Origin of the sequence: Zhihengliuella flava (assembly GCF_015751895.1) — a bacterium.
GTDB classification, from domain to species: Bacteria; Actinomycetota; Actinomycetes; order Actinomycetales; family Micrococcaceae; genus Zhihengliuella; species Zhihengliuella flava.
Map to the genome: position 1 here is coordinate 517,576 of NZ_JADOTZ010000001.1, position 57,671 is coordinate 575,246.

A 57,671-nucleotide genomic window follows, 5' to 3' on the forward strand; every position below is an offset into this window, starting at 1 on the left:
CAGGATCAATCCGAACGCCCAGCTCGGTCACGACCTCGCCGTTGACCTCAACCCGTCCCTCGGCAATTAACTCCTCGCTGACGCGACGGGAAGCGACGCCCGCGTTAGCCATCACCTTCTGCAGGCGAATCCCGTCCTCGGTGCTCGGAACGGGCTTGGGCCCGGGCCGGCGCGCCGGCTTGTTCGGCTTCTTGACCGCGCCGAGCTGCCGTCCGAACCGCTCCTTGGCGAAGGCCTTCGTCTTCTGTTGGCCGCGCGCGGCCGGCTTAGCCGACTTGCTGGCCGATGAGGACTTGCCCTGGCCCCCGGCCTTCGGCTTCCCGGAGCCCTGCTGGCGGGGTTTTCCGGCGTTCGGGGCCGAGGACGACTTTTTCTTGCCGCGGCCGGAGCCGCCTTGCGGTGACTGCATGTTGGTGTTCCTCACGTTGATTCTCGGCCTCGGCCCACGCATCTAGAGGTCTGCGTCGAGGGCGTCGAGTTCGTCAATCCCCGGCAGGTGCGGCGAGAGCTGCGGCAGCTCGGAGATACTGTCTAATCCCAATCTTTCCAGAAAGTACGACGTCGTCTGGTACAGCACGGCTTGGGACTCGGGATCCGTACCGGCTTCCTCCACCAAGGACCGGGCAGCCAAGGTACGCATGACTGAGTCTACGTTGACCCCGCGGATAGCCGCGATCTTGCCGCGAGAGACGGGCTGTCGGTAGGCCACAACAGCGAGCGTTTCGAGGGCGGCCTGGGTCAGGCGCGCCGTCTGACCGTCCATGACGAACTGGGAGACATAGTCACCAAGATCACGCCGCGAATAGAAGCGCCATCCCCCGCCCACCTCGCGCAACTCGTATCCGCGCCCGGTCAGAGAGGCGGCTATTTCAGCCAGCGCATCCGCTACCTCCGGCGCGCTCACACCAAAGACTCGGGCGAAGCGGTCCACCGTCACCGGTTCATCGGTCACCATCAACACGGCTTCGATCCCCGCTCGCAGTCCCCCGGGCATGGCATCGATGTCAGCACCTGCGGTGAGCCGTGCCTCGCTCATGTCGCCTCCTCTTCGAACGCGCCGGGCCCGCCGCGGGGGGTCGCCGCGGGCACGGCCGGGACGTCGTCGTACTCCTCCCGGAGATGTCCTGCGTCCCAGTCCCGGTCACCGATCCACTCGACCACAAGATCCCCCAGCGGATCGGCCTGATCAAACGTCACCGCACGGTCGCGAAACATCTCCAACAGCGCAAGAAACCGGGCGACCACTTCGAGCCGATGGGCAGCGTCCTGAGTCAGCTGAGCAAAACTCAGCCGGGGCTGCCCTTGGAGGCGCTCGGCGATGATGGCCGCCTGCTCCCGGACACTGACAGCGGGCGCATGCAGGTGTTCGAGTCCGACTTCTGTCGCCGGTACCGGCTTGGGAGCTAGGGCGCGCTCGGCGAGCGCGGCAAAGTCGGCCGGCGTCGTCTTCCACAACAACTCCGGCAGCAGCTGCGCAAACTGCGGTTCGAGGCTCACCTGGCGAGCGAATCGACCGGACTCGGCCTCGAAGCGTTGGTTCAATTCTCGGGCGACCGCTTTAAAGGCCTTGTACTGCAGCAGCCGGGCGAAGAGGAGATCGCGGGCTTCCAACAGCGCAATGTCCTCTTCACTTTCCACCTCGCCTGACGGCACGAGCCGCGCTGCCTTGAGGTCCAATAGCGTGGCTGCGACTACGAGGAATTGCGTCGTCTCGTCGAGTGCCCGGTGACTGACGCGGGTGCGCAGTTCCTTGAGGTACGCGATGAACTCATCGGTGACCGCCGCGAGGGCGATTTCCGTGATGTCCAGTTGACGCTTGCCGATGAGATTCAGCAGGACCTCGAAGGGGCCGCTGAAGTGCTCGAGCGTGACGGCGAAGCCGGGCGCGTTCGGCTCCGGCGCCGGCTCGTCGTGGCCAGCCGCCTCCGTCGCGACAACGGTCTCAGTGGTCACGGATCTTACGGAGCGCCACCGCGGGCGATGAGCTCCTTGGCCAGCGTCCGGTAGGCCTCCGCACCGGCGTGATTGGCCGCGTAGGACGTAATAGGTTCCGCCGCGACATTCGCATCGGCAAATTTGATGGTCCGCTTAATGACCGTCTCAAAGACCTTGTCGCCGAACGCCTCAAGCAAGCGTCCCACCACCTCGCGGCTATGCAGCGTCCGCGCGTCATACATCGTCGCCAAGACGCCGTCGATGGTCAGGTTCGGGTTGAGCCGGTCCTGAACCTTCTCGATCGTCTCCACGAGCAGAGCGACGGCGCGCAAGGCAAAGAATTCGGCTGTCAGCGGGATGATGACGCCGTGCGCAGCGGTCAGCGCGTTGACCGTCAGCAGGCCCAGCGACGGCTGGCAATCGATCAGGATGACGTCATAGTCGTCGGCCACCTTGCGGAGCGCCATCGCCAACACCTGCTCGCGTGCCACCTCATTGACCAGCTGCACCTCAGCAGCCGAGAGATCGATGTTTGCCGGTAGCAGGTCGATTCCCTCAATGCCGGTGTCCAACAGGGCGTCCGAAACGTCCGTATGGCGATCCATCAACACGTTGTAGACGGTCACGTCCAAGTCGTGCGGCTGGATCCCAAAGCCCGCGGACAGTGCTCCTTGCGGGTCAAAGTCAACCAACAGCACCCGACGCCCGAACTCGGCCAGCGAGGCAGCGAGGTTGATCGTGGACGTCGTCTTCCCGACTCCGCCCTTCTGATTGACCATGGCGATGATCCGTGCCGGCCCATGTTCCGCCAGTGGTTGCGGCTCCGGGAACTCGGTGAGGGGTCGCCCCGTCGGCCCCAGCGCAGGCGGCTCCTTCAGCAGGCCGGCGGTGCGGGTACGGGTGCCCTTGACCTCACTCACGGTTCTAACCACTCATTTCGTCGATGGGTATGCGGTCGTGCTTCAAGGCTAACCCCGGCACGACGGCGATTGTTGCCACGCGCCGCCCGGCGAGCCTTGACCTTAAAGTACAAGTGGAGGGTTGCAGCGATCGCCAGAACGACCCCTGCAACCCTCGCCTCAGAAGTGCGCCGCGTTAGTGCGCCGCCGCTTCTACCTGCGCCTCGTCGAACGGACGCTCTCCAGCGAGCACGGCCCGGTTTTGTTCGAGGTCTAGTTCTCCCGTCCACTTGCCGATCAGCAGCGTCGCGACCGCGTTGCCGGTGAAGTTGGTCAGCGCTCTAGCTTCAGACATGAACTTATCGATCCCCACGATTACTCCCATGCCATCCAAAAGTTCCGGACGGTGCGCTTGGAGGCCAGCGGCCAGGGTGGCGAGACCTGCGCCCGTGACTCCCGCCGCACCCTTAGAAGCAATGATCATGAAGACCAACAGGCCGATCTGTTCGCCGAGGCTCATCGGCATCCCCATCGCCGTCGAGACGAACAGCGCCGCCATCGTGAGGTAAATCGCCGTGCCATCGAGATTGAAGGAGTAGCCCGTCGGCACCGTAATACCAACCACCGGCTTGGAGACGCCAGCGTGTTCCATCTTGGCAATCAGTCGCGGCAAGGCGGATTCCGAGGAGGAGGTGGAGAAGATCAGCAGGTACTCACGGGCCAGATACTTCAGCAACGCAAAAATGTTGACTCCGGTCACGGCCTTCAGCAGCGATCCGAGAACCACCACAATGAAGACGGCGCAGGTGATGTAGAAGCTCGCCATCAGGATGAACATGGATCCGATCGCGGCCCACCCCGTGGCTCCCACGACGGCGGCGATCGCTCCGAAAGCGCCAATGGGGGCGACCCACATGATCATCATCATGAGGCGGAAAACCACGGCCTGAACGTTCTTGACGGCGTTCAGCACGGGTTCGCCGGCCGACCCCATCGACTGCAAAGCGAAGCCCACCAAGAGAGCCAAGACCAACGTGGGCAGGACCGGAATGGCACCGGGAATCATGCCCAGCAAAAAGTCGACGGTGTGCGAGTTTTCCCCAGCGGTGGCCGAATCATAAGGCTCCAGCTGCAGCCCCTCACCGGGATGAATGAGGTTGCCCACGAGCAGACCCAATCCGAGGGCAAAAGTGGACATGATCAAGAAGTACGCCAACGCGAGCCCGCCGACGCGCCCGACCGTGGCCGCCCGAGCAATTGACCCGACGCCGAGAACGATGGTGCAGAAAATCACCGGGGCAATGATCATCTTGATCAGGGCGATGAAGGCCGTCGCCAACGGCTTGAGCGCCTGTCCGACCTCTGGGGCGACAAGGCCAACAATCGCGCCCAGGACGACGGCGGCGATCACCATAATGTACAGCCAGTGCGTGCGGTCCTTCTTCGCAGGTGGTCCGCTCGGCGGCGTCGTTGAGCCGGCGAGATCCGTTGCGGTCGCCATGGGTGAACTCCTTAGAATGCAGTGTTTGCGTGCAACGTGTGATGCACGTTGCGTCATCACCCATCGTGAACCCGCGTGTGACCTACCCCACGATTGAGTTCATACTGTTCACATCCCACCATCAGGAGGTCGACCGCGCGTGAGTCTGGCGTCCCGGCTGTTCGTGTGGCAGCTCATCTTGATCACGGCCCTGACGGCCGCCCTCGGCGTGGTGAATTTTCGCCACACGGGCCAGCAAATCCGCGACGATGCGGGCGCCCGTGTGCTGAGCGTCGCCGCCACGTTAGCGCACGACCCCTTCGTCGCAGCGGGCCTCGAGACCGCAAACCCCACCACCGCATTTCAGCCCTTCGCCGAGGAAGTCATGACCGAGGCGAACGTCGACTTCGTGACGATCATGCGCCCCGATGGCACGCGCCTCACTCATCCGGACGAGCAAGAAATCGGTGACACGTATTTGGGCTCCCGCGAGCAAGCCCTCGCCGGCGAGGTGCACGTTGAGCAGTACACGGGCACGCTCGGCCCCTCAGTACGCGCGATCGCTCCCGTCTTTGACGGCGAGGGCACCGTGATTGGGATGGTCGCTGTGGGGGTCACGCTCCAGACAATTCAGGTGGCCCTAGCCTCGGATATCCCCGCCATCCTGGTCGTCGCAGCGGTCGCCCTCACGCTCGGCGCGATCGGCTCCTACGCGGTCAGTCGCTATCTCCGCCGCGCCACCTTGGGGCTCGGCCCCGAAGGCCTTCGTCGTCGTTTTGTCTATGCCAACTCGGCCCTGCACTCGCTGCGCGAGGGCCTCCTCCTCACAGATGCGCGCGGTCAGCTTGTGCTCTACAACGATCGGGCGGCGGAACTGCTCGACCTTCCGCCGCTCGACCTCACCTCCGGTCCGCGGCAGACTGCGCCAGAACACGCCACCGCTGACGCGCTGCCCAGCACCATTCGTGACCTCCTCGACAGCGGACGACGGGCCCACGACGAGGTGCACGTTGACGGCGAGCGCATCCTCATTCTGACGCAGCAACCGGCCGAGGGCGGCGGCGCCGTCGCCACCGTCCAAGACCACACCGAATGGCAATCGCTGGCCGGCGAACTGGAGACCATGCGAACACTCACGACGGCCCTGCGCGCTCAGACGCACGAACACGCCAATCGTCTCCATGCCGTCGGTGCTCTGATCGAACTCGGCCGCTACGACGAGGCGCTGAGTTTCGCCGTCGAGGATCGCCACACAGCACAGGCCCTAACGGACGACGTCGTTCAGCGCCTCGACGAGCCGTACTTGTCCTCCCTCCTGGTCGGCAAGGCAGCCGAAGCCCACGAGCGCGGCCTGACGCTGACGCTCTCCGCTTCGGGGACACTGCCGCACGGCGCCATCGAAGCACGTGACTTGGTGACCATCACCGGCAATTTGCTCGACAACGCCTTCGATGCGGCCGCCGCCGGCGACCGGGACGTGTGGGCCGACTTCGCCGCCACGCCGACGGACCTGACCATCTCCGTCGCTGACTCTGGCGAGGGGATCGACCCCGACTTGATCGACGCGTTCCTGCGCTTCGGCGTCTCCTCCAAGCCGGGCGAGCCCCGCGGACTGGGATTAGCCTTGGTCCGTCAAACGGTGCGCCGTCTGGGCGGTACGCTCGAGATTGAGAACGACGGCGGAGCCATCTTTACCGTGAGCTTGCCCTTGGCGTCTCACGCCGAAGAGCACGCGCAGCCTGCGCCGTGTTCATCGGACGAGTCTGGGGAGGTGACATCGTGACGGCACTGCCTCGATCATCAGCGCAAGGGACGGTCCGCGACGAGCACTGGAACGTGCTCATCGTCGACGATGAACCCATCACCGCCGCGGCGCACGCCGACTTCGCCGAACGAATTTCTGGCTTTCGAGCACTCGCTCGCGTCGGCACGGGCCAAGAAGCCCTTCGTTACCTCGAGCGATGCCATGCTGCGGGCACCACCGTCGACCTCGTGTTGCTCGATATGAATCTACCTGACCTGCATGGGCTTGACGTCGCCCGCAGAATGCGCGGTCGTGGCTACACGATGGACATCATTGCCATCACTGCGGTTCGGGACCTCGCGCTCGTACGAGCGGCCGTCTCTGCCGGCATCACGCAATACCTCATTAAGCCGTTTACCTTCGCGGCGTTCCGCACCAAACTGGAGAGCTTTCGGGAATTCCAGAGCACGCTGGGCGAGGGCACGGCCGCCAACCAAGATTCGATCGACGACGCCTTCGCCGCGCTCCGGCCTGCCACTTCGGCTCCCCTGCCCAAGGGCTTGATTCCGGAAACGCTGCGGCATGTCAGCGCACACCTCGAAAACTCGGTGCGCGCCCAATCCGCAACCGAGGTGGCCGCCGCGTTGTCCATGTCTCGAGTGACCGCGCGGCGCTACCTCGAGCACCTTGCGGTAGCAGACCGCGCAGCGCGGCAACCCCGCCACGGCAGTCGTGGCCGTCCCGAATACGAGTACCGGTGGCTCGAATAATGTATACACACTCCGCATCTAGAGCAGCAATTCTGGACTTCTAGACCGCGCAGGCGCCTCCATGTATACACTGACGTCATGAGAGCCAGTGACCGCGCGTACACCGCGCTCCGCGATGACATCCTGTCGTGGCGCTTACCGCCGGGCTCTCCTCTGGCGGAAGTAGAACAGTCCCGCCGCCTCGGCGTCTCGCGGACACCGCTCCGGGAAGCGCTGGCGCGGCTGGCGGCCGATGGTCTGGCGCGTCAGCTCGGCGGGCGCGGAACGGTGGTTTCCGACGTGACGTTGGAGCATCTGGACGACTTGTTCGAGCTGCGCCTCGCGTTGGAGACGGCGGCCGCCGCTGCCGCCGCACGCGCCGCCGCGCGCGCACCCGACCTCTCCGTGCGCTTCGATCACTTGGCCCAACGGCTCGTCCGGGCCAGCGCAACAACCCGCGGACCGTCAGCGCAGAGCACTTACGACGTGGCGGAAGAACTAGAAACCGCCATCGACGACGCGGCGGCCAACCCCTATCTCGCCCGGGCCCTCGCGCAATTGCGCGGACACTTGGTGCGGCTGCGTCGGTTAGCGGCCGACGACCCCGCCCGGCTGCGGTCGGCCGCGAGTGAGCACGCCGCCGTCGCACGGTCCATCGCCGCAGGCGATCCGGACCTGGCCGCCGCCGCCACCCGCCTGCACCTAGCCCAAGCACAGCGCAGTATTACCGACCACGCGGCCGAGCGGCTGCAATCCATCGAAAGGACCCCGGTTTGATCACGCACGACGTTCACGTCCATCCTTCAACCGATCAGCTAGCCCGCGAGGATCAGCTAGCCCACAAGATCGCACGCGTCGCCGTCGACCCCGTGCCGCTCGACGCTGACGTGGTGGACATGATCATCAACCGCATCATCGACAACGCCGCCGTCGCGGTCGCATCCTTGAATCGCGCTCCGATCGTGGCTGCGCGCGCCCAAGCGTTGGCCCACGCACCGTCCTCGGGCGGAACGGGCGCCGGCGTCTTCGGCGTCGCCGACCGCGTCTCCCCCGAGTGGGCCGCCTGGGCCAACGGCGTCGCCGTGCGTGAGCTGGACTACCACGACACGTTCCTCGCCGCGGAGTACTCCCATCCGGGGGACAACATTCCGCCGCTGCTCGCCGTCGCTCAACACACTGGCGCCTCGGGAGCAGACCTGCTGCGCGGAATCGCCACCGGGTATGAAATTCACGTCGACCTCGTCAAGGCCATCTGCCTGCATCGCCACAAGATCGACCACGTCGCCCACCTCGGCCCCTCCGCGGCCGCCGGGCTGGGAACCTTGCTGGGGCTCGACGTAGAGACGATCTTCCAAGCCGTCGGCCAAGCGCTGCATACGACGACGGCGACGCGCCAGTCCCGCAAGGGTGAGATCTCCACGTGGAAAGCTCACGCGCCCGCCTTCGCCGGCAAAATGGCCGTCGAGGCCGTCGACCGGGCCCTGCGCGGGCAGACGTCGCCGGTTCCGATTTACGAAGGCGAAGATGGGGTCATCGCCTGGATGCTGGATGGGCCCGAAGCCCACTATCACGTGCCCCTCCCTGAGGCCGGGGAAGCCAAGCGCGCCATCTTGGACACGTATACCAAAGAACACTCCGCCGAGTATCAGGCCCAAGCCTGGATCGATTTGGCCCGCAAGATCCACCGCGAACATCCCCAGGCCACCGACGCCGCGAACGTGGACAGCGTCCGGATCAAAACCAGCCATCACACGCACTACGTGATTGGCTCCGGTGCCAACGATCCGCAGAAGTACAGCCCCACGGCCAGCCGCGAAACACTCGACCACTCCATCCCCTACATCTTCACGGTTGCCCTGCAAGACGGCCTGTGGCACCACGAAGACTCCTATGCGCCCGAGCGTGCTGCCCGGCCGGACACGGTGAAGCTCTGGCACCGAGTCACCACCGAGGAGGACCCGGAGTGGACGCGGCGCTACCACTCGCTGGATATCGCGGAAAAGGCCTTCGGCGGGTCCGTGGACATCACGCTGACCGATGGCACCGTCATTCACGACGAGATCGCCGTCGCCGACGCCCACCCGCTGGGCGCCCGCCCCTTCGCGCGCGAGCAGTACATCGCCAAATTCCGCACCCTTGCAGAACCCGTGCTGGATCCCGCCGAGATGGACCGATTCCTGACGGCGGTCCAACGGGTCGATGAACTCGGCGCGGGCGAACTGGACCAACTCAACATCACGGCACCGGCAGGTGCCATCGACCTGAACGCGGCCCCGAAGGGACTGTTCTAATGCTGTACTCGACCGTCTCCCCCGAGGACAAGCGACTCCAGCTCCGCGCGGCCCTGACCCCGGGCGCAGCCCGTCAATTCCCGGGCGCCTTCAACCCGCTCTCAGCACGGCTCATCGAAGAGAAGGGGTACGACGGCGTCTACATCTCCGGCGCCGTCCTCGCCAATGATCTCGGCCTACCCGACATCGGCCTGACGACGCTCAGCGAGGTGGCCACGCGGGCCGGTCAGATCGCTCGGATGAGCAACCTGCCCGCCCTGGTCGATGCCGACACAGGATTCGGCGAACCGATGAACGTGGCTCGCACGGTCCAAGAACTCGAGCACGCCGGATTGGCTGGGTGCCACATCGAAGATCAGGTCAATCCGAAGCGCTGCGGACACCTCGACGGCAAGCTCGTCGTGGACCTCGCCACGATGCAACGGCGCATCGCGGCCGCGGCCACGGCGCGGCGGGATCCTCACTTCCTGCTTATGGCGCGTACAGACATCCGGGGCGTCGAGGGGCTGTCCTCCGCCGTGGACCGCGCCCGTGCCCTCGTTGATGCCGGAGCAGATGCCATCTTCCCCGAGGCGATGGCAACGTTGCGGGAATTTGAAGCCATATGTTCTGCCGTGGACGTGCCCGTACTCGCCAACATGACCGAATTCGGCAAATCAGAGCTCTTCACGCGCCAACAGTTGGCGGAGGTGGGCATCGCCGTCGTGATTTACCCCGTCACGTTGCTCCGCACCGCCATGGGTGCTGCCGAGCGGGTTTTGGAGGAGATTCGCTCCGAAGGAACCCAAGCGGGCGCGGTTAATTCCATGATGACCCGTGCGCGACTCTACGAACTCGTGGATTATGAGACGTACAACACGTTCGACGAGAGCGTCTTCAATTTCACCGTCCCAGGAGGTTCAGCATGAGCACGACCGACGACATCAAGAAGGGCCTCGCCGGGGTCATCGCCGACTCGACGGCGATCTCCAAAGTCAATCCGGAGACCAACTCCTTGCTCTACCGCGGATATCCAGTCCAAGATCTGGCGGCGAACCTCTCTTTCGAGGCCGTGGCCATGTTGCTGTGGACGGGTGAATTGCCAACAGATGATGAACTGGGCGCTTTTACCGAGTACGAACGCTCGCACCGGCAGCTAGATCCAGCCGTCAAAAACGCCATCGATCTCCTGCCGGAGACGTGCCACCCCATGGACACGGCCCGGACCGCCGTCTCCGTCATGGGCGCCCGGCACCCGCAGGCTGGAGATTCTGATCCGGACACAGAGCTCGCCAAAGCTCAGGAACTCTTTGCCCGTTTCCCAGCCATTGTTGCCTATGACCAGCGCCGTCGTCGTGGGCTGGAACCGGTGGAACCACGCGGTGATTTGACCTACGCCGAGAACTTTCTGTGGATGGTGTTCGGGGACGAGGAGCATCTCGCCCCGCCTGTAGTTGAGGCCTTCGAAGTCTCCATGGTGCTCTACGCCGAACACTCGTTCAACGCGTCGACCTTCACTGCGCGAGTCATTACCTCGACGTTGGCTGACCTCCACTCGGCGGTCACGGGCGCCATTGGCGCGCTCAAGGGCCCCCTCCACGGTGGTGCAAACGAGGCAGTGATGTACACGTTTGATGAGATTGGGGTAGACCGCAATGAATCGCGCGAGCAAGCGGCAGCTCGTGCCAAGGCCTGGATGGAAGACGCGCTCGCGGCAAAGAAGAAGGTCATGGGCTTCGGTCACCGGGTGTACAAGAACGGCGATTCACGGGTTCCCACTATGAAGGGCGCACTCGATGCGATGGTTGAGCACTATGAGCGCCCTGAATTGTTGGGCCTCTACGACGGGCTCGAGGCAGCTATGGATGAGGCGAAGTCCATCAAACCAAACCTGGACTACCCCGCTGGGCCGACGTACCACCTCATGGGATTCGATACGCAGATGTTCACGCCACTGTTCATCGCCTCGCGAATCACGGGCTGGACGGCCCACATCATGGAACAGCGCGCGAATAACTCGTTGATTCGCCCGCTCGCAGCGTACAACGGTGCGGATCAACGGGCACTGTAATTGCCGCACGCTTCCGTCGGGATGGCCAGCCACCGTGCTGGCCATCCCGCGTTAGTGGGCCCGCGGGTGCGCGGCGGCGTAGATTTCCCGCAGCGTGTCTGCTGTGACCATCGTATAGACCTGGGTTGTCGTGACGGAGGAGTGTCCCAAGAGTTCCTGAACGACTCGCACATCAGCGCCTCCCTCAATGAGATGAGTCGCAAACGAGTGTCGCAGGGTATGGGGTGAGACTTCCGCGCGGATCTCTGCCCGCTCTGCCGCACGCTTCAAGATGGACCATGCCGACTGCCGAGAGAGCCGGCCGCCGCGCTGGTTCAAGAAGAGCGCTGCTGTGCCCTTGCCCTTGCTCACCAGCACTGGCCGGCCTCGGACCAGGTACGCCTGCAGCGCGGCCGTTGCATAGGACCCGACGGGAACCACGCGCTCTTTCTGCCCTTTGCCGAGCAGCCGCACAACGGCGGGCCCGCCATCGCTCTCCGCGGCGTCCTGGTTGACCGCCTGATGGAGGTCATCCACGTCGAGGCCGACAGCCTCGCTGATGCGCGCGCCGGTTGAGTACAGGAATTCGAGCAGAGCCCGGTCCCGCAGACCGGCCTCAGTATCGACGGGTACGGCCTCGAGAATCGATTGAACGTCGGCGATCGCGAGGGCCTTGGGCAACCGGGTACCGGTCGCTGGCGGCCGCACGTCGGATGCCGTGTTGTCCACGGTGAAGCGCTCGAGTGCCCAGAACTTGTGCAACCCCCGCACGGCCACCACGCACCGGGCCGCCGAACGCGCCGTCAAGGCAGCTCCCCCGTCCGCGCCGTCGCGTAGCCCTTGCGCGAATTCCGAGACCTGTTGAGGCGTGACGTGGGCCGCGTCGCTGACCCCGTTGAGCTCGAGAAAGCGCGTATAGCGCTCGATGTCCCGACGGTAGGCAGACAAGGTGTTGGCAGCCACGCCGCGTTCAATGGTCAGGTGTTGAAAGTAGGCGGTGACCTGCTGAGTCAGCGGTGTGCGGGCCTCGCTCATGGACGTCGACGCGGATGTTCGGGCCACGCCGCGTCGGCTGGACGGAGCGTGGCAAACCCATTCTGCCGCGCGGCATGAGCGGCTAGCACCCCGGCGACAGCGGAGGGGTTGTGCAGCTGACCGGAGAGTACCAACGCCACCGCTTCGTCCAGTGGAACCCAAGCGGTTTCCATGTCGGCTTCCTCGTGCACGCGCTGATGCCGTTCGTGCTCAGGAATGACCGTCAGGCCGCGGGCCAAGAAGAGACGCTGCGCCTCGGAAGAATACCCAGGCGTGTTGAAAAAGTCAGCTAAGACGTGCCACGACTGCGCGCGCAAATCTGCTTCCTCAGCCAGTTCGCGTTGGGCCGCGTCGAGGGGGTCCTCCCCTTCGACGTCGAGCAATCCCGCCGGGATCTCCCACAGCCGCATGCCCACGGGGTGGCGATACTGGCGCTGCAGCAAAACACGGTGTTGCTCGTCGAGGACCACCACGCTCACCGCACCCATGTGGTCGATGAAGTCCCGGGTGAGGGGCTCCTCGTTGTGCGGGAACTCGAAGGACTCCGTCACGACGTCCCAGATCCGGCCGGAATATACCCGCTCGGATGACAATGGCGCGCACGGATCAATGACGTCCCACACCTGAGGTTCCTCAGCTGGGAGACCAGAGTCACCGTGCGCGCCGTGGGTCACGGCTACTGCGCCGCCTGCTGCAGCTTGATGGCCGCCTTCACCAGATTCGCAAAGAGCGGGTGGGGGCGGGTCGGGCGTGAACTCAGCTCCGGGTGGGCCTGCGTGGATACGTAGTACGGATGAACGTCCCGCGGCAGCTCCACGAACTCGACGAGTTTGCCATCCGGGCTCGTGCCGGAGAAGACGAGGCCTTCGGACTCCAGCTGCTCTCGGTAGGCGTTGTTGACCTCGTAACGGTGGCGGTGGCGTTCGGCAACCTGCGTCGTGCCGTAGGCCTCAGCGACGACGGATCCTTCGGCCAGCGCCGCGTCGTAGAGGCCGAGGCGCATGGTCCCACCCAAATCGCCCTTGCCATCGACGATCTCCAGCTGTTCGGCCATCGTCGCAATCACGGGGTACTCGGTCTCCGGCTCGAACTCCGTCGACGATGCCCCTTCGAGGCCGGCGACATTGCGGGCGAATTCGATGACCATCGACTGCAGGCCCAGGCACAGTCCCAAGGTGGGCAAGCCGTTCTCGCGTGCGAAACGCAGCGCGCCGAGCTTACCCTCGAGCCCGCGAATGCCGAAGCCACCGGGGACGCAGATCGCGTCGACTCCGGCGAGAGCCGCGCGAGCGCCCTCCTCGGTCTGGCAGTCGTCGGAGGGCACCCACCGGACTTTGACCTTCGCGCCGTTGGCGAATCCGCCGGCACGCAGGGCTTCCGTGACGGAAAGGTAGGCGTCCGGCAGGTCGATGTACTTGCCCACCAGAGCGATCTCGACGTGGTGCCGAGGATTGTGGACGGCGTCCAGCAGCTGATTCCACTGGGACCAATCGACGTCCTTAAATTTCAGCCCCAGAGATTGCACGATGTACGCGTCGAGGCCCTGCTCATGGATGATGACCGGGATGTCATAGATGCTCGGCGCATCGGCACAGTTGATGACCGCCTCGGGATCCACGTCGCAGGTACGCGCCAGCTTTTCCCGCATTTCTGCTGGGATCTCGCGATCCGAGCGGATGACCAGACCCTCCGGCTGAATGCCGATGGAGCGCAGCGCGGCCACGGAATGTTGGGTCGGCTTGGTCTTGAGCTCGTGGGACGGGCCGATGTAGGGAACCAGAGAAACGTGCACGAAGAAGGCATTGGAACGACCAATATCCTGGCGAACCTGACGGGCAGCCTCCAGGAACGGCTGGGACTCGATATCACCCACGGTGCCACCGATCTCGGTGATGATGACGTCCGGGGCGTTCTCGCCTTCCGACGGCAGCCGCATGCGGCGTTTGATCTCATCGGTGATGTGAGGAATCACCTGGACGGTATCCCCGAGGTAGTCGCCGCGGCGTTCCTTCTCGATGACCGTCGAGTAGACCTGTCCGGTGGTGACGTTCGCCATCCCGGAGAGATTCTCGTCGAGGAACCGCTCGTAATGTCCGATGTCCAAATCGGTCTCGGCGCCATCGTCGGTGACGAAAACCTCACCGTGCTGGAACGGATTCATTGTGCCCGGATCCACGTTCAGATACGGATCGAGCTTCTGCATGGTGACCGATAGGCCACGGGCTCGGAGGAGATGACCGAGGCTGGACGCCGTCAGGCCCTTCCCCAGCGAGGACGCCACACCGCCGGTGACGAAGATCTGCTTGGTAGTTTCGGACCGGGACTCACGGGAAAAAATTCGCTGCACCACGGGATTCGAGCCTATCACCTAATCGTTGATTCGGATATCGACCAGGCGGGTGCACAGGCCGTTGTCACGCCGTTCACGCCCATGCGGAGACCGCCTGCTGCGCGTTGTGCAAGAGTTCCTCGGCATGAGCTTGCGCCGTGTCTGATTCCTCTTGACCGGCCAGCATCCTCGCCAGTTCGCGCACGCGTTCGGCGTCCTCGAGGGCGACGACGTCGCTTGCGGTCACCCCGCCGGTGGCTTCCGCGGCTGCCCCAGCGTTCTTAATCACACGAATGTGCCGGTCGGCGAACGCCGCGACCTGAGGCAAGTGTGTGACCACGATGACTTGAACGTGGCGCGCCAGCATCGCGAGGCGTTTGCCAATTTCGACGGCGGCCTTGCCGCCGACGCCCGCATCCACTTCGTCAAAGACGAAGGTCGGGACCGGATCGACTTCGGCCAGGACTACTTCGATGGCCAGCATGACTCGAGAGAGTTCACCGCCGGAAGCTCCCTTACCCAAGGGCCGTGGCGCGCTGCCGGTGTGCGGTTGGAGCAACATTCGGATCTCGTTGCTCCCGTGCGGCCCGAAGTCCTCGAGGTCCGTCACTTCGGTCACGAAACGAGCGTCCGGCATCGCCAGGGCCGCCAGTTCCCCGGTGACTCGACGGTCAAGTTCAGCGGCGGCATCCTGGCGGCATTCACTCAGGCGCTCGGCCAGGCCATGGAGCCGATCCCGGAGCTCTTGCTCCTCAGCTTCCAGTGCCTCGAGTCGGCCGGAGTCATCCTGCAACTCGTCGAGTCGTTTCCGGGCCTCATCAGCCCAGACCAGCACGTCATCAATGGTGGGCGCGTACTTGCGGATCAGCCTGCCAAGATCTGCACGACGCGCCTCAAGAGCCGCGAGTTCCTCCGGCCCCTCAGAATCCAAGGACGTTTCATAGCTGGAAATCTCGGTGGCGACGTCGTTGATGATGTAACCCAATTCTTCGAGCCGGCGGCTCAGGGTCACGAGTTCGGCATCGTCGTCTTGGACCGACTGAAGCTGCTGTTTGGCTTCCTCAATGAGGGCACTCGCGCCTCGCTCTTCGGCATAATCACTGCCTGTGAGGGCTGCATGAGCGGTGGCCGCCGCGGTGCGCAACGCTTCCACGTTGGCCAGCTTCGCGGCGCTCGCCTTCAACGTTTCATCCTCACCAGACTGTGGATCGACGGCATCGATCTCCTCGAGGGCCAGCTGGAGGCTTTCCGCCTCACGGAGCCGCTCCCGAGAGGCCGCCAGCAGCTCGGCGCGTTCAGACTGAACTTGTCGATACCGCCCGTAGGTTTCGGCATACTCATCGCGGGCGAGCCGGGCGGGCTCTCCCGCAAAATTATCCAGGGCTCCCCGCTGTGCAGATGCAGAGGTCAAGCGGAGCTGGTCACTTTGCCCATGAACGGCGACGAGGTCGTGGCCGAGTTCGGCCAGCAGGCCCACCGGAGCTGAACGCCCACCCACAGCGGCTCGGCTGCGCCCAGCGGCGGAGAGAAAACGAGCGATGATCAGCTCCGCCACGTCGTCGTCTTCCTCCACTAACGCGCCCGCCTCCTCAGCACGTTGGATGACGACGCTCTGCGCGGGCAATCGCAGGCTCGCTTCGGCGACCGCCTGCTTCGCCCCGTGCCGCACGGCGCCGGCATCCGCGCGATTGCCCAAGAGCATTCCGAGGGCTGTCACCACCATCGTCTTGCCAGCGCCCGTCTCGCCCGTCACCACCGTGAATCCGGGCCCCAACGGGAGCGTCGCCTCGGAGATGACTCCAAGGTCATTGATGCGAATTTCCTCAATCAAGGATGCCCCTCCGTTTCTGGTCGCGGAGCCAAGTTGCGGGGCTCGACGACCTCAATACCACTGGCAACGATGGGAAGCGCGCTGGTGGTCGGGCCCTGTTCCGGATGTTCAACGGGACCACGCCAGCCGTTGGTCGGCAACTCAAACTTCTTCACGAGCCGCTCGCTAAACGGTGTCTGATTCACGCGTGCCAATTTCACCGGCACCGTTGACCGTGTGACCTCTACGCGCGATCCGGGCAGGAGCGTGATCGTCCGCCGGCCATCACACCACAGCACACCATGGGCGTCAGTCCGGGAGAGCACCTCGACGGCGAGGGTCGAACTCGGTGCCGCCACCAGTGGACGCACGAAGAGCGCATGCGCGCTGATGGGGGCCATGATCAGCGCCTCGACCTCCGGCCACACCACCGGGCCTCCGGCCGAGAACGCGTACGCGGTGGACCCCGTTGGGGTGGCCATGACGATGCCATCGCACCCGAACGTGCTGATCGGTCGAGCGTCGACTTCTGCGACGACCTCGAGCATGCGCTCTCGATCTGCCTTTTCAACGGCGGCCTCATTGAGGGCCCACGTCGTCGCCACGTGGCGATTCCCGTGCCACACGACGACGTCGAGTGCCATGCGCTCTTCGACCGTGTACTTCCGATCAACGACGCACTGAACGGTCTCGCGCAAATCACTGCGCTCGCTCTCGGCCAAGAAGCCGACATGACCCAAGTTCACGCCGAGCAGTGGCACGTTGGAACCGCGCACCAGTTCTGCCGAGCGGAGGACGGTGCCGTCCCCACCCAACACCATGGCAACATCAAGGTCAGCTAGCTCCGCGTCAGTGCCCAAGATCTGCACTTCGGGCACCAACGCCGGCATGGCCTCCTGAAGGTTGGCGAACTCTTCCTCCCGCATCACGGGGACAAGCCCAGCGTCGCGCAGGCTCACACAGGTGTCGAAGGCAGCACGCAACGCATCGGATCGCCCGGTATGGGCGAGGACTAAGATCCTTCGCATGCCTACCTTCCCTTGCACTGGCGAGCGCCGTCGGAGGGAGCCGACGAGCTCACTCAAGAATAGTCAACAGAGTCCAACAGCGAGGCGCTAGCCTCTGCTTGTGGATATCCGTCCCCAGGACGCGTCAACCACAGGAAAAACTCTACGTTGCCATCTTGGCCGGGCAGGGGGCTTCGCGCCAATCCGCGACACTCGAGACCGGACGCGCGCGCCGCGTCGAGCACGCCCTCGACGGCGTCGCGGCGCTGAGTAGACGACGTCACCACACCAGTGCGGCCAATCGCCTCTCGTCCCACCTCAAATTGAGGTTTCACCATGAGCACTAGGTGACCGTCCGGCCGGGTCGCCTGGGCCAGCGGCCCGAGGACCAGCCGGAGGGAGATGAAGGAGAGGTCCGCGACCACGAGGTCGACCGGTCCCCCCAGGCCTGCCATCTCCAAATACCGGACGTTGAGCCCCTCGTGGACGTCCACGCGCGGATCCTCGCGGAGCTGCGGCACGAGCTGATCATGTCCCACATCGACCGCGACGACCCGCGCCGCACCTCGACGCAGCAGCACGTCGGTGAAGCCACCGGTGGAGGCTCCGGCGTCAAGGCAGCGTAATCCCGAAGGATCTATGCCGGAAAATACCTGCAGTGCACCGACGAGCTTGTGCCCAGCACGGCTGACATAGTCCTCCTCCGCGCTCGCCTGCACGGTAATGCGGTCGGTTGCGCTCACCGGTGTTGAGGCTTTCCGCGCCGGCCGGCCGGCAACGCGCACCTGGTCCTCAGCAATTAGCCGGGCGGCGTGCGTTCGAGAACGAGCCAGGCCTCGGCTCACGAGTGCTTGATCGAGTCGCGCCGAGCCGCGCGCCTCAGTCATCGGTACTCGGTGATGCCGGCTCGTCGTCCAGCGCACGCCGCAAGTGCTCATGCACGGCGTCCAATTCGTCGGGGTGCTCGGGCAGCGGACGGTCCTCTAACCCGCCCAATCGCTCCATCGCAGCGTTGATGTGCGGGTGGGCGGCAGCGTCAGGCGCTCCGCGCGGCTCTTCTGATTCAGTGCCAGATGATGCGCCGTCGATGCCCATGGCTCCTCCTTCGATGTCCGGCTCAGGCGGACCACGTGATGACCGGCGTGGCCTGCTCAGGGTGAATACTCCACCACAACGCGCAACCCGCCCGCCACGCGTCGATGCTATCTGTAGACAGCACGACGCCGTCGTCACTAGCCTGCGCCGTCGCGTCGCCGCAGCGCGCCACCCCACCGACCACGTCGGGAAGTCGAACCTCTGCCTCGGCTTCAAATAGCTCGCTCAGATGAGTCAGGAGGTACGTCGGTCGCTGCTCTGGCACCGCCGCTATGACGGACTCCAAGGTATCAATTCCGGTGGCGACGAACGCCGTGGTGAACCCCGCCCGATTCCCGCCCAGAATATCCGTGTCGAGCCGGTCGCCGACGACCACGGGAGCCCTCGCATCTAGCGTGCGGGCCGCATGCTGAAAAAGGTAGGGCTCGGGCTTACCGGCCACGTGTGGGACCGTGCCAGTCGCCAGCGCCACCGCGTGCACCAGCGAACCGTTGCCGGGAGCGATGCCTTCCGCACGGGGAATCGTCAGGTCCGTATTGGTCGCCACCCAGATGGCCCCAGCGGCCACGGCATACGATGCCTCGGCCAACTCTGCCCAGCCAAGATCGGGGTGAAACCCCTGAATCACACCGTGCGGCTCCTCCGTATGTGAAGCAACCGCCACATAGCCCGCTCGCTGAACGCACTCGCGGAGGTACCCGCTGCCGACCACCAGCACGCGGCTGCCAGGCTCAAGATGATCGGCCAGAAGGCTGACACCGGCATCCGCCGAGCCAAAGACGGAGTCGTCCTCTGCCGGAGCGCCGAGGCTACGCAAGTGCTCCGCCACCGCCTCGGGAGAACGGGACGCGTTATTGGTGATGTACCCCAGCCGTATCCCGTGATTTACCGCGCGCTGCAGCTGCTCCGGGGCACCAGCAATCGGCTCAGCACCCGCGTAGACCACTCCGTCGAGGTCCGACAGGAGCGCGTCGTGCTTGGTCAGCAACACCTTTAGCGGTCCTCAGCTGCCCGCTCGGCCGTTTCCTCTGCGGGCTCCGTTGGCGCGGCGTGAGCATCGTCGGTTGAATCGACGACCTGCAGACCGTCCTCAGCGTCGATACCCTGCTCGGCCGCAGGAGCGGCGTCTGATGGTCCAGCGGGGGCTGGCACCACGTCTTTCGCGCGCGGCTTACGTTCTTGGGGCTCATCGTCGCCGAAGTCAACGATGTCCGGTTCCGCAAAGGCCCCGACGCCCAGCGCCTCTTCTGCGACCGCAACACGGTCACGCCACTGCTGCGCCTCGTCGCTGCGCCCGAGGTCCTCAAGGGCTTCGGCATAGACGGCAAACAGCCGCGGACTGAAGGAGTAGGCCCGATTACGGTCAAGCTGTGGGATCTCGAGGGCCTGGAGGGCCGCTTCGAAGTGACCGAGATCAGCATGGGCACCCGAGACAACGATGGCCAGTTCCACGCGCACTGGGGTATCGAGTTCGGCCGCCTCCTCAGCTGCCGCGAGTTCAAGCGCCTTCTCGGGCCGTCCGAGGCCGCGTTCGCTATCAACCATCATGGGCAAATGTACGTTGGATCCGCTGATCCGCCGGTAGGTACGGAATTCCCGCAGGGCATCGGCAAAATGGCCAGCGGCATAGGCGGTCAGGCCAACGGCCTCGCGCACGACGGCGATGCGGCCACCACGACGGCTTGCCGCCAACGCATGCTGATAGGCCAGCTCGGGGTCGACGTCAATCAACCGACCGGCCATCACCAAATGCTTAGACACCCATGTGCCGTTGGGGTCCTGCAGGTACCGCAGTTCAGCGCGAGCTGCGCGATCCAGTTCCTTGCCAGTCACGTCGTCGTCGATGTCGGGCGAGCGCTGACGGTCCGGTCGATTAGAGCTGCGCAGATCACCGCGGTTCAGGTTCGGCGCGCCGTCCTGATCGCGTCGCTGACCCGTCGGGCGTGCGGAGCGCTGCGCATCTCGACCAGTGCGCGGCTGACGATCGTCGAATTTCTTCTGGCCGTACGGCTTCTTCTCGCCATGACGCTTGCCGCCACGTGGCCCACCGTCCTTGGACCAGTCGTTATTGCCATCACGGCCAGATCTCCGGCGATCACCGTCGGTGCGTCCCCCCGCCGCGCTGCCACCTCGATCGCGGCGGGGACCGCCACGTGCCTTGTCACCGCCGAAGGAAGGGCGTCCGCTGTCGCCATGTCGGCGAGCATTGTTGTGTCGATCCTTGCCGGAGTCTCGGCGTTCTTCAGCCACGTGGGCGGTCCTCTCTGCGGGCTACTCCCCTATGTCCTGGCATTCAATGCGCCAGTCATGTGTTGTACAGCGTCCGTCAATTCTAAACGAGAACGCCGGGATCCGACGTCTCGGAAGCGACGAACGCGACTGTTCGTCTACTCACCTTGGACCCAGCACGAGCGTGAGCCTGGTGTGTTAAATGGGTCAGGCCCCGCAACGGTCGTTGTTGCGGGGCCTGCCTTGTAGTGTTTGTCCGGCGGCGACCTACTCTCCCACACCCTCCCGAGTGCAGTACCATCGGCGCTGTGGGTCTTAGCTTCCGGGTTCGGTATGGGACCGGGCGTTTCCCCCACGCTATGACCGCCGTAACCCTTGTACCCGCTGTCACCACCGGCTTTTTTGGTGGTTGTTGGGGAAATTTGTGGGCCACGTTTGGTTCGTGGACTGTGTACAAGCTTACCAGTTGTTAAGGGGTTTCCTTGGCTGGTGTTGTACGTGTATGTGGTTTTTGGTGAAACGGTTGTTGTTTCGGTACCGCATAGTGGACGCGAGCGTGTTCTTGCCACCGTTGATCAACCCTGGGGGTTGTGGTGGTGTTTGTGGTGTAAGTTGTCGGCTTATTAGTACGGGTCAGCTTCACGAGTCTGTAGTCCTCGCTTCCACGTCCCGCCTATCAACCCAGTGGTCTAGCTGGGGGCCTCTCACACTAATGTGTAGGGAAATCTCATCTTGAAGTGGGCTTCCCGCTTAGATGCTTTCAGCGGTTATCCCGTCCGAACGTAGCTAATCAGCGGTGCACCTGGCGGTACAACTGACATACCAGTGGTTCGTCCGTCCCGGTCCTCTCGTACTAAGGACAGATCTTCTCAAATTTCCTGCGCGCGCAGCGGATAGGGACCGAACTGTCTCACGACGTTCTAAACCCAGCTCGCGTACCGCTTTAATGGGCGAACAGCCCAACCCTTGGGACCGACTCCAGCCCCAGGATGCGACGAGCCGACATCGAGGTGCCAAACCATGCCGTCGATATGGACTCTTGGGCAAGATCAGCCTGTTATCCCCGAGGTACCTTTTATCCGTTGAGCGACGGCCCTTCCACGAGGTGCCGCCGGATCACTAGTCCCGACTTTCGTCCCTGCTCGAGCTGTCACTCTCACAGTCAAGCTCCCTTGTGCACTTACACTCGACACCTGATTGCCAACCAGGCTGAGGGAACCTTTGGGCGCCTCCGTTACATTTTGGGAGGCAACCGCCCCAGTTAAACTACCCATCAGGCACTGTCCCTGAACCAGATCATGGTCCGAAGTTAGGAATCCGATACGGCCAGAGTGGTATTTCAACGATGACTCCACGAACACTGGCGTGCCCGCTTCAAAGTCTCCCACCTATCCTACACAAGCCGCACCGAACACCAATACCAAACTATAGTAAAGGTCTCGGGGTCTTTCCGTCCTGCTGCGCGTAACGAGCATCTTTACTCGTACTGCAATTTCGCCGAGTTCATGGTTGAGACAGCGGGGAAGTCGTTACTCCATTCGTGCAGGTCGGAACTTACCCGACAAGGAATTTCGCTACCTTAGGATGGTTATAGTTACCACCGCCGTTTACTGGGGCTTAAATTCACCGCTTCACACCGAAGTGTTGACAGCTCCTCTTAACCTTCCAGCACCGGGCAGGAGTCAGTCCATATACATCGTCTTGCGACTTCGCATGGACCTGTGTTTTTAGTAAACAGTCGCTTCCCCCTGGTCTCTGCGGCCCACACCCGCTCACACCAGCAAGTGGTGGTCACGGGGCAGGCCCCCCTTCTCCCGAAGTTACGGGGGCATTTTGCCGAGTTCCTTAACCATGATTCTCTCGATCGCCTTGGTATTCTCTACCTGATCACCTGTGTCGGTTTGGGGTACGGGCAGCTAGAACCTCGCGCCGATGCTTTTCTTGGCAGCATAGGATCACCGGATCACCCACCCATGGTGGGCGCCTATCAGGTCTCAACCATCATGAAGAGCGGATTTACCTACTCCTCGGCCTACACCCTTGGACCAGGACGATTCCATTGCCTGGCCCGGCTACCTTCCTGCGTCACACCTGTTAATACGCTGACCTCCCCGGTTCGGGTCCCACGTCGCCCACCAACGTCACCCCGAAGGGTGCTCTATGGTGCTTGAGGTGGTTAGCATCACCGGTTCAGTAGGGACGGTTCTTCACTGGTACGGGAATATCAACCCGTTGTCCATCGACTACGCCTGTCGGCCTCGCCTTAGGTCCCGACTCACCCAGGGCAGATTAGCTTGACCCTGGAACCCTTGATCATTCGGCGGACGGGTTTCTCACCCGTCATTCGCTACTCATGCCTGCATTCTCACTCGTGTAGCATCCACCACTGGTTTCCACCGCGGCTTCACTCGCTACACGACGCTCCCCTACCCATCCAGTCCACTGAACCACAAAGGCTAATGTCTATAACTGAATGATGCGACTTCGGCGGTGTACTTGAGCCCCGCTACATTATCGGCGCGGAATCACTTGACCAGTGAGCTATTACGCACTCTTTCAAGGGTGGCTGCTTCTAAGCCAACCTCCTGGTTGTCTAAGCAACTCCACATCCTTTCCCACTTAGCACACGCTTAGGGGCCTTAGTCGGCATTCTGGGCTGTTTCCCTCTCGACAATGAAGCTTATCCCCCACTGTCTCACTGCTGCGCTCTGACTTGCCGGCATTCGGAGTTTGGCTGACGTCAGTAATCCGGTGGGACCCATCGGCCATCCAGTAGCTCTACCTCACGACAAGAAACACGCAACGCTGCACCTAAATGCATTTCGGGGAGAACCAGCTATCACGAAGTTTGATTGGCCTTTCACCCCTACCCACAGCTCATCCCCTCCATTTTCAACTGAAGTGGGTTCGGTCCTCCACGACGTCTTACCGTCGCTTCAACCTGGCCATGGGTAGATCACTTCGCTTCGGGTCTAGACCGTGCCACTCAAACGCCCTATTCAGACTCGCTTTCGCTACGGCTTCCCCACACGGGTTAACCTCGCGACACAGCACTAACTCGCAGGCTCATTCTTCAAAAGGCACGCCGTCACCCCTACAAGGAGGCTCCGACGGATTGTAAGCACATGGTTTCAGGTACTATTTCACTCCCCTCCCGGGGTACTTTTCACCATTCCCTCACGGTACTGATCCGCTATCGGTCATCGGGTAGTATTCAGGCTTACCAGGTGGTCCTGGCAGATTCACACGGGATTTCTCGGGCCCCGTGCTACTCGGGTGACACCACAATGGCGGCAGTACGCATTACAGTTACGGGACTCTCACCCTCTCCGGTATGGCCTTCAAACCATTTCACCTATACGCCTACACCTCACCACACTTGCCCGGCAGAACAAGTACGTGATGCTCCCACAACCCCGACCATGCAACGCCCGCCGGCTATCACACATGATTCGGTTTAGCCCCATCCGCGTTCGCTCGCCACTACTAACGGAATCACTATTGTTTTCTCTTCCTACGGGTACTGAGATGTTTCACTTCCCCGCGTTACCTCCACGTACCCTATGTGTTCAGATACGGGTCACACAGCATGACACTGTGCGGGGTTCCCCCATTCGGAAATCCTGGTCTCAACGTCCGGTTATCGACTCCACCAGGCTTATCGCAGATTCCCACGTCCTTCTTCGGCTCCCGATGCCAAGGCATCCACCATGCGCCCTTGAAAACTTGACCACAAACAGTCAAGCAATGAGCTTTATTATCAAGAAAACCAAAAAATGTTTAAGGTTTCTATGAGATCAAAGAAATTGCTTCAAACACACACCAAAAGTGCATGTCTGATACAAGATGCTCGCGTCCACTATGCAGTTCCCAAACAACAACCCCCAGCTCCCCACCACACCAACCACCACACTCACATGCGGCAACCATTGATGCTTAGGCCAAAGCAGGGCAAAACAACCAGTCCAACCCGCAACCCCACCAAAGGGAGTCACGGGAGGGCCTGTTGCTTCAGGGCCCAACAGTGTGCCAAACACCCAACAACAACCACCCCACCAGATTCCAACACCACCAACGCAGTGCGTACTACCAGCCAAGGAAGCCACCATCAGATGACGATTCGTTGATATTCCACCCTTGAGCACTCGCCCAACCACATCCGGGCCGGCAACGAGTAAACACTGAACACCACCACACCAGACACTGGGGTCCGGCCAGTAAGTGCTAGTTGCTCCTTAGAAAGGAGGTGATCCAGCCGCACCTTCCGGTACGGCTACCTTGTTACGACTTAGTCCCAATCGCCAGTCCCACCTTCGACAGCTCCCTCCACAAGGGTTGGGCCACCGGCTTCGGGTGTTACCGACTTTCGTGACTTGACGGGCGGTGTGTACAAGGCCCGGGAACGTATTCACCGCAGCGTTGCTGATCTGCGATTACTAGCGACTCCGACTTCATGGGGTCGAGTTGCAGACCCCAATCCGAACTGAGACCGGCTTTTTGGGATTAGCTCCACCTCACAGTATCGCAACCCATTGTACCGGCCATTGTAGCATGCGTGAAGCCCAAGACATAAGGGGCATGATGATTTGACGTCGTCCCCACCTTCCTCCGAGTTGACCCCGGCAGTCTCCCATGAGTCCCCACCATCACGTGCTGGCAACATGGAACGAGGGTTGCGCTCGTTGCGGGACTTAACCCAACATCTCACGACACGAGCTGACGACAACCATGCACCACCTGTGAACCAGCCCCGAAGGGAAACCCTATTTCTAGGGCGATCCAGTCCATGTCAAGCCTTGGTAAGGTTCTTCGCGTTGCATCGAATTAATCCGCATGCTCCGCCGCTTGTGCGGGCCCCCGTCAATTCCTTTGAGTTTTAGCCTTGCGGCCGTACTCCCCAGGCGGGGCACTTAATGCGTTAGCTACGACGCGGAAAACGTGGAATGTTCCCCACATCTAGTGCCCAACGTTTACGGCATGGACTACCAGGGTATCTAATCCTGTTCGCTCCCCATGCTTTCGCTCCTCAGCGTCAGTTACTGCCCAGAGACCTGCCTTCGCCATCGGTGTTCCTCCTGATATCTGCGCATTTCACCGCTACACCAGGAATTCCAGTCTCCCCTACAGCACTCTAGCCTGCCCGTACCCACCGCAGATCCGGAGTTAAGCCCCGGACTTTCACGGCAGACGCGACAAACCGCCTACGAGCTCTTTACGCCCAATAATTCCGGATAACGCTTGCGCCCTACGTATTACCGCGGCTGCTGGCACGTAGTTAGCCGGCGCTTCTTCTGCAGGTACCGTCACTTTCGCTTCTTCCCTACTGAAAGAGGTTTACAACCCGAAGGCCGTCATCCCTCACGCGGCGTCGCTGCATCAGGCTTTCGCCCATTGTGCAATATTCCCCACTGCTGCCTCCCGTAGGAGTCTGGGCCGTGTCTCAGTCCCAGTGTGGCCGGTCACCCTCTCAGGCCGGCTACCCGTCGTCGCCTTGGTGAGCCATTACCTCACCAACAAGCTGATAGGCCGCGAGTCCCTCCTTGACCAGAAACCCTTTCCAGCAACCACCATGCGATGGAAGCTGAATATCCAGTATTAGACCCAGTTTCCCAGGCTTATCCCAGAGTCAAGGGCAGGTTACTCACGTGTTACTCACCCGTTCGCCACTAATCCACCCAGCAAGCTGGGCTTCATCGTTCGACTTGCATGTGTTAAGCACGCCGCCAGCGTTCATCCTGAGCCAGGATCAAACTCTCCGTAAAAAACATACGAAAAACAACACAACCACTTGGGAAAACAAGCCGATCATGCTGCAGTTCAAAAAATCCTGGCAAATTGTCACCCAAGCATCCACGGGGGTGGACACCAGGCAACCATTCACCAAATAAAATTTGGTATCAACAAACTTGGCACACTATTGAGTTCTCAAACAACAGACACACACGCTTCACAAACCAGAAAAACATCCGATCCGCTCAATTCGCGGCAACTTCTCTAGCTTACCCCATCCGAAGCCACCGTGCAAATCCGCTCTGCGTGACCTACCCAGCAACTCCGAAACCCTCAACCCAAGAAAACAAAACCAGGCGCAACAAACACCCGGAAGAAATCCCGGAATCAAAAGAAAAGGAAAGCCGCCAACCGCGACCCTAACAACCCGGAAACCGTTCCCGATCCCCGCCGTCCTCGTCGCGACGACTCGAAATACTTTACACACCTCCGCGGGGCAGCGCAAAACGACCATGACGCCCGGGCGTGTCGCACACGAGGCCACGCCAACATCCCCGAGATTCCGGGGCATCGGAGCACACGGTCCCCCTCGGGCGTGCAGCGTCGGGCCCCTTAAACGATCAAAGCGCCGGCTCCGCGCTCCCGTGATCCGGGTAACGCGTCGCCGACGCTTCGGTGAATCGTGGTCGCGGTGCGGGCCAGCCCTAGCGGGCGACCTCGGCGATCGCTTGGTTCTTCTTCCCCCGGCGCACCAAGACGTAGCGCCCGTGCATCAACTCTGCTTCACCCATCGTGTGCTCGGGATCGGTGACTTTTACACCGTTGACGTATGCACCGCCGTCGGACACGGCCCGCCGGGCCTCCGACTTCGAGGCGACCAACTGTGTGGCGACGAGCAAGTCGACAATGCTCTGTTCACCGGCAACTTCAACGTGCGGCAACTCAGCCGTCGCGGCCCGCAGCGTGGCCTCGTCCAGCTCGGTGACATCGCCCTTGCCGAAGAGAGCCTGCGATGCTGCGATGACTTTCTCTGTCGCCTCCACCCCATGGACGAGCGTGGTGACCTCCCACGCCAAACGCTTCTGGGCTTCGCGAGCGAACGGACGTTCCTCGGTCGCGGCTTGCAATTGATCGATCTCGGCGCGCGTCAGGAAGGTGAACACCTTCAGGCGCTCGGCGACGTCGGCATCTGCCGTATTCAACCAGAACTGGTAGAAGGCATAGGGTGAGCACATCTCGGGGTTGAGCCAAATGGCGTTGCCCTCGCTCTTGCCGAACTTCGTGCCGTCGGCATTAGTAATCAACGGCGTTCCGAACGCGTGGACGCTGGCGCCTTCGACCTTGCGCACGAGCTCGGTCCCGGAGGTCAGATTGCCCCATTGGTCCGAACCGCCGGTCTGCAGCACGCAGTTGTAGTCGCGGTACAGCTGCAGGAAGTCGTAGCCCTGGAGGATCTGGTAGGAGAATTCGGTGTAGCTGATGCCCTCGTCCGAATTCAGACGCGCCGCGACAATCTCCTTTTTAACCATGGTGCCCACGCGGAAGTACTTCCCCACATCGCGCAGGAAATCGATCGCGGAAAGCGGCGCCGTCCAGTCGAGGTTATTGACCATCCGGGCCGCGTTCGCTCCCTGCGGGGACAAGTAGTGCTCCACCTGGCGGCGCAGGCCGTCTACCCACTCGGCGACGACTTCCTTAGTGTTGAGCGTTCGCTCTGCCGTTTGGCGCGGGTCGCCGATGAGACCGGTGGAACCGCCCACCAAGCCCAGCGGCTTGTGTCCCGCGAGCTGCAACCGACGCATGTTCAGCAATTGCACCAGGTGACCTAGGTGCAGGGAAGGCGCCGTCGGATCAAATCCGACGTAATACGTGATGGGATCACCGGCCAGCAGTTCTTCGAGGGCGGCCTCATCAGTGGATACGTGGACCACGCCACGCCACTTCAGTTCCTGCCAGATGTTCTCAAAGGTCGGATCATTCTTCTGCTGCGCTAGCGCAGGGTTCTCTGCTATCGGTGACACGCACTTTAACTTAGCAGCTCCGTTTCGGCGATCCAGAACGACGACGCCGCGCGACGGCTAGGCTTCCAGGCCCTCCGGAACACCGGAGGCCGCTAGCACTCGCAAGCGCTGCGTCGCCCGCGTCATCGCGACGTATAGATCTCCCAGCCCCCCGTCGGCCTCCTCGACCATGGCCTGCGGCTCGATCAGGAACACGACGTCGAACTCGAGGCCCTTGCTCTGGTGCGCCGTGGTCACCACGATGTCTTGCTCCACTCCGCCCGAGCCAGACCCGACCCGCCGGCCGAACAACTCGACGGCTGCACCCCAGACGTCATCGACGAGCTCCCGGGGAGCGATCACGGCGACGAGACCACCGTCAGCAAGGGCCACTTCCTCGGGCAGCGCAGCGCGGATGGACGCGAGGAGATCCGCCGGGTCGACCCGTTCGACGACCGGGGGCCACTGACCCTCACGCACGGCACGCGGCGTGGAGACTCTCAGCCCGGCAGACTGAGCCACGCGCGCCGCGGCTTCAGCGATTTGTGTCGGAGTGCGGTAGTTGACGGTCAGCTCTTCGAGCCGGAACCGATCCCCTACGAACGGATCGAGGGCAGCGGCCCAGCTCGTGGTGCTGGCCGCCGACGATGCCTGCGCGATGTCTCCCACCACGGTGAACGACTTCATGGGGCACCGCCGCATCAGCAGTCGCCATTGCATGGGAGAGAGCTCTTGAGCCTCGTCGACCACCACGTGCCCGTAGGCCCACGTGCGATCCGCGCGGGCGCGCTCGGCCGCCGTCGTGGTGGGTCCCGAGGCGGCGTTGAGCTGAAGCACCGCTTCTGCGGTCACGAGGCCGTCCTGGCCGTTTTCGGCCAGCATCTCGTCTGTGGCCTGCACTGAGGCTTCGGCGAGCTCGACGTCCCGCTTGCGCTGCGCGTCGGACTGCGCGCGGTCCGACGCGGAATCAAGCTCGCCGAGCAGTTCGGCCGCCTCGTCCAGCAGCGGAACGTCGGCCTCGGTGAACGGGGCATCGGCCGGACGCAACAAGGCCAGCGTCTCCGCCGCGCTGAGGTGCGGCGCCGCAGCGACGAGGTGCTCCGGCCTGGAGAGCAGCTGGGAAATCAAGTGCTGAGCCGTCACCGGCATCCAGCAGAGGTTCAACGCCAGGCGGACATCGTCCGCGGACCGGACGTCCTCGACGAGATAGGACCGGTCCGCCTTGTTGCCGCCGCCGGAGGACTCCTCCAGCGTCTCCTGCAGTTGCTCGGCCAGTTCCCGCACCAGAATCTTGACGAACGTCGAACGGGCCTCGTTGTGCGGTTTTCCGGTGGCGCGTGCCTTGTCCCGGGCACGCTTGACCTGCCGCTGCGTCAACGTCAGTGCGGTGCCCTCAACGACGACGCGGCGATCCTCGGCCAGCAACCGCTGGCGGTTGGCTACCGCTCGCTTAACGACGTCGGCCATGCGCAGATCGCCCTTCAACCGAGCGACCTCGGCCGACGCCTCCGCACGGGCATCCACCCCGGGCATGAGCTCGCCGATACTGGACATCACCACGCCCGTCTCGCCAAGCGACGGGAGCACGCGTTCGATGTACCGCATGAAAGCCTGCGAGGGCCCCACCAACAGCACGCCAGCCGACTTCAAACGCTCCCGGTGCTCGTAGAGCAGGTACGCGGCACGGTGCAGGGCCACCGCCGTCTTGCCCGTTCCCGGTCCGCCCTGGACAACCAACACGGACTTCATCTCGGAACGAATGATGCGATCCTGCTCCGCCTGAATGGTCGAAACGATGTCACCCATCCGCCCCGTACGGCGCTGGGTCAGCGCGGCCAGCAGCGCCCCCTCGCCTTGGTGGACCTCCACCTCGTCCAGCAGGCTCTCGTCGAGGACGTCATCCTCGAGGTGAACCACCTCGCGGCCTTTCAAGATGAGGTGCCGACGCCGGCGCACTCCATGGCGTTCGAACGCCGTGGCTTGATAGAAGGAGCCGGCCTCCGGGGCGCGCCAGTCGATCATCAGGCGGCGCTGCTCGGCGTCCGTCATGCCAATGCGGCCGATGTAGCGCGTGGTTCCCACGCCGTCGTCGTCCGCCTCATCGGCATCTGCGCCGGCGTGCGGCGCGTCCAGATCCAGTCGGCCGAAGACCAGCCGCTCCTCGACCGCGTTGAGCTGGGCCAGACGGTCCTCGTGCATCGTCGCGTACGCGTCGCGTTCCGATTGGTTCTGCAACGAACCGATGGCTCCCGTCCTGCGGACGCGCGCCAACTGCGCGGCCTTCTCCTCGCGCAGAGCATCGAGACGGGCATAGAGGACGTCCACGTAGGCGCGCTCGGAGGCTAGCTCTGAACTCTCACTCGCAACAGCATCGCGGGCATCGGTAGGCACGTCGACCATGGTCTCTCCTCGCAGCAGGCTTTACGGGAATCCCCGGAAAGTGGATTGACTAGTCTACTCGGCCAGACTAAACGCGCTGCAACGTATGCACCCGGTGCGGCGCGAGCCGGCTGCGCCCGCCCAAGCCGTCGAGCTCCAAAATGACCCCCACTCCGGCGACCACGCCACCGGCGCGCTCAATCAGCCGCACCGCGGCGCCGACCGTGCCACCCGTGGCGAGCACGTCATCGAGAATCAGCACCCGTGACCCGGGGGCGATGTCATCCTGGTGCAGTTCGAGCGTGGCGGTCCCGTACTCGAGCAGGTACTCCTCGGCGTGGACCTCACGCGGCAACTTGCCCTTCTTCCGGAGGGTTACCATGCCCGTCCCCGCCGCATAAGCACCCGCCGCCGCCAGCACGAAGCCGCGTGCTTCCAGACCAGCGATGACGTCATACTCGCCCGCGAAGGGGGCAATGACCTCATCGACGATGCGCTTGAGGCCAGCTGCGTCGGCAAAGACCGGAGTCAGGTCCTTGAACGAAATGCCGGGAGATGGATAGTCCGGGACGACGGCGGCCAGCCGGTCGAGCAGGTCAGTGATGGGCTCTTCTGCAGAATTCACGCGACTACTTTAGCGGCTCGAGCCGGCGAGCGTTTCAGCCGCGAACTCACGCAGGGGTGCGACCTGGCGCTTCAACTCCTCGAGCTGAGCGGCGACGGCGGTCGGCCCCGTGCCGCCCTGCGAGCTGCGAGAGTTCAGCGAGCCTTCGGTCGTCAGAACCGAGCGGACCTCTGGCGTGAGCGCCGGAGAAATCGCCGCGTATTCCTCATCCGTGAGGTCCCACAGCTCGACGCCGCGGGACTCGGCCACCTGGACGGCCTCACCAGAGAGCTCGTGGGCCTCACGGAACGGCACGCCCTGCCGGACCAGCCACTCGGCGATATCCGTGGCGAGCGCGAAGCCCTGCGGGGCAAGCTCGGCCATGCGCTCGGTATGGAACGTCAAGGTGGCCACCATGCCAGAGACCGCCGGTAGCAGCAGCTCGAGCGAGTCGGCGGCATCGAACACCGGCTCCTTATCCTCCTGCAGGTCCCGGTTATAGGCGAGCGGCAGGCCCTTGAGCGTGGCGAGCAGGCCGGCGTGGTCGCCGATGATGCGGCCGGACTTGCCGCGGGCAAGCTCGGCGACATCGGGGTTCTTCTTCTGCGGCATGATGGACGACCCGGTCGAGTAGGAGTCGTGCAGCGTCACGAAGGACGCTTCCTTGGTGGCCCAGAAGATGACCTCCTCGGAGATCCGGGAGAGGTCGACGCCGATCATCGAGGCGACCCACGTGAACTCCGCAAAGATGTCGCGCGCTGCGGTGCCGTCGATCGAGTTCCACACGGCCGAGTCGAAGCCGAGGTCATCTGCGACGGCGTTCGGGTCCAGACCCAAGGAGGAGCCGGCCAGCGCGCCGGAGCCGTACGGGGATACGGCGGCGCGGCGGTCCAGGTCCGTCAGGCGCTGCACGTCCCGCAGCATGGCCCACGCGTGGGCCAGCAGATGGTGGGACAGCAGCACCGGCTGGGCGTGCTGCAGGTGCGTGCGGCCGGGCATCGGGGCGTACGGGTGCGCCTCGGCCTGAGCGATGAACGCGTCGATCACATCCAGCAGGCCGTCAGCGATGAGGCGCGAGTGGTCGCGGATGAACATGCGGCCCATCGTCGCGATCTGGTCGTTGCGGGAGCGGCCGGCGCGCAGTTTGCCGCCGAGGGCGGGACCGGCCCGTTCGATCAGGCCGCGCTCGAGCGAACCGTGCACGTCCTCGTCACTCTCGGCCGGGACGTAGGCGCCCGAGACGACGTCGGCCTCGAGCTGGTCCAGCGCGGCGATCATTCCCTCGAGCTCCTCGTCCGAGAGGAGCTCCACGCGGTGCAGGACGCGGGCGTGGGCACGCGAGCCGGCGATGTCGTACTTCGCCAGGCGCCAGTCAAAGTCCGTGGATTTGGACAGCGCCGCGAGGGCGTCCGCCGGACCGCCAGCGAAGCGGCCTCCCCACAGTGAGCCCTCGTTGGTGCCTGCTGCCTTGCTACCGGTCTGCTCGGTCATCGCCCCTGCTTTCAGTGGTCACCGCGCGTCGTGACAATCTCGGCGCGGTTGGAAACTTTATTCATAAGTGTACATAAGTATGCACGGGCCGCAACGCGGCCCATCGCGAACCACGACGACGGCGCGCACCGCCGTCGCGCCCTGCCCGAGCGCGGTTCGTACTAGTGGGTATCGGCTAGGGCGAGGAATTTCGCGGCGACGTCCTCGCCTCCCGCGGGATCGCGCGTGACGAGCATGATCGTGTCATCGCCGGCGAGCGTGCCGAGGACCTCCGGCAGCACGGAGTGATCGATCGCCGAGGCGAGGAAGTTCGCCGCGCCGGGCGGGGTGCGCAGCACCACGATGTTCCCGCTGACCTCAGCGGTGACCAACAGCTCAGCGCAGAGCTTCGCCAGGCGCGCGTCGAGGACCTCCTGCTTGACGCCGATCTGCGGGCTGCGGTCACCGCCCTCGGCGCGCACCGCATACACCAGTCCCCCGTCGACCCCGCGCACCCGGATGGCACCCAACTCCACGAGATCCCGGGACAGCGTGGCCTGGGTGACCTGCAGCCCCTCGGCCGCGAGCAGCTGAGCCAGCTCGGCCTGCGAGCGCACGGCCTCAACGCCGAGGATCGCCTTGATGCGCTCCTGGCGGGCGATTTTCGTGGAGGGCTGGACGGAGGAACTCATCGCTCGAGCCCCGCTTCCACCCGGGTGGCCTGCCCGGATGCGGCCAGCAACCATGCCATGAGCGCCTTTTGAGCGTGGAGCCGGTTTTCTGCCTCGTCCCAGACGACGGACTGCGGGCCGTCGATCACGTCGGCAGCGATCTCGAAGCCGCGGTAGGCCGGCAGGCAGTGCAAGACGATCGCCTCAGGAGCGGCCTGGCCCAGAAGGTCTTTGGTGAGCGCGTAGTCGCCGAAGAGCTTGAGGCGCTCCTCCTTCTCGTCCTCCTGGCCCATCGAGATCCACGTGTCGGTGGCGACGACGTCGGCCCCGTCCACCGCTGCAGCGGCGTCGGTGGTGACGGTGACCGAGCCACCGGTTTCGGCGGCGCGGGCACGCCCGGCGGCAACGACGTCGTCCGCGGGCAGGTACCCCTCCGGCCCGGCGAGGCGGACGTGCATGCCAGCGGTCACGCCGGCGAGGAGGTAGGAGGCGGCCATGTTGTTGGCCGCGTCGCCGAGGTAGGTCATGGTCAGGCCGGCGAGTTGGCCCTTGTGCTCGCGTACGGTGAGCAGGTCGGCGAGCAGCTGGCACGGGTGGTAGTCGTCGGAGAGCGCGTTGATCACCGGGACTGTGGAGTACTTGGCCATTTCCTCCAGGCCGGACTGGGCGTACGTGCGCCACACGATCGCCGAGACCATGCGGGAGAAGACGCGCGCCGAATCCGCGTAGGACTCCTTGTGGCCGATCTGCGACTCCCCCGGGTTGATGATCAGGGGGTTGCCGCCGAGCTCGGCGATGCCGGCGGCGAAGGACACGCGCGTGCGGGTGGACGTCTTATCGAAGATCACCGCGGCGGTGCGCGGCCCGGCGAGCGGCTGGGCGGCGAAGCGGTCCGCCTTCATGGCCAGGGCCAAGTCCAGGATCTCTGCCTGCTCAGCCTGCGTGATGTCGGTATCGGCGAGGAAGTGCCTCACGGTTTTCATGCTGTCTCCTGTGTTGCGGACGCGTAGATACCGCCGAGGGCGGCGGCGAACGAGCGCAGCTCGTCCTCGGTCATGATGAGCGGCGGGGCGAGGCGGATCGTCGACGGGCCGGGGGCATTGATGATGTAACCGGCGTCGAGGGCGCGCTGGACGACGGCGGGCGCGACCGGTTCGGCGAGGTCGAACCCGATGAGCAGGCCGTACTGACGGACTTCGGTCACGAACTCGAGTGCCCCCAGTGCATCGGCCGCGGCGGCGCCAACGGAGCGGGCGTGGCCCAGCAGTCCCTGCTCCTCGATGACGTGCAGCGTGGCGAGCGCGGCGGCCGTGGCCACCGGGTTGCCGCCGAACGTGGTGCCATGCTGGCCCGCGGACAAGAGCGACGACGTCGCCTCCCCGAACGTGATGAGTGCACCGATCGGCAGGCCGCCACCAAGGCCCTTCGCCAGGGTCATGGCGTCCGGCTGCACCGGAGCCGAGGCAAACCAGTCGCCCGTGCGGCCGATCCCCGTCTGCACCTCGTCGAGAATCAGCAGGGCGCCGGCCTCGCGAGTGATCTGGCGGGCGGCGGCAAGGTAGCCGTCATCAAAACCGCGCACGCCCGCCTCACCCTGGACGGGCTCGATGAAGACGGCGGCTACCGTGTCGTCGACGGCGGCCCGGAGCGCGTCGGCGTCCCCGGCGGGGACCCACTCGACGCCGCCCGGCAGCGGCTCGAACGGCTCGCGGTACGCCTGCTTGTGGGTCAGGGCGAGCGCGCCCATCGAGCGGCCGTGGAACGCGTTTTCAAGCGCAATAATGCGGGTGCGCGGGCTCTCGTCCGTGCCGGCGTGGCGGCGGGCGAGCTTGAACGCGGCCTCGTTAGCTTCGGTCCCGGAGTTCGCGAAGAACACCTTGGACCCGGCCGGTGCCTCCGCGAGCTGCAGCAGGCGCTCCGCGAGCGCGATCTGCGGCGGGGAGGTGAAGAAGTTGGACACGTGGCCGAGCGTCGCGAGCTGGCTGGTCACCACCGACGTCAGCAGCGGGTGGGCGTGGCCGAGCGCGTTGACCGCGATGCCCGCCAACAGGTCCGTGTACTGCTTGCCGTCGGCGTCCCAGACCTTGGTGCCGGAGCCTCGGACCAAGACGCGCTGCGGGGTGCCGAAGACGCCCATGAGGGACTGGCCGTAACGCGCCAGCAGCTCATTGCCGGCACCACGGCCGACGGGAGTGCCGCCCTCACTCTTCGTCAGCGCGGACAGGCCGGCCAGCGCCTCCAGCGCGGCGCCGTCGTTCCCGCTGTCATCGGGTGTTACCTCGTTCATGCGTCGGCCTCCGGATCGGCGTCGGGAACCACCTGCGTGCCGATTCCGGCGGTGGTGAAGACTTCGAGAAGCATTGAGTGCGGCTGGCGTCCGTCGACGATGGCGGCGCGCCCCACCCCGGCGTCAACCGCCGCGAGGCAGGCCTCCATCTTGGGGATCATGCCGGATTCGAGGCGCGGCAGCAGGCTGCGCAGCTCGGAGGCCGTCAGCGACGAGACGAGCGAGTCCTGGTCCGGCCAATTCGAGTACAGCCCCTCGACGTCGGTCAGGACCACGAAGCGGGAGGCGCCGAGCGCTCCGGCAAGCGAGGCGGCGGCGGTGTCTGCGTTGACGTTGAGCACGGCGCCGGTCGGGTCGCCATCGACGAACTCGGGGGCGATCGAGGAGATCACCGGAATGCGCCCGGCCGAGATGAGGTCCTCGATCTGGCCGGGCTCGACGCCCGTGACCTCACCGACCAGGCCGAGGTCCACGGGCTCGCCGTCGACGACCGTGCCGGTGCGGGCCGCGCGAAGCAGCGCGCCGTCCTCGCCGGAGAGGCCGACGGCGTACCGGCCGTGCGAGTTAATCAGGCCAACGAGTTCGCGCTGGACCTGACCGGTGAGCACCATGCGGACCACGTCCATCGCCTCCGGCGTCGTCACGCGGAGGCCGCCGCGGAATTCGGACTCGATCCCCAGTTTGTCCAACATGGAATTGATCTGTGGGCCTCCTCCGTGCACGACGACCGGGTGGATGCCCGCGTGGTGCAAGAAGACGATGTCCTCGGCGAACGCGCGGCGCAGATCATCATTGATCATGGCGTTGCCGCCGTACTTGATGACCATGGTGGTGCCGGCGAAGCGCTGGATCCACGGCAAGGCCTCGATGAGGGCTTCGGCCTTGCGCTGGGCGGTCTGATGCTGGTGGGGTGCGGGAGCTTCCATGCTGATTCCTTAGCTGCTGTAAGCCGAGTTCTCGTGCACGTACTCGTGCGTGAGGTCGTTCGTCCAGAGAGTGGCCTCGTCCGCTCCGGCGTTCAAGTCGATCTCCACCAGCACCTCGCGCCCCGACAGGTCGACGAGGTCACGGTCGTCTCCAACCCCGCCGCCGCGGCACACCATCACCCCGTTGATGGACACGTCGATCTCGTCCGGCTCGAACGCCGCGTCGGTGGTGCCGACCGCCGAAAGGATGCGGCCCCAGTTGGGGTCTTGGCCAAAAATCGCGGTCTTGAAAAGGTTGGACCGGGCGACGGCCCGGGAGACGGTCTCCGCCTCGCCCTCGGTGGCCGCGTTCAGGGTGCGAATGGTGATGTTGTGCGCCGCACCCTCGGCGTCCCGGATCAATTGCAGGGCCAAGTCCGTGCAGACGGCCGTGAGACCGGCGGCGAACTCATCGGGCTCGGGCGTGACGCCCGAGGCGCCGGAAGCCATCAGGATCACGGTGTCGTTCGTGGACATGCAGCCATCCGAGTCGGCACGGTCGAAGCTGATGCGGCAGGCCGCGCGCAGCGCGGCGTCGAGCGTGTCCGGGTCCACGTCGGCATCCGTGGTGACGACCACGAGCATCGTGGCCAAACCCGGAGCCAGCATGCCAGCGCCCTTGGCCATGCCGCCGATGCTGTAGCCAGTCCCGGCGAACCCGGACTCCTTGGAGACCGTATCGGTGGTCATGATGGCCGCGGCAGCGGCACTGCCGCCGTCGTTCTCCGCCCCCGTGCCGAGCGCGGCCACGGCCGCGTCGACCCCGGGAATCAGCTGATCCATAGGCAGCTGGACGCCGATGAGGCCGGTGGAGCAGACCAGGGTATCCGTAGCGCTGACGCCGAGAGCGGCCGCGGTGTGCTCGGCGGTCCGGTGGGTGTTGCCGAAGCCCTCCGGGCCGGTGCAGGCGTTGGCGCCACCGGAATTGAGGACGACGGCGTCGGCGCGGCCATCGCTGATGACCTGCCGGGACCACAGCACGGGGGCTGCGGCGACCCGGTTCGAGGTGAAAACGGCCGCGGCGGCCTTGGACGGGCCGTCATTGACGACGACAGCGACGTCCCGGGCGCCGGTGGACTTCAGTCCGGCCGCCACGCCCGCGGCGCGGAAGCCAGCGGGCGCGGTGACACCGAACGGCCCGGAGTCGGCGGTGGAGGTGGCGGGTAGGTGGCTCACGGTGCGATCCCCTCGGCGGTCAGGCCCGTCATCTCCTCGATGCCGAGCGCAATGTTCATGGACTGGACAGCGCCCCCGGCGGTGCCCTTCGTCAGGTTGTCGATCGCGGCGACCACGATCACGCGGCCGACTCGCTCGTCCACGGCGACCTGCAGGTGGGCATGGTTGGAGCCGATGACCGACTTGGTGGCTGGCCACTGCCCCGCGGGCAAGAGGTGGACGAACGGCTCATCCGCGTAGGCCTCCTCCCACGCGGCGCGAATCTGCGCCGGACTGAGACCGGGTGCGGCCTTCGCGGTGGCCGTGGTCAGGATGCCGCGGGCCATGGGGGCGAGGGTCGGGGTGAAGGACACGCGCACCTCGGAGCCGGCGACTCGAGAGAGGCCCTGCTCGATTTCCGGGGTATGCCGGTGCACGCCACCGACGCCGTAGGGGCTCATGCCGCCCATGACTTCGGAGCCCAAGAGATGGGGCTTGAGGGACTTGCCGGCTCCGGAGGTGCCGGAGGCGGCGACGATGACGACGTCGTCGGTCTGCAGCACACCCGCGGCGAAGCCGGGCACGAGGGCGAGTTGGGCACTGGTCGGGTAGCACCCGGGGACGGCGACGCGGCGGGCGCCGGCGAGCGCGGCGCGGGCGCCAGGGAGCTCCGGCAGGCCGTAGGGCCACGTGCCCGCGTGATCGCTGCCGTAAAACTCCTCCCACGCAGCGGCAGACTCCAGCCGGTGATCCGCGCCGGCGTCGATCACCAAGGTGTCGGGGGACAGCTGCGCGGCAATCGCCCCGCTGGAGCCATGCGGCAGGGCAAGGAAGACGACGTCGTGCCCCGCCAGGTTCTCGGCCGTGGTGTCCACGAGCTCGCGTTCGGCGAGCGCGTGCAGGTGTGGCTGCAGGGAGCCGAGCTTCTGCCCGGCGTTGGAATGCGCGGTGATGGCGCCAATCTGCACCTCGGGGTGGCGGGCCAGCAGACGCAGGACTTCGCCGCCCGCGTACCCACTGGCCCCGGAAACGGCCGCTGTAATCGTCATGTCGACAGCATAGTCACAACTATGCACGATTGCTAATAATTATTCATTGCCATGTCTTTCATGACACTGCACGCCACACGCGGCGCGGCAGGGTCACCGTGGACCATAGACTGAGGCCGCGCCGTACGCCCGCTCAGCGAAGGAACAGGAGTCACCATGCCATCCACCGCGCACTACGCCGTTCACGCCCCCACGCCCGGCGGGCCCGAGGTCCTGACGCGCACAGAGATTCAGGCCCCGACCCCGGGCCCCGGGGAAATCGCCCTCGCCGTTGCCGCCGTGGGCGTCAACTTCATCGAGACCTACCAGCGCAGCGGCGTCTACCCCGTCGACTTCCCGTTCACCCCGGGGACCGAGGCCGCCGGCACGGTCTCGGCGGTCGGCGAGGGCGTCACGCGCTTCGCGGTTGGCGACCGCGTCGCCACGGCCGAGGGCATCGGAACGTACGCCACCGCCGTCGTGCTGGACGCCGAACGGGCCGTCCCCGTCCCGGATTCCGTTCCGGACGACGTCGCCGCGGCCGTCGCTCTGCAAGGGTTCACCGCTCACTACCTCGTCAACTCCAGCTACCGGGTGCATGAGGGCGACATCATCCTGACCTACGCCGGGGCCGGCGGCGTCGGCGGGCTGCTCACCCAGCTCCTGAAACTGCGCGGTGCGACGGTCATCACCACCGCGTCCACCGAGGCGAAGGCCGAACTGGCCCGCGAGGCGGGCGCCGATTACGTGGTGGGGTACGACGACGTGGCCGCCACAGTTGCCTCGGTCACCGGCGGGCGCGGCGTAGACGCGGTCTACGACGGCATTGGCCAAGACACCTTTGACGGCTCGCTGGCCGCGCTGAGGACGCGCGGCACGCTGGTGCTCTTCGGCGGCGCGTCCGGACAAGTCCCGCCCGTGGACTTACAACGCTTGAATGCGGCGGGCTCCGTCTTCGTCACTCGCCCGAAGCTCGCGGACCACCTACTGGACGCCGAGGAACGGGCGTGGCGGGCCCGGGAAATCTTCGGTCTCGTCGCGTCCGGAGACCTGACGGTACGCATCGGGGCGACCTTCCCGCTGGCCGAGGCAGGGCGCGCCCACGCCGATCTGGAAGCGCGCCGGACCACTGGCAAGCTTCTGCTGCTGCCGTAGGCGCCCCACCGCGATTGCGGGCGAGGCCGCCTAGCCCGGTGGCGAGTGGCGCTAGTTCGGGGACAGTACCACACCGGCGCGCAGGGAGGGAAGGGCGTGAGCCTCAGCTTCGGTGCCGACCGCGGCGATGCGCGTGCCCAACGCGCCGAGGCTGCCCGCCCATTCGCGGAAACGCTCCCCCGCCCCGTCGCGCCCGGGACCCCAATCCACGGGATCTTCCCGCTCGGCAGCGGCGGGCGGTACCTCCCGATGATGCGGCGCCGGCACCATCCCGTGACCCACGGCTTTGCCACGGGCCTCAATGAGGGCCCACCGGCGGGCCGCCTCACGCGCACGCAGCGCGTCCGGCAGCAGCCGCAGCAACGCCACCTGACGATCGTCGAAAATTCCCTGCCACTCGTCGATGGGTGCACAGACGTCGACGCCCAAAACACGGTCCCCAGGTGCCACGCCGACCAGGAGCCACCCCTGGGTGAGTCCCGACGCGACCCGCGTCGGCCCGCCAGCGCCTGACGCTACGGGGACATCCACGCGGGAATAGCTCAGGCTCAACGGCAGGGTCTCCGAATCCCACCGCACCAGCGGCTGGCCATGTGCGCTGGGGCCGCACCGCGGGCACCGTCCGGCGAGCTCGATCCGGCCCGGATCAGCGACCGCAGCGGCGCCCAGATGCGCGGCAAGAGCGAACCGGACTCCTAGGCGACCCGCCAGAAACCGCGCCCGGGACGCGCCGTCGTCGTAGGCGGCGGCCCGCTCGGCTTCTGCCGGCGAGAGCCACGCCTCGGGCAAGCCCGCGCCGAGTGAAAGGGGCACGGCGATCAAGGTGGCCTCGGGCGTCGTCACGGTTTCTCCCTACCGCCCGGCGGCAGGCCCGTCCCGATCGGAAATGTCGGCAAGGGTGGCCCCAAAATGGGCGACGACGTCGTCCGCGGCCAGGCTCATGCCAGCACCGTGCGCGCCAGCCCCGAGGGAAATCGTGCGCCCCGCGATGAACGCGTCCGCAATCACGGGCAACGGAGTGAGCGTGCCGAAGGGCGTGATGGTGCCGCGTTCGTACCCCGTCACGCGCTGCGCCTCGGCCGCGTCCGGCATCGACAGGCGGTTCGTCCCCAGCACAGCCCGCAGCTTGGGCCAAGAAAACGTGCGATCCCCCGGCACCAAGACGAGGACGTAGTCGTCCTCGCCGCGGCGCACCACGAGCGTCTTGATGAGGTCTCGCGGTTCAACGCCCCGGGCAGCCGCTGCCTCGGCGATGTTCGCCACGCGTCCGTGGCGCGTCGTCGTCACCTCGAGGCCGGCCGCGCGGGCCGCGGCGACGGCTGGTGTGTCCACGTCGGTCATGGCCTCATCCTACGGCGGGCCCGGTCCTGCCGCAGCCCTGAGGCACGAACGACGACGGCGCCCGTGCCACCGGGGAGGTGGACCGGGCGCCGTGGCGCCGGGGACGGGACGGGCCCCTAGCGCTGAACCGCCCCGTGGCGCTCGGCGGCCAGACGGACGGCGGACTCGCGTGCGGCGGAGGCCTCGTCGGCGGTCAGCGTCCGGTCCTCCGCGCGGAAGCGCAGCCCGAAGGCCAGCGACTTCTTGCCATCCTCGATGCCGGTGCCCGAATAGACGTCGAACAAGTGGACGTCTTCCAGCAGCTCGCCGGCGCCTTCGCGCAGGGTCTGCAGCACCTCGTCGGCCACGGTGTCCGCGGCGACCACGAGGGCCACGTCCTGCGTGGAGACCGGGAACGTGGAGATCGGCTGGGCGACGATCACGTCGGCTGCAGCCTCCATGACGGCCTCGAGGTTGAGCTCGAACGCGGCCGTGCGCTCCGGCAGGTCCTGCTCCTTGAGCAGGTGCGGGTGCAGCTCGCCGGCGAAGCCGACGAGTGCGCCGTTGCGCAGTTCCAGCCGCGCGGTACGGCCCGGGTGGAACGCCTGGTGCTGGCCCTGCGCCACCAGCAGATCGACGCCGAGCAACTCGGCGACGGTGCGGGCGGCGCCCAGCGCGTCGGACCATTCCCACACCCGCGGGGCGAACCCGGCGGCCGGCTGGGCCTCGCGGCCGGTCAGCACAGCGCCGACGTGCCACGGCTGGTTCGGGATGCCCGCGTACAGCTCGTCGAGCACCTCGTCGGCCGGCTTCGCGCCGAGCGGCGGCAGGACGGCGGAACCGAGCTGCTCGCCCGGCTCGAACACGAGGCCTGCTTCATACAGCGCCAGATCGCGGAAGCCGCGCGCGTGGTTGCGCTTGGCGGCCTCCAGCAGGCCCGGTAGCAGGGAGCGGCGCAGGTAACCGAACTCGGAGGAGATCGGGTTCGCCAGCTGGACCGCGGCGACTTTCTGCCCCTCCTCGGCCGTCCCGAACAGATTGTTCTGCGCGGTGGAGACGAACGGGTAGTTGAGCACCTCGGTCAGGCCAGCATCCGCTAGGCCCTGGACGGCACGACGGCGCTGCTGCTGAGCGCGCGTCAGGCCACGGCCGGGAGGGGCCACGGGAAGGGTCGCCGGGATCTGGTCGTAGCCGACCAGGCGGGCGATCTCCTCGACGAGGTCCTCCGGGATGGTTAGGTCAGGCCGCCACGTGGGAGCGGTGACCCGCAGGCCGCCGTCGTACTCTTCCACCTCGGCGCCGATACCGGCGAGCGCGGAGCGCTCCTGCTCACGCGTGTAATCGATCCCGATGAGGCGGGCGGCGAAGCCGTCCGGCAGGTCGATGACGACGGCGTCCGGCGCTTGCTGCGCGTCGGTTACTTCGGTCTCGGCGGTGCCGCCGGCGAGTTCGACCAGCAGGTCGATGGCGCGCTGGGCTGCCACGGGTGCGAGGGCGAAGTCGACGCCGCGCTCGTTGCGCTTGGAGGCCTCCGACGGCAGCTTATGGCGGCGCCGGGTGCGGCCCATCGACACCGCGTCGAAGTGCGCGGACTCGACGAGGACGCTCGTGGTGGACGAGTCGACCTCGGTTTCCGCGCCGCCCATGACACCGGCGAGGCCGATGGCGCCGCGGTCGTCCGTGATGAGGAGGTCCTCAGCGGAGAGCGCCCGCTCCTTGTCGTCGAGGGTCGTGAGCTTCTCGCCGGCGTCGGCGCGGCGCACCACGATGGGGCCGCGCAGCTTCTCCGCGTCATAGAAGTGCAGCGGCTGACCGAGCTCGAGCATGACGTAGTTGGAGATGTCCACCACGAGGGAGATCGAGCGCATACCGGCCAGGCGGAGGCGGGAGGCCATCCACTGCGGGGTCGGCCGCGTCGGGTCGATGCCGGTGACCTTGCGGGCCACGAACCGATCGCAGCCGGGCACGCCGTAGATCGGTGCCTGATCCTCAAGACGCACGGGGTAGCCCTCACCCGTCGGTTCGGCGACCTCGACCCGGCTGACCGGGTCGACGTACTCGGTGCGGGTGGCCAGCGCGTATTCGCGGGCGACGCCGCGGATCGAGAAGCAGTAGCCGCGGTCCGGGGTCACGTTGATCTCGGCGGCCTCGTCGTTCAGGGCGAAGAGCTCGAAGACGTCGGTGCCCGGCTCGGCGTCGAGGCCGAAGTCGGAGAGCACCATGATGCCGTCGTGCTCCTCACCGAGTCCGAGCTCGCGCACGGAGGCGATCATGCCGGCCGAGACGTGGCCGTAGGTCTTCCGCGGCGAAATGCGGAAGTCGCCCGGCAGCACGGCGCCCGGCAGGGTCACCACCACCTTGTCCCCGACCTCGAAATTGTGGGCGCCGCAGACGATGCCCTGCACGCCGGACGGGTCGATCCCGTCGCCGGTGAGGGTCTGCTCCTGACCCTCCGGCACCACGCGGACCTGGCACCAGTTAATGGTTTTGCCGTTCTTCTGCGGCTCCTTCTCGAGGGAGAGGACCTCGCCGACGACGATCGGGCCCGTGAGCTCGTCTGTGGGGCGGTGCACGTCCTCCTCTTCGAGGCCGACCTTCACGAGGTCTGCCATGACGTCTTCGGCCGTCGCGCCGGCCGGTACCTGCGCGTACTCGCGCAGCCAAGAAAGCGGAATACGCATACGTTAGATCTCCATCCCGAAGTGCTGGCTGAAGCGGACGTCGCCCTCGATCATGTCGCGCATGTCGGAGACGTCGTTACGGAACATCAGGGTGCGCTCGACGCCCATGCCGAACGCGAACCCGGAATACTCCTCCGGGTCGATGCCTGCGGCGCGCAGGACGTTGGGGTTGACCATGCCGCAGCCGCCCCACTCGATCCACCGCGGGCCACCCTTGGCACCCGGGTGCCAGATGTCCAGCTCGGCGCTCGGCTCGGTGAACGGGAAGTAGGCCGGGCGCAGACGGATCTGCGCTTCCGCGCCGAACATCTGCCGGGCAAAGTGCTCCAGCGTGCCCCGCAGATCGGCCATGGTCAGCCCCTTGTCGACCGCGAGCCCCTCGAACTGGTGGAACACCGGGGTGTGCGTCGCGTCCAGTTCGTCCGTGCGGAACGTCCGGCCGGGGCACAGCACGTAGAGCGGGAGGTCGCGCTCGAGCATGGAGCGTACCTGCACGGGAGACGTGTGCGTGCGCAAGACGAGGTGCGCGTCGGCGGGCTCCACGAAGAAGGTGTCTTGCATCTCGCGGGCTGGGTGATCCGGTTTGAAGTTGAGAGCATCGAAATTGAACCACTCCGAGTCGACCTCGGGGCCCTCGGCGATCTCCCAGCCCATCCCGACGAAGATGTCGGAGACTCGATCCTGCAGGACGGACAGTGGGTGCCGGGCCCCGGCACGACGGCGGCGCGGAGCCGCCGTGACATCGACGGCCTCTTCCGCGAGGATGCGCTCGGCCTCTTCGGCCTCGAGTACCTCGGTGCGCGCGGCGAGCGCCTTGTTGAGGCGGCCACGCGAGCCGCCGACCAGCTTGCCCGCAACAGCCTTTTCCGACTTGTCGAGCTGGCCGATCTGCCGGTTCGCGAGCGCGAGCGGGGACTTGTCACCGGTATGCGCGATCCGGGCGGCCTTCAACTCGTTCAGGTCGCCGGCGGCCTCGAAGGCGGCGAGCGCCGCCTCGACGGCGGCGGTGACGGCCGCCTCGTCGGTGGGGTGCGGCACTGCGGGAGTCGCCGGCGCGCTCTCGCCGCTGGTGGTCTCGGTGGCGTCGGTCGAAGCCGACGATGCGTCAGACATGAATAATTACGGCCCTTTTCGCTGTGATTCGGGTGCGGTTAACCAGAGTCCAGTCTAGAACACGGGCTCTGCCCTGCCCGACGTTGGCCAGAGCGGGTTACGTACCCCCGCCGACGCTCCCGGTGGCAAGCCTGCCGTCTGACCGAGGCCGCACGTGACCGGGACGTAGGCTGGCACCATGGAGTGGGTACGCGTGCGGACCGTCCTGAATTGGGTCAACCTCTCAACTCCGGCTGGCCTGGCCCTCGCCCGGGCGGGTCGCTGCAGGCCGCGCCGATACGACGGCGGCCTGTGGGTGGCCGAGGGGTGGCGGGCGCCGCTGCCGAAGGCCGGAGCCTTCACGGTGGGCAGCGTCGTCGTCCTCCGCCCTCACCTGTGCCCGCCCGAGGCGCACCCGGGCCTCATGGGGCACGAGGCCGCGCACGCCAGCCAATATGCCGTGTGCGGCCCGTTGTTCCTTCCGCTGTACTTCGCCGCCGCCGGTTGGTCTTGGCTGCGCACGGGCGACGCCGCCTCTCAGAACCTGTTCGAACGCCGGGCGGGGCTTGTCCGGGGCGGCTACCGCGAGGCCCCGCCCCTCCCCTTGCGGGCGCGGGCGTCGGGCCTCCTCCGCGCTGGCACCCGCGCCGCGGCCCGGGCCATTCCGTCCCGGCGCACGGCCTTGTAGCATGCGGGCATGAGCCTGCGCCCCGTTCAGATCGCGTTCAATGCCGCCGACGACGTCGCCCTCGGCGCGTTCTGGGCCGAGCTATTGGGGTACGCCTCCGAGGAGGAAGAACCCGGGGTCACGTGCCTCACCCCGCAAGACGCCGACTATCTGGCCCCGGGCACGTTCGGCGTCGATGTGGTCCGCACGCCGGACCCGGAGACCACCCGGTACCGCGTACACCTAGACCTCGGCGCCGCCGACCACACAGAATACTCGCGGCTCATCGACAAGGCGCTGGCCCTCGGCGCACGGAGGGCGAACATCGGTCAGGGCGATGCCCCGTGGGAGGTCCTCGCGGATCCCGAAGGCAACCTGTTCTGCGTCCTCAAGCCCACGGCCCAAGCGCCCTCAATCGAGGACGTCAGGTGCCCCATCGCGCAGGTGGTGATCCATTGCGCGGACCCGCAGCGCCTCGCCAGCTTCTGGGATCAGGCGCTGGATTGGGTGCGCAGCGACGCCCCGTGGGCGCCCGCATCGCACGACGTCGTCCGGTTTCGGTCCGCCAGCGGCACCGGCCCCTTTCTCACCCTGCTGCGCACGGAAGAGCCGGATGCCCTCGCCGGCCGCGCGCATCTGGACTTGCGCCCGTATGCCGGAGGCGACCGTGCCGACGAGTCCGCCCGCCTGCGCACCATGGGGGCCACAGACCTCGATCTGGGACAGGGCGACGCGCCGTGGACTGTGCTAGCTGACCCCGAGGGAAACCCGTTCTGCGTGCTCAGTCCCGGTGGCCACCCCCACGCACCCTAATCCTCGGTTCCGGCGCTCACCTTGAGGTCACCGGACGGATGACGCGCGGCGGCGAGGGCCTCCCGGGCCACCACGCTGAGACCGCGGGCGATCCGCTCAACAGACCACACGCCGTCGTACAGCTCCGTGGGCACCTGGCCGGGCTCGGCGGGCGCCGGACACACGGTGCCCACCTCCGGCACGTGCACAAACCCCGCCGCCATCTCCGGACGATCGGCCACCGCGTGCATGAGCCCGAAGAACGTGTCATTGCAGACGTACGTTCCGGCCGTGTGGGAGACCTCCGCGGGAAGGCCGGCCGCCTCCAACTGGGCCACCATGCGCTTGATGGGCAGCCGCGTGAAGTAGGCGGCTGGAGCGCCGGGCACGCTGGACTCGTCGATCGGCTGAGCTCCGGCATTGTCGGGAATGCGGGCGTCAATCAAGTTGATGGCGACCCGTTCCAGCGACAGGCGCTGCCGGCCGCCGGCCACGCCAGCGGCGAGTACGGCCTCCGGCTCATATGCCCTCACCGCTGCCTTCAGGTGACGTGTTGCCTCACCGAAAGTACACGGGAGGACGACGGCGACGGCGCTCTCGCCGGCCGCCCGCAACTCGTGCGCCGCGCGCTGAGCAGCCTCCGCCGACGGGTTGGAGGCCGCGCCGCCAAATGGCTCAAATCCGGTCAACAAGATCATGGGCCCAGCCTACCCGAGGAGTTTCGAATTCGATGTTCGACTAGACACCGCAATCGAAGACATGTTCTAATCAATGTGTGAGATGGGAAGCTCAGCTGATCCAGCCCCATGCTGGACAGCCGGATGCGGGCACCGGCCGGGTGTCCCCCAAGGCCCTCACCGGTTCGGCCGCCTCCTTGGCCGCACCGGGGGCCGGTGCCCCGCATCCGCACACACGCGAGCTGGTCTCCATCCCGGGACTCCTCTCCACCGTCCGCGCTCCTGAGTTTGAGGGAATCACGTTCCACGAGGTCCTAGCCAAGAGCGCGCTCAACAAGGTGCCCGCGTCGTCGAAGATGCCGTTCACCTGGACTATTAATCCGTACCGCGGGTGTACGCATGCCTGCGTGTATTGCTTCGCGCGGAAGACCCACACCTACTTGGATTTCGATGCCGGGACGGATTTCGACTCGCAAGTCGTCGTCAAGCGCAACCTCGTCGATATCCTGCGCGCCGAACTCCGCCGGCCGTCCTGGAAACGCGAGCACGTGGCGCTCGGGACCAACACGGACCCCTACCAACGGGCCGAAGGACGCTACCGACTCATGCCGGGCATTATCGAGGCCCTTGCCGAGTCCGGGACCCCGTTCTCCATCCTGACCAAGGGCACCCTACTGGCACGCGATGCGGAGCTCATCACGGCCGCGGCCCAACGAGTTCCCGTCGGCGTCGGCCTGTCGATCGCCATGACCAATGACCAGCTCAGCGAGAGCATCGAGCCCGGCACTCCCTCCCCGACCGCTCGGTTGCGCCTCGTGGAACGGCTCAGCGCCGCGGGAGTGGATTGCTCCATCATGGCCATGCCGATCTTGCCGTGGCTGAGCGATTCCGATGAGGCGCTCGATGCGCTGATCGGGCGGGTGGCCGCGGCCGGCGCCAACGACATCACGGTGGGCCCGCTGCACCTGCGTCCGGGCGCGCGGGAGTGGTTCATGACGTGGCTGGCCCAGAATCATCGTGAGCTGGTCCCGCGCTACCAGCAGCTGTACGGCCGCGGAGCCGTCGCGTCCCGCGAATACCGGCAGTGGCTCTCAGGGCGAGTACGCGAGTTGACCCGCCGGCACGGCATGAATCGGAGCGGGTGGGAACTGCGCCAGCCCGAACAGGCCGCGCAGGCCGCCATCGCCCCTCAACCCAACACCGCACCGGAGCAGTCGGCCATGTTCTAGCCGTCCGCCCCGTTCAGCCGGCCCACGAGAGCCTCAACGATGGGCAGGTCGGCGGGAATCCATGCCAACTCGGCGGCTGTGCTGAGCGGAACCCAACGCAACAGGTCATGGTCTTCCAGCGGCAGGGGAAAGCCGTCGGTGACGTGGGCAATCCACACGCGCATGCTCGCTCCGTTGGCCAACGGCCAGCCGGACGCCTGCGGAGCAACGACCTCGTCGTGGAGTGTGGCATCGACGCCGAGTTCTTCACGAAGTTCACGCAACAACGCTGCCTCGGGCTCCTCCCCAGGCTCGACCTTGCCGCCCGGAAATTCCCACCATCCGGCGAGCGATGCCGGCCTCGTCCTCCGCGCAGCCAAAAGCCGGTGCGGCGGCCGGAGTGAATCAAGAAGGGCCGCCCCGACGATCAGGGGCGCGCTCACCGGACCTCACTCTCCTGAGCGCGATCCGTTGGCTGCTGAGTTTCACCGTGCCGGATATCCGGTTCGAGGTAGATCACTCGGGCCATGGGGACCGCCGCTCTGATGCGGCCCTCAGTGGCGTTAATCTGCTCAGCGATCCCTGCGCCTGTCGCGTTGTGGGCCACCGAAATCTTGGCGGCCACCATGATTTCCTCCGGCCCCAAATGCAGGGTCTTGAGATGGATAATTTGCGTGCCATCGTCGGCGATGGCCGCTTCGATCTCGGCGACGTTTTCCTTGGTCGCCGATTCACCCAAGAGGAGCGAGCGTGTCTCCAGGGCGAGCACGATGGCAATCACCACGAGCAGCAGCCCAATGCACGCCGTGCCCGCAGCATCCCACAGACCGTTTCCCGTGACGATGGTCAGGGACACACCGATGAGCGCAAAAATCAGGCCGAGGAGCGCCCCCAAATCTTCCAACAAAATGACGGGTAGTTCCGGGGACTTGGCCCGACGCACAAATTGCGCCCAGCTCTTGCCGCCGCGCACCCGGTTGGACTCGACGATGGCCGTGCGGAAGGAAAACGACTCGGCAATGATGGCACCGACAAGCACCGCCACCGGAACCCACCACCACTGCCCCTCGATACCGTGGGGATCCTGGAACTTATGCCACGCCTCGTAGAGGGCAAACAACCCACCCACGCTGAACAGAACGATCGCGACGATGAAGGAGTACAGATAACGTTCACGCCCATAGCCAAAGGGATGCTCCGGGCTGGCCTGCTTCTTGGCCGCTTTACCCCCGACCAGCAACAGCACTTGGTTACCTGAATCGGCCACCGAGTGGATCGCTTCGGCGAGCATGGACGAGGACTGCGTCAGAAGCCAGCCCACAAATTTGAAGACTGCAATGGTGAGGTTCGCGATCAATGCGGCCAGTACGGCCTTCGTTCCTCCGGATGCTGCCACGTCAAATCCCTTCCTCTGCCCTCACTGCTGGCCTCTTACTCGGCCGGTTCGACGACGCCGGCGTCCCGCTGAGCGTGTGAGCCTGCACGGTGCGCCCGAGCCGAAGCATACAGGCAGACCGTGGCAGCCGTCCCGACATTGAGCGACTCGGCGACCCCGTACAACGGCACCGCAACGCGTCGATCTGCCGCGGCGAGCTCGGCCTCCATCAAACCCGCACCTTCATTGCCGAAGAGCCACATCGTGGGTTGGCCGAGCAGCGGTTGTCCGCGCCCGGAGGCTCGATGGGCCGCGGCCTCGTCTTGCAAGTCGTCGAGATCTGCGTCCCCGTACCCGTCGGCCGCGAGCAGTGTGAGCCCGGCAGAGCGCGCACCCTGCACGAGGTGCGCGAAGTCAATACCGACGACGATTGGAAGGTGAAAGATCGATCCGACGGTTGATCTGACCGCCTTGGGATTGAAAACGTCCACGCTGCCATTCGTGGTGATCACGGCGTCAGCCCCCGCCGCGTCAGCGGCCCGCAGAATGGTGCCGGCGTTGCCCGGGTCCTGCACGCTACAGAGCACCGCGACCAGCCTCGGAGTCGCGCTCAATACTGACGTCAGGTCCACGTCGACACGCTCGCACACCGCGATCATCCCCTGCGGTGTCACCGTGTCAGCCATGGCGCGAATGACCTCGGGCTCTGCCCACCGAATGGTGACGCCGGGCAACTCGTCCACGAGCTCCGGATACCGCTGCGCAGCAGCCGTCGTCGTATAAATACTGTGCACCACGGGTCCCCGACCCTCGGCACGGCGCGTCGTGTGGAGTTGGCGCGCCTCACGCACCGCCTGCGGCCCCTCAGCGAGAAATCGCCCCGCCTTGGCCCGGCCAGACCTCGTGCTCAGCCTCGCGATCTCTTTCACGCGCTCAGCTTTGGGATTGGCCATCAGTGGTTCGCGGCTCTGGGCGTCCTTCATGGAGTTCACCTTATCTTCAGCGGCCTCGCGTGGGGTCCGCTCAGGGCAGTAGACACGACGTAGGGGACGGAACCTCTTGGTTCCGTCCCCTACGTCAAGCCCTCTCAGGGCTCTCAGGCAGAGCCTGAGTTACTTCATCTGCTGGCGGGACTCGCCGCCTGCCGGCTCGAAGCCAGCGGCCTTTGCGGCCTCGATGGAGTTGAACCACCACTCGGCGGTGGTCTGCTCGTACCAGGTGGAGCCCGGCACGTGGTACTTCTTGGACTGGTTGCCCTTGATCACGAAGCCCTCCGGGGCGTCCTCGCCCTCGACTGCCTTCACGGCGCCCTCAGTGGCGTCGGCCGACGGCGCAGCCTTCGCGGCGGCCGGAGCAGCCTTGGGTGCCGGAGCAACCTGAGCTGCAGGAGCGTTGACGTCTGCCGGAAGCGCGTCCTTAGCAACCTTGACCAGCGTGGCAAAGGCGTTGGCGTCGGAGACGGCCAGCTCTGCCAGCATGCGGCGGTCCACCTCGACCTCGGCGGCCTTCAGGCCCTGGATCAGGCGGTTGTAGGTGAGGCCGTTGGCGCGGGACGCAGCGTTGATGCGCTGGATCCACAGGCGACGGAAGTCACCCTTACGCTTGCGGCGGTCGCCGTAGCTGTAAACGAACGAGTGGAGCAGCTGCTCCTTGGCCTTGCGGTAGAGACGCGAACGCTGACCACGGTAGCCCTTGGCGCGCTCGAGGACGACCCGGCGCTTCTTGTGGGCGTTGACCGCCCGCTTCACACGTGCCACGTGTGTACTCCTTTTGGTTGTGTCCCGTCATGACTCGGCAGCTGCCGGTGGGGGACGAGGTTTAATTCTTTGTGGTGCGACCTAGCAGGTGGGCTTAGAGGCCCAGCATCCGCTTGATGGTCTTCACGTCAGCCTTGGCAACCAGCTGGTCGCTCGCCAGACGGCGGGTCAACCGGGAGGACTTGTGCTCCAGGTAGTGGCGACGGTTGGCCTGCTGGCGCTTCAGCTTGCCGCTGCCGGTCAGCTTGAAGCGCTTCTTGGCACCACTGTGAGTCTTGAACTTCGGCATGTCCGCCGTTCTCCTTACGTGCTCCCGCACCCAGACGGGCCGGGGATCTTCTGGGGCCTTCCGTCACCGGAGGACCTGTTGGTCTATCTGCATCTGCGAGCCGCGAATGGCTCACCGATGCCCCATTCAAACTGTTGAACTGTCCGAGGCCTTCACGGCGCGAGGGCCAAACGGCCAGCTACGCCTCAGAGCCCTTGGCCTGCTCGAGCTTCGCCTTAGCCTCGTCCGAGAGGTTGTCGCCGAGAGACTGATTCATCTCTTCCGACGGACCGTCCGTGTCGACCCGCTGCTTCTTGCCGCGGCCACGGGACTGCTCCTTCTGAGCCCGGCGGTTCTCAGCCTTGGCTTCCGCCTTAGTCTTGACCGGACCGATGACCATGACCATGTTGCGCCCGTCAATCCGCGGTGCCGATTCGACGATGCCAACCTCGGCGACGTCTTCTGCAAACTTCTCCAGCAAACGGATGCCAAGCTCGGGACGCTGCTGCTCGCGGCCCCGGAACTGAATGATGGCCTTGACCTTGTCGCCGGCGCCCAAGAATCGGCGTGCGTGACCGGTCTTGGTCTCGTAGTCATGCGTGTCGATCTTCAGGCGGAAGCGAACTTCCTTCAGAACCGTGTTGGTCTGGTTCTTCCGGGATTCGCGAGCCTTCACGGCGGCCTCGTACTTGAACTTGCCGAAGTCCATCAGCTTGCACACCGGCGGCTTGGCGTTCGGGGCAACCTCAACGAGGTCAAGGTCCGCTTCGCCAGCTAGGCGCAATGCGTCATCGGTTGGGACAACGCCCACCTGCTCGCCGTTCGGTCCAACCAACCGCACCTCGGGGACGCGGATTCGCTCGTTAATGCGTGGATCGCTGATGTGTAGCTCCTGCTTCTTCGTGTACGGGGCACCGCCCACACATGGAAAAGGCCTCCATCTGCGGAGCAGGTGGAGGCCAACGTTTCGGCTTCCCACGCGTGGGAAAGCTGACTACATGAGTAGTCGATCCGAACGACCCGGCAGCCTGAGGCGGCTACAGCGGGTGGGAGTTGGTCTCCACTTGCATCCTTGAATCATTCATCTGACGATGCCGTGGCGAAACTTTGAGGCTTCTCACGTACCGCCGACTCCATGATCCAAGTCGGTCTATGAAAAGCTTAGCAGTATGAACACCTCTGAAACCAATCCGGCCGGCTCCCACCGCCATTCCATGACTGAAGAGTCCGCCGCCCGCGATATCGCGGAAGTGCCTGCAGTTGAAGTCATCACGACCGCTGCCGTGCACCTGATGAGCGCGGCCGCCGTGAAATGCGGCCTGGCTGACGGCGACGATGCCGAGGAGCTCAAGGACCTCGACGAGGCCCGCAAACTCATCACGGCACTGGCCGGCCTCATCACCGCTGGGGCACCCGAGATCGGCAGTCAGCATGCCACTCCCCTGCGCGACGGGCTGCGCTCGCTGCAGCTCGCGTTCCGTGAGGCCTCCATTATTCAAGATGAGCCGGGCAAGGGGCCGGGCGAGAAATACACGGGCCCCGTCTCCTAGCGAGCGCTCCCAGCGCAGCCCGGACAACCGTGCGGCTCCCCATTCTGCCGAGTGGGGAGCCGCCGGCGTGTCCGCGGGGCCCGATCCCTATGAGGCCGGCAACGATTCGAGCCGGATCTCCAATGAGTCGACGGCTTCTGCGAAAGCCCGGGTCGTGGACAAGTGCTGCTGCAGACGCGCGACGATTCCCCGTGCCTCATCACTACCAGTCTGGGCTTTAAACTGCGCGGTCAATCGCAGTTCTGGGCCGTGCCCACCGCCAGGCACGACCGTTCCGGAACGATCCCGAGTCGCGACCCCTGACCCAGGCGACAGCGCAACACGAACAAGGTTCGGCTCCTTCTCGACAAAGTGGAGGACATGACCAGTGAGCGCCTCATCGCGGTAGCTCGGCGTCCACTCGCGCTGCTGGGCCAACGCCCACATGGCGGGACGACGCACCACAAAAGTCACCTCAGCCCCGGGGTCCACGACGAGCAGCTCCGCCTTCTCCTGCACTGCCGACAAGGCCGCCCGCGGCGCAAAGACGGCCACGGGGCGGGCTTCAGGATGCCAATTTTGCAGGGTGCCAACGGAGGTGAAGACTGGCAATGCCATCCGGCCGTCTGGCGCCTTGAGCGTGACGAGAGCCATGTCGGCTTCTTTGTCCGCGGCGACACCATGCTCGCCCTCGACCGTCTCGGCGGCCGTGGCGACCACGGGGACAAAGACACGAGCCGTTGAAAGCGCACGGATGATGTCTTCCTCGGCGCCCGACCGCTGCCGCAAGGCCGTCATGGCCTCGGCGTAAGCGGTGTCAACTGATCCGTCGTCGCCGTCGAACTGGTGCAGGGGGTTGCCCTCACCGGCCAAGTCGCGCCCCTGCCACGTTTGACCGGCCGAGTCCCCGTCTCCCCCAGCACCCGCTAGCGCTGCGGCGATGTGTCCCGGAAGGCTACGCCCTCCCCCAGCCGCCGGCCCCTGGTCTTTCTCGTCCATCTAGCGGCGTCCCGCGACGTCGAGCGCCTCGGGGAGGGTGAACTTGCCGGCGTACAGCGCCTTGCCCATGATGGCGCCCTCCACACCGAGCGGAACCAGTTCCCGCAGAACGCGCAGATCGTCGAGGCTGGAAATGCCGCCCGAGGCGACGACGGGCTTCTGGGTCTTGGCGCAGATCTCACGCAGCAACTCGACGTTGGGCCCGCGCAGCGTGCCGTCCTTCGTCACGTCGGTGACGACATAGCGAGAACATCCGGCCTGTTCCAGCCGCTCCAGCACCTCCCACAGGTCGCCGCCCTCTCGTGTCCAGCCGCGGGCCGCCAGCGTCGTTCCGCGCACATCGAGTCCGACGGCGATCTGGTCCCCGAACCGTTCGATCACTCGCTCGGTCCATTCCGGGTTTTCGAGGGCCGCGGTCCCCAAGTTGACGCGGGTCGCCCCGAACTCGAGGGCGCGTTCTAAGGAGGCGTCATCGCGGATTCCCCCGGAGAGTTCCACTTTGATGGACAGCTCGTCTGACACGCGGCGCAGAATCTCGGTGTTGTGTCCACGTCCAAAGGCCGCATCGAGGTCCACCAGGTGAATCCATTCGGCTCCGGCGTCCTGCCAGGCCATAGCTGCCTCCAGCGGATCGCCATAGCCAGTTTCGCTGCCCGCTTCGCCCTGGACGAGGCGCACGGCCTGTCCATCTGCGACGTCAACGGCTGGCAGGAGTTCAAGAATGTCAGTCATAAGATTCCTTGCGGTGAGAGGAGAGCGATTAGAGAGTCAGGACGTACGCAGCCACGAGTGCGAGCCCGGCCAAGACCCATGCCGTGATAATCCACGACACGTGTGCCTTTTGTTGCCGAAGGGATAGCGCGCCTCCGGCGAGGAGACCACCCAGTGCCATGAGAAGGATCGACCACATCAGAGCGTGCCCAGCCAATTCTTCAGCAGCTGTGAGCCGGCTTCTCCAGACTTCTCAGGGTGAAATTGGACCGCCGACAGCGGGCCATTTTCGACGGCTGCAATGAAGTCTGAGCCGTGCGTTGACCATGTCACTTGAGGCGCCTTCATGCGCGGCTGCAGGACTTCAAAGTCCCACGTTTGGACGCCATAGGAATGCACAAAGTAGAAACGCTCATCGTGCAACGATTCGAACAGGACGCTGTCCGATGGCGCTTTGACCGTGTTCCAGCCCATGTGCGGGACAACGGGGGCATTGAGTCGCTCGACGGTGCCCGGCCATTCACCGAGTCCTTGGGTGCGCACACCATGCTCCACCCCTTCCTCGAAAAAGACCTGATGACCCACACAGATCCCCAAGACTGGGCGGCCACCAGCAATGCGCCGCCCAATGTGCGGAACGGCCCCGACGTCCCGCAGCGCCGCCATGACTGCTGCGAAAGCACCGACACCGGGGACCACGAGCCCGTCCGCACGAGCAATAGCCTGCGGATCCTTGGTCAGCTCCACGCGGGCGCCCACATACTCCAGGGCGCGGACGGCCGAGCGTACGTTGCCAGATCCGTAGTCAAGAACCGTGACCGTCGGTCCCATTCAGAGCGCACCCTTCGTTGACGGGATCTCATTGCCGAGGCGCTCGTCCGGTTCAACGGCTTCGCGCAGCGCTCGCGCAAAGGCCTTGAACTGGGCTTCGACAATATGGTGAGGATCGCGGCCACCGAGGACGCGCATATGAAGGCAAATTTGGGCATGGAGGGTCAGCGCTTCGAAGACGTGACGCGTCAATGACCCGGTGAAGTGGCCGCCGATCAGGTGATATTCCTGGCCGGCTGGTTCTCCGTCGTGCACGAGGTACGGCCGCCCGGAAACGTCAACAACTGCATGCGCCAACGCTTCATCCAGCGGGATGGTGGCTTGCCCGAACCGGCGAATACCTGACTTATTGCCCAGTGCCACTCGCAGCACTTCGCCGAGCGTAATGGCAACGTCCTCGACCGTGTGGTGAACGTCAATGTGGGTATCGCCGGTCGCCTCAACCGTCAGATCAATCATGGAGTGGCGGGCGAGCGCAGTCAGCATGTGATCGTAGAACGGCACGCTTGTGCTGATCTTCGATTGGCCCGTCCCGTCCAGATCGAGTTCGACGACGACGGATGACTCGCTGGTCCTGCGCTCCATGCGGGCACGGCGACCCGAGATCAGTTCGGCTGGCATGTCCTGGTCCTTTGACGTTGCGGCGGCAGCGTGACTCGCTGCCGTGACATTGTATCGATGGGCGATGCCGGCTGGTGCCGGTCCGCTCTGCAGTGCGCGGGCTACCCCTGCCCTGTGCCAAGGTGACGTTCCAAGGCCGAGAGAAAGGCGGTGGTCTCAGCTTCCGTGCCGGCCGTCACGCGCAAGTGACCCGGAATGCCGACGTCGCGAACAAGAATCCCGTGGGACACCAGCGCTTCCCACGTCCGCTGCGGATCGGCTAAACCGCCGAAGAACACGAAGTTTGAATCGCTAGCAGCAGGCGTCAGGCCCAGTCGCGTCAGTTCATTCACGATCCTGTCGCGCTGGAGTTTGATGTCCTCGACATTGGCCAGCAGAGCATCCACATGCTTCAGCGCGGCGTTGGCGGTTGCTTGAGTGACCGCTGAAAGGTGATACGGAAGCCTGACGAGGCGCAAGGCCGCGGTGACTTCTTCTGCCGCGGCCACGTAGCCGAGGCGGGCACCGGCCAACGCAAAGGCCTTGCTCATGGTTCGGCTGACGATGAGTCGGGGGCGCCCTGGCAAGAGCTCCAGCGCGGACGGGGTCCCTGTCTGACGAAATTCTGCGTAAGCCTCATCCACCACGACCACGGTTTGCGCGTCCTCCCCGGCCGCGTAAACCGCTTCCACGACGTCCAGACCGAGCGCCGTACCGGTGGGATTATTGGGAGAACACAAAAAGACGATGCTTGGTTGAGATTCACGGACCTGACGCGCGGCGGCTTCCGCCGTGAGATCAAAGTCTGCTCCGCGTTCACCGGCGATGTACGCGGTGTTCGTGCCGCTGGCCAGCAGCGGATACATCGAATACGTGGGGGGGAAGCTCAGAAGGCTACGGCCCGGGCCGCCGAAAGTCTGCAGAATCTGCTGCAACACCTCGTTGGATCCGTTGGCTGCCCACACCTGGTCCGGCGTCACTCCGTGGCCTAGGAAGGCCGCGAGGCGCTCGCGCAACTCGACGAATTCGCGATCGGGATACCGGTTGAGCTGGCCAGCGACTCGATGAACCTCTTCGGTGATAGCCTG

51 protein-coding genes and 3 rRNA genes (2 of these 54 only partly in view) are annotated in these 57,671 nt (G+C 65.2%); 11 read left to right on the forward strand and 43 right to left on the reverse strand.

Annotation, left to right across the window (positions count from 1 at the left end; translation table 11 throughout):
• The 5 genes from IW252_RS02450 to IW252_RS02470 all read right to left on the reverse strand — a co-directional run.
• Nucleotides 1-409 carry the 5' portion of a pseudouridine synthase gene (locus IW252_RS02450; RefSeq protein ID WP_231365877.1) on the reverse strand. The gene continues 587 nt to the left of window position 1, outside the view, so only the first 409 of its 996 coding nucleotides appear in the window; its start codon is at nucleotides 407-409; the stop codon falls past the left edge of the window.
• Between the two features lie 42 nt (nucleotides 410-451).
• Nucleotides 452-1,036, reverse strand: a complete 585-nt coding sequence (scpB, locus tag IW252_RS02455; protein ID WP_196835118.1) for an SMC-Scp complex subunit ScpB — start codon at nucleotides 1,034-1,036, stop codon at nucleotides 452-454.
• Nucleotides 1,033-1,953, reverse strand: coding sequence for a segregation and condensation protein A (locus IW252_RS02460; protein ID WP_196835119.1), 921 nt, complete (start codon nucleotides 1,951-1,953; stop codon nucleotides 1,033-1,035). Before IW252_RS02460 ends, scpB begins: the two co-directional genes overlap by 4 nt.
• A 5-nt stretch (nucleotides 1,954-1,958) precedes the next feature.
• Nucleotides 1,959-2,855 (reverse strand): ParA family protein, encoded by an 897-nt coding sequence (locus IW252_RS02465; RefSeq protein WP_196835120.1) that lies wholly within the window; start codon nucleotides 2,853-2,855, stop codon nucleotides 1,959-1,961.
• Between the two features lie 175 nt (nucleotides 2,856-3,030).
• A complete protein-coding gene (locus IW252_RS02470; protein ID WP_196835121.1) occupies nucleotides 3,031-4,335 on the reverse strand; it encodes a cation:dicarboxylate symporter family transporter in 1,305 nt (434 codons plus the stop codon).
• Between the two features lie 139 nt (nucleotides 4,336-4,474).
• Between IW252_RS02470 and IW252_RS02475 the strand changes: the two genes are divergently transcribed.
• The 6 genes from IW252_RS02475 (at nucleotide 4,475) to IW252_RS02500 (ending at nucleotide 11,148) form a co-directional block, all read left to right on the forward strand.
• The gene (locus IW252_RS02475; protein WP_331271406.1) at nucleotides 4,475-6,097 is read left to right on the forward strand and encodes a sensor histidine kinase; all 1,623 of its coding nucleotides are present in this window, start codon (nucleotides 4,475-4,477) and stop codon (nucleotides 6,095-6,097) included.
• Nucleotides 6,094-6,828 carry a response regulator gene (locus tag IW252_RS02480; protein WP_331271407.1) on the forward strand — a complete coding sequence of 245 codons (735 nt, stop codon included), beginning with the start codon at nucleotides 6,094-6,096 and terminating at the stop codon, nucleotides 6,826-6,828. The genes IW252_RS02475 and IW252_RS02480 overlap by 4 nt, the downstream gene beginning before the upstream one ends.
• Before the next feature lie 78 nt (nucleotides 6,829-6,906).
• Nucleotides 6,907-7,584, forward strand: coding sequence for a GntR family transcriptional regulator (locus IW252_RS02485; RefSeq protein WP_196835122.1), 678 nt, complete (start codon nucleotides 6,907-6,909; stop codon nucleotides 7,582-7,584).
• Nucleotides 7,581-9,098, forward strand: a complete 1,518-nt coding sequence (locus IW252_RS02490; RefSeq protein WP_196835123.1) for an MmgE/PrpD family protein — start codon at nucleotides 7,581-7,583, stop codon at nucleotides 9,096-9,098. Before IW252_RS02485 ends, IW252_RS02490 begins: the two co-directional genes overlap by 4 nt.
• Nucleotides 9,098-10,006, forward strand: a complete 909-nt coding sequence (gene prpB, locus IW252_RS02495) for a methylisocitrate lyase (RefSeq protein ID WP_196835124.1) — start codon at nucleotides 9,098-9,100, stop codon at nucleotides 10,004-10,006. The genes IW252_RS02490 and prpB overlap by 1 nt, the downstream gene beginning before the upstream one ends.
• Nucleotides 10,003-11,148, forward strand: coding sequence for a bifunctional 2-methylcitrate synthase/citrate synthase (locus IW252_RS02500; protein WP_196835125.1), 1,146 nt, complete (start codon nucleotides 10,003-10,005; stop codon nucleotides 11,146-11,148). Before prpB ends, IW252_RS02500 begins: the two co-directional genes overlap by 4 nt.
• A 51-nt stretch (nucleotides 11,149-11,199) precedes the next feature.
• On the opposite strand, the gene xerD is transcribed toward IW252_RS02500, so the two are convergent.
• The 22 genes from xerD to argC all read right to left on the reverse strand — a co-directional run bounded on the left by xerD (nucleotide 11,200) and on the right by argC (nucleotide 38,942).
• Entirely contained in the window at nucleotides 11,200-12,162 is a 963-nt protein-coding gene (gene xerD, locus IW252_RS02505) for a site-specific tyrosine recombinase XerD (RefSeq protein ID WP_196835126.1), read from the reverse strand.
• The gene (locus IW252_RS02510) at nucleotides 12,159-12,785 is read right to left on the reverse strand and encodes an NUDIX hydrolase (protein ID WP_331271408.1); all 627 of its coding nucleotides are present in this window, start codon (nucleotides 12,783-12,785) and stop codon (nucleotides 12,159-12,161) included. Before IW252_RS02510 ends, xerD begins: the two co-directional genes overlap by 4 nt.
• Nucleotides 12,786-12,838: 53 nt before the next feature.
• On the reverse strand, nucleotides 12,839-14,530 hold the full coding sequence (locus IW252_RS02515) for a CTP synthase (protein ID WP_196835127.1): 1,692 nt from the start codon (nucleotides 14,528-14,530) through the stop codon (nucleotides 12,839-12,841).
• A 55-nt stretch (nucleotides 14,531-14,585) separates the two neighbouring features.
• Nucleotides 14,586-16,322 (reverse strand): DNA repair protein RecN, encoded by a 1,737-nt coding sequence (recN, locus tag IW252_RS02520; protein WP_196835128.1) that lies wholly within the window; start codon nucleotides 16,320-16,322, stop codon nucleotides 14,586-14,588.
• The gene (locus tag IW252_RS02525; RefSeq protein ID WP_196835129.1) at nucleotides 16,319-17,329 is read right to left on the reverse strand and encodes an NAD kinase; all 1,011 of its coding nucleotides are present in this window, start codon (nucleotides 17,327-17,329) and stop codon (nucleotides 16,319-16,321) included. The genes recN and IW252_RS02525 overlap by 4 nt, the downstream gene beginning before the upstream one ends.
• Before the next feature lie 53 nt (nucleotides 17,330-17,382).
• The gene (locus tag IW252_RS02530; protein ID WP_196835130.1) at nucleotides 17,383-18,195 is read right to left on the reverse strand and encodes a TlyA family RNA methyltransferase; all 813 of its coding nucleotides are present in this window, start codon (nucleotides 18,193-18,195) and stop codon (nucleotides 17,383-17,385) included.
• The gene (locus IW252_RS02535) at nucleotides 18,188-18,403 is read right to left on the reverse strand and encodes a hypothetical protein (RefSeq protein WP_196835131.1); all 216 of its coding nucleotides are present in this window, start codon (nucleotides 18,401-18,403) and stop codon (nucleotides 18,188-18,190) included. The genes IW252_RS02530 and IW252_RS02535 overlap by 8 nt, the downstream gene beginning before the upstream one ends.
• 22 nt (nucleotides 18,404-18,425) lie before the next feature.
• Nucleotides 18,426-19,394 (reverse strand): HAD-IIA family hydrolase, encoded by a 969-nt coding sequence (locus tag IW252_RS02540; protein WP_196835132.1) that lies wholly within the window; start codon nucleotides 19,392-19,394, stop codon nucleotides 18,426-18,428.
• Nucleotides 19,395-19,396: 2 nt separating this feature from the next.
• Nucleotides 19,397-20,653 (reverse strand): hypothetical protein, encoded by a 1,257-nt coding sequence (locus IW252_RS02545; RefSeq protein ID WP_196835133.1) that lies wholly within the window; start codon nucleotides 20,651-20,653, stop codon nucleotides 19,397-19,399.
• Between the two features lie 233 nt (nucleotides 20,654-20,886).
• A 5S ribosomal RNA gene (gene rrf, locus IW252_RS02550) occupies nucleotides 20,887-21,003 on the reverse strand.
• 231 nt (nucleotides 21,004-21,234) lie between these two features.
• Nucleotides 21,235-24,364 (reverse strand): 23S ribosomal RNA (locus IW252_RS02555).
• Nucleotides 24,365-24,871: 507 nt separating this feature from the next.
• Nucleotides 24,872-26,394 (reverse strand): 16S ribosomal RNA (locus IW252_RS02560).
• Together the 16S, 23S and 5S rRNA genes form the textbook arrangement of a ribosomal RNA operon.
• Before the next feature lie 672 nt (nucleotides 26,395-27,066).
• On the reverse strand, nucleotides 27,067-28,374 hold the full coding sequence (gene tyrS / locus IW252_RS02565; protein ID WP_196837057.1) for a tyrosine--tRNA ligase: 1,308 nt from the start codon (nucleotides 28,372-28,374) through the stop codon (nucleotides 27,067-27,069).
• 66 nt (nucleotides 28,375-28,440) lie between these two features.
• Nucleotides 28,441-30,762 carry a HelD family protein gene (locus IW252_RS02570; RefSeq protein ID WP_196835134.1) on the reverse strand — a complete coding sequence of 774 codons (2,322 nt, stop codon included), beginning with the start codon at nucleotides 30,760-30,762 and terminating at the stop codon, nucleotides 28,441-28,443.
• Between the two features lie 67 nt (nucleotides 30,763-30,829).
• Entirely contained in the window at nucleotides 30,830-31,366 is a 537-nt protein-coding gene (locus IW252_RS02575; RefSeq protein ID WP_196835135.1) for an adenine phosphoribosyltransferase, read from the reverse strand.
• Between the two features lie 9 nt (nucleotides 31,367-31,375).
• Nucleotides 31,376-32,836: an argininosuccinate lyase gene (gene argH / locus IW252_RS02580; protein ID WP_196835136.1), complete on the reverse strand. Its 1,461-nt coding sequence runs from the start codon at nucleotides 32,834-32,836 to the stop codon at nucleotides 31,376-31,378.
• Between the two features lie 161 nt (nucleotides 32,837-32,997).
• Nucleotides 32,998-33,507, reverse strand: coding sequence for an arginine repressor (locus tag IW252_RS02585; protein ID WP_196835137.1), 510 nt, complete (start codon nucleotides 33,505-33,507; stop codon nucleotides 32,998-33,000).
• Entirely contained in the window at nucleotides 33,504-34,469 is a 966-nt protein-coding gene (gene argF / locus IW252_RS02590; RefSeq protein ID WP_196835138.1) for an ornithine carbamoyltransferase, read from the reverse strand. The genes IW252_RS02585 and argF overlap by 4 nt, the downstream gene beginning before the upstream one ends.
• Nucleotides 34,466-35,773, reverse strand: a complete 1,308-nt coding sequence (locus IW252_RS02595; protein WP_196835139.1) for an acetylornithine transaminase — start codon at nucleotides 35,771-35,773, stop codon at nucleotides 34,466-34,468. The genes argF and IW252_RS02595 overlap by 4 nt, the downstream gene beginning before the upstream one ends.
• On the reverse strand, nucleotides 35,770-36,699 hold the full coding sequence (argB, locus tag IW252_RS02600; RefSeq protein ID WP_196835140.1) for an acetylglutamate kinase: 930 nt from the start codon (nucleotides 36,697-36,699) through the stop codon (nucleotides 35,770-35,772). Before argB ends, IW252_RS02595 begins: the two co-directional genes overlap by 4 nt.
• A 9-nt stretch (nucleotides 36,700-36,708) precedes the next feature.
• Nucleotides 36,709-37,914, reverse strand: a complete 1,206-nt coding sequence (gene argJ, locus IW252_RS02605) for a bifunctional glutamate N-acetyltransferase/amino-acid acetyltransferase ArgJ (protein WP_196835141.1) — start codon at nucleotides 37,912-37,914, stop codon at nucleotides 36,709-36,711.
• The gene (argC, locus tag IW252_RS02610) at nucleotides 37,911-38,942 is read right to left on the reverse strand and encodes an N-acetyl-gamma-glutamyl-phosphate reductase (RefSeq protein WP_196835142.1); all 1,032 of its coding nucleotides are present in this window, start codon (nucleotides 38,940-38,942) and stop codon (nucleotides 37,911-37,913) included. Before argC ends, argJ begins: the two co-directional genes overlap by 4 nt.
• 156 nt (nucleotides 38,943-39,098) lie before the next feature.
• Here argC and IW252_RS02615 point away from each other — a divergent pair, with 156 nt between their 5' ends.
• Complete coding sequence (locus IW252_RS02615) at nucleotides 39,099-40,076, forward strand: quinone oxidoreductase family protein (RefSeq protein WP_196835143.1); 978 nt, start codon at nucleotides 39,099-39,101, stop codon at nucleotides 40,074-40,076.
• Between the two features lie 51 nt (nucleotides 40,077-40,127).
• On the opposite strand, the gene IW252_RS02620 is transcribed toward IW252_RS02615, so the two are convergent.
• The 4 genes from IW252_RS02620 to pheS form a co-directional block, all read right to left on the reverse strand.
• A complete protein-coding gene (locus IW252_RS02620; protein ID WP_196835144.1) occupies nucleotides 40,128-40,919 on the reverse strand; it encodes a 4'-phosphopantetheinyl transferase family protein in 792 nt (263 codons plus the stop codon).
• 9 nt (nucleotides 40,920-40,928) lie between these two features.
• Nucleotides 40,929-41,417, reverse strand: coding sequence for an aminoacyl-tRNA deacylase (locus tag IW252_RS02625; RefSeq protein WP_196835145.1), 489 nt, complete (start codon nucleotides 41,415-41,417; stop codon nucleotides 40,929-40,931).
• Between the two features lie 116 nt (nucleotides 41,418-41,533).
• Entirely contained in the window at nucleotides 41,534-44,077 is a 2,544-nt protein-coding gene (gene pheT, locus IW252_RS02630; protein ID WP_196835146.1) for a phenylalanine--tRNA ligase subunit beta, read from the reverse strand.
• 3 nt (nucleotides 44,078-44,080) lie between these two features.
• A complete protein-coding gene (pheS, locus tag IW252_RS02635; protein WP_196835147.1) occupies nucleotides 44,081-45,190 on the reverse strand; it encodes a phenylalanine--tRNA ligase subunit alpha in 1,110 nt (369 codons plus the stop codon).
• A gap of 178 nt (nucleotides 45,191-45,368) precedes the next feature.
• On the opposite strand from pheS, the gene IW252_RS02640 reads away from it, so the two are divergent.
• Together IW252_RS02640 and IW252_RS02645 are read left to right on the forward strand one after the other, a co-directional pair.
• Entirely contained in the window at nucleotides 45,369-45,857 is a 489-nt protein-coding gene (locus IW252_RS02640) for a hypothetical protein (protein ID WP_196835148.1), read from the forward strand.
• Nucleotides 45,858-45,866: 9 nt separating this feature from the next.
• Entirely contained in the window at nucleotides 45,867-46,649 is a 783-nt protein-coding gene (locus tag IW252_RS02645) for a VOC family protein (RefSeq protein ID WP_196835149.1), read from the forward strand.
• On the opposite strand, the gene IW252_RS02650 is transcribed toward IW252_RS02645, so the two are convergent.
• Nucleotides 46,646-47,326 carry a pyroglutamyl-peptidase I gene (locus tag IW252_RS02650; RefSeq protein WP_196835150.1) on the reverse strand — a complete coding sequence of 227 codons (681 nt, stop codon included), beginning with the start codon at nucleotides 47,324-47,326 and terminating at the stop codon, nucleotides 46,646-46,648. The genes IW252_RS02645 and IW252_RS02650 overlap by 4 nt on opposite strands.
• Nucleotides 47,327-47,403: 77 nt before the next feature.
• Here IW252_RS02650 and IW252_RS02655 point away from each other — a divergent pair, with 77 nt between their 5' ends.
• Nucleotides 47,404-48,534, forward strand: coding sequence for an Rv2578c family radical SAM protein (locus tag IW252_RS02655; protein ID WP_196835151.1), 1,131 nt, complete (start codon nucleotides 47,404-47,406; stop codon nucleotides 48,532-48,534).
• Here IW252_RS02655 and IW252_RS02660 read toward each other — a convergent pair.
• From IW252_RS02660 to infC, 6 genes are all read right to left on the reverse strand, one after another.
• Entirely contained in the window at nucleotides 48,531-48,956 is a 426-nt protein-coding gene (locus IW252_RS02660; protein WP_331271409.1) for a (deoxy)nucleoside triphosphate pyrophosphohydrolase, read from the reverse strand. The genes IW252_RS02655 and IW252_RS02660 overlap by 4 nt on opposite strands.
• On the reverse strand, nucleotides 48,953-49,909 hold the full coding sequence (locus IW252_RS02665) for a cation diffusion facilitator family transporter (protein WP_196835152.1): 957 nt from the start codon (nucleotides 49,907-49,909) through the stop codon (nucleotides 48,953-48,955). Before IW252_RS02665 ends, IW252_RS02660 begins: the two co-directional genes overlap by 4 nt.
• 35 nt (nucleotides 49,910-49,944) lie before the next feature.
• Nucleotides 49,945-50,871, reverse strand: a complete 927-nt coding sequence (locus IW252_RS02670; protein WP_196835153.1) for a TrmH family RNA methyltransferase — start codon at nucleotides 50,869-50,871, stop codon at nucleotides 49,945-49,947.
• 129 nt (nucleotides 50,872-51,000) lie between these two features.
• Nucleotides 51,001-51,645, reverse strand: a complete 645-nt coding sequence (rplT, locus tag IW252_RS02675; RefSeq protein ID WP_196835154.1) for a 50S ribosomal protein L20, sunset domain variant — start codon at nucleotides 51,643-51,645, stop codon at nucleotides 51,001-51,003.
• A gap of 94 nt (nucleotides 51,646-51,739) precedes the next feature.
• Complete coding sequence (gene rpmI, locus IW252_RS02680; protein WP_102158144.1) at nucleotides 51,740-51,934, reverse strand: 50S ribosomal protein L35; 195 nt, start codon at nucleotides 51,932-51,934, stop codon at nucleotides 51,740-51,742.
• A 178-nt stretch (nucleotides 51,935-52,112) separates the two neighbouring features.
• Nucleotides 52,113-52,835 carry a translation initiation factor IF-3 gene (infC, locus tag IW252_RS02685; RefSeq protein ID WP_331271410.1) on the reverse strand — a complete coding sequence of 241 codons (723 nt, stop codon included), beginning with the start codon at nucleotides 52,833-52,835 and terminating at the stop codon, nucleotides 52,113-52,115.
• A gap of 247 nt (nucleotides 52,836-53,082) precedes the next feature.
• Between infC and IW252_RS02690 the strand changes: the two genes are divergently transcribed.
• Nucleotides 53,083-53,463, forward strand: a complete 381-nt coding sequence (locus tag IW252_RS02690; protein ID WP_196835155.1) for a DUF1844 domain-containing protein — start codon at nucleotides 53,083-53,085, stop codon at nucleotides 53,461-53,463.
• 87 nt (nucleotides 53,464-53,550) lie between these two features.
• On the opposite strand, the gene IW252_RS02695 is transcribed toward IW252_RS02690, so the two are convergent.
• The 5 genes from IW252_RS02695 to IW252_RS02715 form a co-directional block, all read right to left on the reverse strand.
• Nucleotides 53,551-54,441: an SseB family protein gene (locus tag IW252_RS02695; RefSeq protein ID WP_196835156.1), complete on the reverse strand. Its 891-nt coding sequence runs from the start codon at nucleotides 54,439-54,441 to the stop codon at nucleotides 53,551-53,553.
• On the reverse strand, nucleotides 54,442-55,173 hold the full coding sequence (priA, locus tag IW252_RS02700; protein ID WP_196835157.1) for a bifunctional 1-(5-phosphoribosyl)-5-((5-phosphoribosylamino)methylideneamino)imidazole-4-carboxamide isomerase/phosphoribosylanthranilate isomerase PriA: 732 nt from the start codon (nucleotides 55,171-55,173) through the stop codon (nucleotides 54,442-54,444).
• 177 nt (nucleotides 55,174-55,350) lie between these two features.
• Complete coding sequence (hisH, locus tag IW252_RS02705) at nucleotides 55,351-55,983, reverse strand: imidazole glycerol phosphate synthase subunit HisH (RefSeq protein WP_196835158.1); 633 nt, start codon at nucleotides 55,981-55,983, stop codon at nucleotides 55,351-55,353.
• Nucleotides 55,984-56,604: an imidazoleglycerol-phosphate dehydratase HisB gene (gene hisB, locus IW252_RS02710; RefSeq protein WP_196835159.1), complete on the reverse strand. Its 621-nt coding sequence runs from the start codon at nucleotides 56,602-56,604 to the stop codon at nucleotides 55,984-55,986. It lies immediately after the preceding gene.
• A gap of 101 nt (nucleotides 56,605-56,705) precedes the next feature.
• Nucleotides 56,706-57,671, reverse strand: partial view of a histidinol-phosphate transaminase gene (locus tag IW252_RS02715; protein WP_196835160.1) — the 3' portion only. 144 nt of this gene lie beyond the right edge of the window; 966 of the gene's 1,110 nt are visible here — the last part of the coding sequence; its start codon lies beyond the right edge, outside the window — the gene reads right to left on this strand; its stop codon occupies nucleotides 56,706-56,708.

Excerpts from the sequence above, each read along its gene's own strand:
- IW252_RS02585 (WP_196835137.1), bottom strand. The coding sequence starts at position 33,507 with ATGAGTTCCTCCGTCCAGCCCTCCACGAAAATCGCCCGCCAGGAGCGC.
- argC (WP_196835142.1), bottom strand. The coding sequence starts at position 38,942 with ATGACGATTACAGCGGCCGTTTCCGGGGCCAGTGGGTACGCGGGCGGC.
- IW252_RS02470 (WP_196835121.1), bottom strand. The coding sequence starts at position 4,335 with ATGGCGACCGCAACGGATCTCGCCGGCTCAACGACGCCGCCGAGCGGA.
- priA (WP_196835157.1), bottom strand. The coding sequence starts at position 55,173 with ATGACTGACATTCTTGAACTCCTGCCAGCCGTTGACGTCGCAGATGGA.
- IW252_RS02525 (WP_196835129.1), bottom strand. The coding sequence starts at position 17,329 with ATGCGAAGGATCTTAGTCCTCGCCCATACCGGGCGATCCGATGCGTTG.
- pheS (WP_196835147.1), bottom strand. The coding sequence starts at position 45,190 with ATGTCTGACGCATCGTCGGCTTCGACCGACGCCACCGAGACCACCAGC.
- hisH (WP_196835158.1), bottom strand. The coding sequence starts at position 55,983 with ATGGGACCGACGGTCACGGTTCTTGACTACGGATCTGGCAACGTACGC.
- IW252_RS02695 (WP_196835156.1), bottom strand. The coding sequence starts at position 54,441 with ATGGACGAGAAAGACCAGGGGCCGGCGGCTGGGGGAGGGCGTAGCCTT.
- IW252_RS02650 (WP_196835150.1), bottom strand. The coding sequence starts at position 47,326 with ATGATCTTGTTGACCGGATTTGAGCCATTTGGCGGCGCGGCCTCCAAC.
- scpB (WP_196835118.1), bottom strand. The coding sequence starts at position 1,036 with ATGAGCGAGGCACGGCTCACCGCAGGTGCTGACATCGATGCCATGCCC.
- pheT (WP_196835146.1), bottom strand. The coding sequence starts at position 44,077 with ATGCGTATTCCGCTTTCTTGGCTGCGCGAGTACGCGCAGGTACCGGCC.
- IW252_RS02670 (WP_196835153.1), bottom strand. The coding sequence starts at position 50,871 with ATGAAGGACGCCCAGAGCCGCGAACCACTGATGGCCAATCCCAAAGCT.
- IW252_RS02530 (WP_196835130.1), bottom strand. The coding sequence starts at position 18,195 with ATGACTGAGGCGCGCGGCTCGGCGCGACTCGATCAAGCACTCGTGAGC.
- prpB (WP_196835124.1), top strand. The coding sequence starts at position 9,098 with ATGCTGTACTCGACCGTCTCCCCCGAGGACAAGCGACTCCAGCTCCGC.
- IW252_RS02485 (WP_196835122.1), top strand. The coding sequence starts at position 6,907 with ATGAGAGCCAGTGACCGCGCGTACACCGCGCTCCGCGATGACATCCTG.
- IW252_RS02690 (WP_196835155.1), top strand. The coding sequence starts at position 53,083 with ATGAACACCTCTGAAACCAATCCGGCCGGCTCCCACCGCCATTCCATG.
- IW252_RS02500 (WP_196835125.1), top strand. The coding sequence starts at position 10,003 with ATGAGCACGACCGACGACATCAAGAAGGGCCTCGCCGGGGTCATCGCC.
- IW252_RS02615 (WP_196835143.1), top strand. The coding sequence starts at position 39,099 with ATGCCATCCACCGCGCACTACGCCGTTCACGCCCCCACGCCCGGCGGG.
- IW252_RS02645 (WP_196835149.1), top strand. The coding sequence starts at position 45,867 with ATGAGCCTGCGCCCCGTTCAGATCGCGTTCAATGCCGCCGACGACGTC.
- argB (WP_196835140.1), bottom strand. The coding sequence starts at position 36,699 with ATGGAAGCTCCCGCACCCCACCAGCATCAGACCGCCCAGCGCAAGGCC.
- argH (WP_196835136.1), bottom strand. The coding sequence starts at position 32,836 with ATGACCGAGCAGACCGGTAGCAAGGCAGCAGGCACCAACGAGGGCTCA.
- hisB (WP_196835159.1), bottom strand. The coding sequence starts at position 56,604 with ATGCCAGCCGAACTGATCTCGGGTCGCCGTGCCCGCATGGAGCGCAGG.
- IW252_RS02535 (WP_196835131.1), bottom strand. The coding sequence starts at position 18,403 with ATGGGCATCGACGGCGCATCATCTGGCACTGAATCAGAAGAGCCGCGC.
- IW252_RS02570 (WP_196835134.1), bottom strand. The coding sequence starts at position 30,762 with ATGGTCGACGTGCCTACCGATGCCCGCGATGCTGTTGCGAGTGAGAGT.
- IW252_RS02595 (WP_196835139.1), bottom strand. The coding sequence starts at position 35,773 with ATGAACGAGGTAACACCCGATGACAGCGGGAACGACGGCGCCGCGCTG.
- xerD (WP_196835126.1), bottom strand. The coding sequence starts at position 12,162 with ATGAGCGAGGCCCGCACACCGCTGACTCAGCAGGTCACCGCCTACTTT.
- argF (WP_196835138.1), bottom strand. The coding sequence starts at position 34,469 with ATGAAAACCGTGAGGCACTTCCTCGCCGATACCGACATCACGCAGGCT.
- rpmI (WP_102158144.1), bottom strand. The coding sequence starts at position 51,934 with ATGCCGAAGTTCAAGACTCACAGTGGTGCCAAGAAGCGCTTCAAGCTG.
- IW252_RS02625 (WP_196835145.1), bottom strand. The coding sequence starts at position 41,417 with ATGACCGACGTGGACACACCAGCCGTCGCCGCGGCCCGCGCGGCCGGC.
- IW252_RS02640 (WP_196835148.1), top strand. The coding sequence starts at position 45,369 with ATGGAGTGGGTACGCGTGCGGACCGTCCTGAATTGGGTCAACCTCTCA.